Annotated in this window: 56 protein-coding genes (1 of these 56 running past the window's edge); 25 read left to right on the forward strand and 31 right to left on the reverse strand. The window is 58.4% G+C overall.

Features of this window, described 5'->3' with window-relative positions; genetic code table 11:
* Window positions 1-269 precede the first annotated feature (269 nt).
* The 4 genes from ACQ4MY_RS06885 to ACQ4MY_RS06900 all read left to right on the forward strand — a co-directional run bounded on the left by ACQ4MY_RS06885 (window position 270) and on the right by ACQ4MY_RS06900 (window position 5644).
* Window positions 270-1691 (forward strand): amino acid permease, encoded by a 1422-nt coding sequence (locus ACQ4MY_RS06885; RefSeq protein ID WP_008083055.1) that lies wholly within the window; start codon window positions 270-272, stop codon window positions 1689-1691.
* Window positions 1692-2059: 368 nt separating this feature from the next.
* Complete coding sequence (locus ACQ4MY_RS06890; protein ID WP_440094507.1) at window positions 2060-3547, forward strand: glucosyltransferase domain-containing protein; 1488 nt, start codon at window positions 2060-2062, stop codon at window positions 3545-3547.
* Window positions 3548-3662: 115 nt separating this feature from the next.
* Complete coding sequence (locus ACQ4MY_RS06895) at window positions 3663-4025, forward strand: GtrA family protein (RefSeq protein WP_440094508.1); 363 nt, start codon at window positions 3663-3665, stop codon at window positions 4023-4025.
* On the forward strand, window positions 4022-5644 hold the full coding sequence (locus tag ACQ4MY_RS06900) for a glycosyltransferase family 39 protein (RefSeq protein ID WP_440094509.1): 1623 nt from the start codon (window positions 4022-4024) through the stop codon (window positions 5642-5644). Before ACQ4MY_RS06895 ends, ACQ4MY_RS06900 begins: the two co-directional genes overlap by 4 nt.
* Here the strand turns inward: ACQ4MY_RS06900 and ACQ4MY_RS06905 are convergent.
* The gene (locus ACQ4MY_RS06905; protein WP_440094511.1) at window positions 5578-7197 is read right to left on the reverse strand and encodes an FMN-binding glutamate synthase family protein; all 1620 of its coding nucleotides are present in this window, start codon (window positions 7195-7197) and stop codon (window positions 5578-5580) included. The two genes, ACQ4MY_RS06900 and ACQ4MY_RS06905, sit on opposite strands and share 67 nt — an antisense overlap.
* 251 nt (window positions 7198-7448) lie before the next feature.
* Window positions 7449-8237 (reverse strand): helix-turn-helix transcriptional regulator, encoded by a 789-nt coding sequence (locus tag ACQ4MY_RS06910; RefSeq protein WP_008083067.1) that lies wholly within the window; start codon window positions 8235-8237, stop codon window positions 7449-7451.
* 250 nt (window positions 8238-8487) lie between these two features.
* On the opposite strand from ACQ4MY_RS06910, the gene ACQ4MY_RS06915 reads away from it, so the two are divergent.
* The 3 genes from ACQ4MY_RS06915 to ACQ4MY_RS06925 are packed head-to-tail and all read left to right on the forward strand — an operon-like array spanning window position 8488 to window position 10094.
* Window positions 8488-8922 carry an NUDIX hydrolase gene (locus ACQ4MY_RS06915; protein WP_440094513.1) on the forward strand — a complete coding sequence of 145 codons (435 nt, stop codon included), beginning with the start codon at window positions 8488-8490 and terminating at the stop codon, window positions 8920-8922.
* A gap of 23 nt (window positions 8923-8945) precedes the next feature.
* Window positions 8946-9584, forward strand: coding sequence for a LysE family translocator (locus ACQ4MY_RS06920; protein WP_440094514.1), 639 nt, complete (start codon window positions 8946-8948; stop codon window positions 9582-9584).
* Window positions 9585-9587: 3 nt separating this feature from the next.
* On the forward strand, window positions 9588-10094 hold the full coding sequence (locus tag ACQ4MY_RS06925) for a GNAT family N-acetyltransferase (protein ID WP_440094516.1): 507 nt from the start codon (window positions 9588-9590) through the stop codon (window positions 10092-10094).
* A 179-nt stretch (window positions 10095-10273) separates the two neighbouring features.
* Here ACQ4MY_RS06925 and metR read toward each other — a convergent pair whose 3' ends face one another.
* Window positions 10274-11191 carry a transcriptional regulator MetR gene (gene metR / locus ACQ4MY_RS06930; RefSeq protein ID WP_008087231.1) on the reverse strand — a complete coding sequence of 306 codons (918 nt, stop codon included), beginning with the start codon at window positions 11189-11191 and terminating at the stop codon, window positions 10274-10276.
* A gap of 203 nt (window positions 11192-11394) precedes the next feature.
* On the opposite strand from metR, the gene ACQ4MY_RS06935 reads away from it, so the two are divergent.
* The gene (locus ACQ4MY_RS06935) at window positions 11395-12429 is read left to right on the forward strand and encodes an alpha/beta fold hydrolase (RefSeq protein ID WP_440094518.1); all 1035 of its coding nucleotides are present in this window, start codon (window positions 11395-11397) and stop codon (window positions 12427-12429) included.
* A gap of 214 nt (window positions 12430-12643) precedes the next feature.
* Complete coding sequence (locus ACQ4MY_RS06940; RefSeq protein ID WP_440094520.1) at window positions 12644-13312, forward strand: DsbA family oxidoreductase; 669 nt, start codon at window positions 12644-12646, stop codon at window positions 13310-13312.
* 96 nt (window positions 13313-13408) lie between these two features.
* Here the strand turns inward: ACQ4MY_RS06940 and ACQ4MY_RS06945 are convergent, their stop codons facing one another.
* The 11 genes from ACQ4MY_RS06945 to ACQ4MY_RS06995 form a co-directional block, all read right to left on the reverse strand.
* Window positions 13409-13747 carry a GlpM family protein gene (locus tag ACQ4MY_RS06945; RefSeq protein WP_440094521.1) on the reverse strand — a complete coding sequence of 113 codons (339 nt, stop codon included), beginning with the start codon at window positions 13745-13747 and terminating at the stop codon, window positions 13409-13411.
* A gap of 11 nt (window positions 13748-13758) precedes the next feature.
* Window positions 13759-15087 carry a sigma-54-dependent transcriptional regulator gene (locus tag ACQ4MY_RS06950; RefSeq protein ID WP_440094523.1) on the reverse strand — a complete coding sequence of 443 codons (1329 nt, stop codon included), beginning with the start codon at window positions 15085-15087 and terminating at the stop codon, window positions 13759-13761.
* Window positions 15084-16985: a sensor histidine kinase gene (locus ACQ4MY_RS06955; RefSeq protein WP_008079436.1), complete on the reverse strand. Its 1902-nt coding sequence runs from the start codon at window positions 16983-16985 to the stop codon at window positions 15084-15086. The genes ACQ4MY_RS06950 and ACQ4MY_RS06955 overlap by 4 nt, the downstream gene beginning before the upstream one ends.
* Before the next feature lie 242 nt (window positions 16986-17227).
* Window positions 17228-17962 (reverse strand): amino acid ABC transporter ATP-binding protein, encoded by a 735-nt coding sequence (locus ACQ4MY_RS06960; RefSeq protein ID WP_007963947.1) that lies wholly within the window; start codon window positions 17960-17962, stop codon window positions 17228-17230.
* Window positions 17959-18630, reverse strand: a complete 672-nt coding sequence (locus ACQ4MY_RS06965) for an amino acid ABC transporter permease (RefSeq protein WP_003227756.1) — start codon at window positions 18628-18630, stop codon at window positions 17959-17961. The genes ACQ4MY_RS06960 and ACQ4MY_RS06965 overlap by 4 nt, the downstream gene beginning before the upstream one ends.
* Window positions 18630-19376 carry an amino acid ABC transporter permease gene (locus ACQ4MY_RS06970; protein WP_008079435.1) on the reverse strand — a complete coding sequence of 249 codons (747 nt, stop codon included), beginning with the start codon at window positions 19374-19376 and terminating at the stop codon, window positions 18630-18632. Before ACQ4MY_RS06970 ends, ACQ4MY_RS06965 begins: the two co-directional genes overlap by 1 nt.
* 193 nt (window positions 19377-19569) lie before the next feature.
* Entirely contained in the window at window positions 19570-20496 is a 927-nt protein-coding gene (locus ACQ4MY_RS06975) for a glutamate/aspartate ABC transporter substrate-binding protein (RefSeq protein ID WP_008079434.1), read from the reverse strand.
* Window positions 20497-20996: 500 nt separating this feature from the next.
* The gene (gene glpD / locus ACQ4MY_RS06980; RefSeq protein ID WP_008079433.1) at window positions 20997-22538 is read right to left on the reverse strand and encodes a glycerol-3-phosphate dehydrogenase; all 1542 of its coding nucleotides are present in this window, start codon (window positions 22536-22538) and stop codon (window positions 20997-20999) included.
* A gap of 245 nt (window positions 22539-22783) precedes the next feature.
* Window positions 22784-23539 (reverse strand): DeoR/GlpR family transcriptional regulator, encoded by a 756-nt coding sequence (locus tag ACQ4MY_RS06985; RefSeq protein WP_007916700.1) that lies wholly within the window; start codon window positions 23537-23539, stop codon window positions 22784-22786.
* Window positions 23540-23634: 95 nt separating this feature from the next.
* A complete protein-coding gene (glpK, locus tag ACQ4MY_RS06990) occupies window positions 23635-25137 on the reverse strand; it encodes a glycerol kinase GlpK (protein WP_008079432.1) in 1503 nt (500 codons plus the stop codon).
* Window positions 25138-25214: 77 nt separating this feature from the next.
* The gene (locus ACQ4MY_RS06995; protein ID WP_440094525.1) at window positions 25215-26066 is read right to left on the reverse strand and encodes an MIP/aquaporin family protein; all 852 of its coding nucleotides are present in this window, start codon (window positions 26064-26066) and stop codon (window positions 25215-25217) included.
* Window positions 26067-26425: 359 nt separating this feature from the next.
* Between ACQ4MY_RS06995 and ybaK the strand changes: the two genes are divergently transcribed.
* Both ybaK and ACQ4MY_RS07005 read left to right on the forward strand, forming a co-directional pair.
* Entirely contained in the window at window positions 26426-26896 is a 471-nt protein-coding gene (gene ybaK, locus ACQ4MY_RS07000) for a Cys-tRNA(Pro) deacylase (protein WP_003227741.1), read from the forward strand.
* Between the two features lie 98 nt (window positions 26897-26994).
* Window positions 26995-27777, forward strand: coding sequence for a PhzF family phenazine biosynthesis protein (locus ACQ4MY_RS07005; protein WP_158833819.1), 783 nt, complete (start codon window positions 26995-26997; stop codon window positions 27775-27777).
* Between the two features lie 192 nt (window positions 27778-27969).
* On the opposite strand, the gene ACQ4MY_RS07010 is transcribed toward ACQ4MY_RS07005, so the two are convergent.
* Both ACQ4MY_RS07010 and argF read right to left on the reverse strand, forming a co-directional pair.
* Complete coding sequence (locus ACQ4MY_RS07010) at window positions 27970-29079, reverse strand: ABC transporter ATP-binding protein (protein WP_008079427.1); 1110 nt, start codon at window positions 29077-29079, stop codon at window positions 27970-27972.
* On the reverse strand, window positions 29076-29996 hold the full coding sequence (argF, locus tag ACQ4MY_RS07015; RefSeq protein ID WP_045123046.1) for an ornithine carbamoyltransferase: 921 nt from the start codon (window positions 29994-29996) through the stop codon (window positions 29076-29078). Before argF ends, ACQ4MY_RS07010 begins: the two co-directional genes overlap by 4 nt.
* A gap of 404 nt (window positions 29997-30400) precedes the next feature.
* Between argF and ACQ4MY_RS07020 the strand changes: the two genes are divergently transcribed.
* The 3 genes from ACQ4MY_RS07020 (at window position 30401) to grxD (ending at window position 33370) form a co-directional block, all read left to right on the forward strand.
* Window positions 30401-30691, forward strand: a complete 291-nt coding sequence (locus tag ACQ4MY_RS07020) for a hypothetical protein (RefSeq protein ID WP_007916677.1) — start codon at window positions 30401-30403, stop codon at window positions 30689-30691.
* A 134-nt stretch (window positions 30692-30825) separates the two neighbouring features.
* Complete coding sequence (locus ACQ4MY_RS07025; protein WP_440094527.1) at window positions 30826-32931, forward strand: molybdopterin oxidoreductase family protein; 2106 nt, start codon at window positions 30826-30828, stop codon at window positions 32929-32931.
* A gap of 97 nt (window positions 32932-33028) precedes the next feature.
* Complete coding sequence (gene grxD, locus ACQ4MY_RS07030) at window positions 33029-33370, forward strand: Grx4 family monothiol glutaredoxin (protein WP_008079424.1); 342 nt, start codon at window positions 33029-33031, stop codon at window positions 33368-33370.
* A 188-nt stretch (window positions 33371-33558) separates the two neighbouring features.
* On the opposite strand, the gene bfr is transcribed toward grxD, so the two are convergent.
* On the reverse strand, window positions 33559-34032 hold the full coding sequence (bfr, locus tag ACQ4MY_RS07035; protein WP_007916671.1) for a bacterioferritin: 474 nt from the start codon (window positions 34030-34032) through the stop codon (window positions 33559-33561).
* Between the two features lie 200 nt (window positions 34033-34232).
* The gene (locus tag ACQ4MY_RS07040) at window positions 34233-34451 is read right to left on the reverse strand and encodes a bacterioferritin-associated ferredoxin (protein ID WP_003227725.1); all 219 of its coding nucleotides are present in this window, start codon (window positions 34449-34451) and stop codon (window positions 34233-34235) included.
* Between the two features lie 314 nt (window positions 34452-34765).
* Between ACQ4MY_RS07040 and ACQ4MY_RS07045 the strand changes: the two genes are divergently transcribed.
* From ACQ4MY_RS07045 to ACQ4MY_RS07055, 3 genes are all read left to right on the forward strand, one after another.
* Window positions 34766-35368: a peroxiredoxin gene (locus ACQ4MY_RS07045; protein WP_003227723.1), complete on the forward strand. Its 603-nt coding sequence runs from the start codon at window positions 34766-34768 to the stop codon at window positions 35366-35368.
* Between the two features lie 218 nt (window positions 35369-35586).
* Window positions 35587-36057, forward strand: a complete 471-nt coding sequence (locus ACQ4MY_RS07050; protein ID WP_008079423.1) for a Panacea domain-containing protein — start codon at window positions 35587-35589, stop codon at window positions 36055-36057.
* A gap of 3 nt (window positions 36058-36060) precedes the next feature.
* The gene (locus tag ACQ4MY_RS07055; RefSeq protein WP_440094530.1) at window positions 36061-36576 is read left to right on the forward strand and encodes a hypothetical protein; all 516 of its coding nucleotides are present in this window, start codon (window positions 36061-36063) and stop codon (window positions 36574-36576) included.
* On the opposite strand, the gene rnt is transcribed toward ACQ4MY_RS07055, so the two are convergent.
* Together rnt and pyrC are read right to left on the reverse strand one after the other, a co-directional pair.
* Window positions 36530-37207, reverse strand: coding sequence for a ribonuclease T (gene rnt, locus ACQ4MY_RS07060; protein WP_007916667.1), 678 nt, complete (start codon window positions 37205-37207; stop codon window positions 36530-36532). The genes ACQ4MY_RS07055 and rnt overlap by 47 nt on opposite strands.
* A complete protein-coding gene (pyrC, locus tag ACQ4MY_RS07065; RefSeq protein ID WP_008079419.1) occupies window positions 37204-38250 on the reverse strand; it encodes a dihydroorotase in 1047 nt (348 codons plus the stop codon). The genes rnt and pyrC overlap by 4 nt, the downstream gene beginning before the upstream one ends.
* A gap of 160 nt (window positions 38251-38410) precedes the next feature.
* On the opposite strand from pyrC, the gene ACQ4MY_RS07070 reads away from it, so the two are divergent.
* Both ACQ4MY_RS07070 and ACQ4MY_RS07075 read left to right on the forward strand, forming a co-directional pair.
* Entirely contained in the window at window positions 38411-39319 is a 909-nt protein-coding gene (locus ACQ4MY_RS07070) for a flagellar protein MotY (RefSeq protein ID WP_008079417.1), read from the forward strand.
* Between the two features lie 129 nt (window positions 39320-39448).
* On the forward strand, window positions 39449-40666 hold the full coding sequence (locus ACQ4MY_RS07075; protein ID WP_007916658.1) for an argininosuccinate synthase: 1218 nt from the start codon (window positions 39449-39451) through the stop codon (window positions 40664-40666).
* A 146-nt stretch (window positions 40667-40812) separates the two neighbouring features.
* Here ACQ4MY_RS07075 and ACQ4MY_RS07080 read toward each other — a convergent pair whose 3' ends face one another.
* Window positions 40813-41448, reverse strand: a complete 636-nt coding sequence (locus tag ACQ4MY_RS07080) for a hypothetical protein (protein WP_008079415.1) — start codon at window positions 41446-41448, stop codon at window positions 40813-40815.
* A gap of 436 nt (window positions 41449-41884) precedes the next feature.
* On the opposite strand from ACQ4MY_RS07080, the gene ACQ4MY_RS07085 reads away from it, so the two are divergent.
* Entirely contained in the window at window positions 41885-42511 is a 627-nt protein-coding gene (locus ACQ4MY_RS07085) for a response regulator transcription factor (RefSeq protein ID WP_053123410.1), read from the forward strand.
* 88 nt (window positions 42512-42599) lie between these two features.
* On the opposite strand, the gene ACQ4MY_RS07090 is transcribed toward ACQ4MY_RS07085, so the two are convergent.
* The 8 genes from ACQ4MY_RS07090 to metG form a co-directional block, all read right to left on the reverse strand.
* Window positions 42600-42776, reverse strand: a complete 177-nt coding sequence (locus ACQ4MY_RS07090; RefSeq protein WP_008079412.1) for a PA3496 family putative envelope integrity protein — start codon at window positions 42774-42776, stop codon at window positions 42600-42602.
* Between the two features lie 106 nt (window positions 42777-42882).
* Window positions 42883-43521 carry an endonuclease III gene (gene nth / locus ACQ4MY_RS07095; protein WP_008079405.1) on the reverse strand — a complete coding sequence of 213 codons (639 nt, stop codon included), beginning with the start codon at window positions 43519-43521 and terminating at the stop codon, window positions 42883-42885.
* Window positions 43518-44099 carry an Rnf-Nqr domain containing protein gene (locus tag ACQ4MY_RS07100; protein ID WP_440094534.1) on the reverse strand — a complete coding sequence of 194 codons (582 nt, stop codon included), beginning with the start codon at window positions 44097-44099 and terminating at the stop codon, window positions 43518-43520. Before ACQ4MY_RS07100 ends, nth begins: the two co-directional genes overlap by 4 nt.
* Window positions 44096-44701, reverse strand: coding sequence for an RnfABCDGE type electron transport complex subunit G (locus ACQ4MY_RS07105; RefSeq protein WP_440094536.1), 606 nt, complete (start codon window positions 44699-44701; stop codon window positions 44096-44098). Before ACQ4MY_RS07105 ends, ACQ4MY_RS07100 begins: the two co-directional genes overlap by 4 nt.
* Window positions 44698-45681: an RnfABCDGE type electron transport complex subunit D gene (locus ACQ4MY_RS07110; RefSeq protein ID WP_440094538.1), complete on the reverse strand. Its 984-nt coding sequence runs from the start codon at window positions 45679-45681 to the stop codon at window positions 44698-44700. Before ACQ4MY_RS07110 ends, ACQ4MY_RS07105 begins: the two co-directional genes overlap by 4 nt.
* Complete coding sequence (gene rsxB, locus ACQ4MY_RS07115) at window positions 45668-46876, reverse strand: electron transport complex subunit RsxB (protein ID WP_440094540.1); 1209 nt, start codon at window positions 46874-46876, stop codon at window positions 45668-45670. The genes ACQ4MY_RS07110 and rsxB overlap by 14 nt, the downstream gene beginning before the upstream one ends.
* Window positions 46873-47442 (reverse strand): electron transport complex protein RnfA, encoded by a 570-nt coding sequence (locus ACQ4MY_RS07120; protein WP_440094541.1) that lies wholly within the window; start codon window positions 47440-47442, stop codon window positions 46873-46875. The genes rsxB and ACQ4MY_RS07120 overlap by 4 nt, the downstream gene beginning before the upstream one ends.
* A 114-nt stretch (window positions 47443-47556) precedes the next feature.
* Window positions 47557-49608 (reverse strand): methionine--tRNA ligase, encoded by a 2052-nt coding sequence (gene metG, locus ACQ4MY_RS07125; protein ID WP_158833792.1) that lies wholly within the window; start codon window positions 49606-49608, stop codon window positions 47557-47559.
* Window positions 49609-49947: 339 nt separating this feature from the next.
* Here metG and apbC point away from each other — a divergent pair, with 339 nt between their 5' ends.
* A complete protein-coding gene (gene apbC / locus ACQ4MY_RS07130; RefSeq protein WP_008079385.1) occupies window positions 49948-51042 on the forward strand; it encodes an iron-sulfur cluster carrier protein ApbC in 1095 nt (364 codons plus the stop codon).
* An 82-nt stretch (window positions 51043-51124) separates the two neighbouring features.
* Here apbC and ACQ4MY_RS07135 read toward each other — a convergent pair whose 3' ends face one another.
* Window positions 51125-51883, reverse strand: coding sequence for an SDR family oxidoreductase (locus tag ACQ4MY_RS07135; protein WP_016986667.1), 759 nt, complete (start codon window positions 51881-51883; stop codon window positions 51125-51127).
* Between the two features lie 164 nt (window positions 51884-52047).
* Between ACQ4MY_RS07135 and ACQ4MY_RS07140 the strand changes: the two genes are divergently transcribed.
* The 4 genes from ACQ4MY_RS07140 to groL all read left to right on the forward strand — a co-directional run bounded on the left by ACQ4MY_RS07140 (window position 52048) and on the right by groL (window position 55572).
* A complete protein-coding gene (locus ACQ4MY_RS07140) occupies window positions 52048-52779 on the forward strand; it encodes a HugZ family protein (RefSeq protein ID WP_440094544.1) in 732 nt (243 codons plus the stop codon).
* Between the two features lie 65 nt (window positions 52780-52844).
* Complete coding sequence (locus ACQ4MY_RS07145) at window positions 52845-53321, forward strand: FxsA family protein (RefSeq protein WP_201228321.1); 477 nt, start codon at window positions 52845-52847, stop codon at window positions 53319-53321.
* 260 nt (window positions 53322-53581) lie between these two features.
* Complete coding sequence (locus ACQ4MY_RS07150) at window positions 53582-53875, forward strand: co-chaperone GroES (RefSeq protein WP_007916610.1); 294 nt, start codon at window positions 53582-53584, stop codon at window positions 53873-53875.
* A 50-nt stretch (window positions 53876-53925) separates the two neighbouring features.
* A complete protein-coding gene (gene groL, locus ACQ4MY_RS07155) occupies window positions 53926-55572 on the forward strand; it encodes a chaperonin GroEL (protein WP_008079375.1) in 1647 nt (548 codons plus the stop codon).
* A gap of 197 nt (window positions 55573-55769) precedes the next feature.
* On the opposite strand, the gene ACQ4MY_RS07160 is transcribed toward groL, so the two are convergent.
* On the reverse strand, window positions 55770-56018 hold the end of the coding sequence (locus ACQ4MY_RS07160; RefSeq protein WP_440094547.1) for a phosphatase PAP2 family protein. Its footprint extends 495 nt past the window's final position; only the last 249 of its 744 coding nucleotides appear in the window; its start codon lies beyond the right edge, outside the window; it ends in the stop codon at window positions 55770-55772.

Raw genomic sequence — 56018 nt, forward strand, 5'->3', positions numbered from 1 at the left:
TTTCGGTGGCGAAAATTCCTACGAAACACAGGGGATGCCTCTCCGCAAACCGGGCTTATGCCGAGAGTTGTCGCTGAATGTTGTGGTTTATAGAGTGAAAAGCCCTGCCCAAGGCTTTTTATACTGCACGCCCCGCTGATCTTGCAGGTTTTGTCCTACAAGACGCGTTTGCCCACGAGGCCGGCGCGGTTTCAGGGCAGCCAAGGCTTACCGGCCGACGCTGCGACACTCGGTGGTCATATCCAATAACAAGACGAGGTTGCACCCCCATGCCAGTTGGCAATCACCTGCCTCACGGCGACACCGCTCAGGGCGGTCCGCTCAAACGCGAACTCGGCGAACGGCACATTCGCCTGATGGCGCTCGGTGCCTGTATCGGCGTCGGTCTGTTTTTAGGTTCGGCCAAGGCCATCGAAATGGCCGGCCCGGCGATCATGATTTCCTACATTCTTGGCGGCCTGGCGATCCTGGTGATCATGCGCGCCCTCGGCGAAATGGCTGTGCACAACCCGGTCGCCGGCTCGTTCAGCCGCTATGCGCAAGACTACCTCGGCCCGTTGGCGGGTTTTCTCACTGGCTGGAACTACTGGTTCCTGTGGCTGGTGACCTGCGTTGCGGAAATCACCGCGGTGGCGGTGTACATGGGCATCTGGTTTCCCGATGTGCCGCGCTGGATCTGGGCCTTGGCGGCGCTGATCAGCATGGGCTCGATCAACCTGATCGCGGTGAAAGCCTTCGGTGAGTTCGAATTCTGGTTCGCCCTGATCAAGATCGTCACGATCATTGCCATGGTCATCGGCGGCGTTGGCATCATCGCCTTCGGTTTCGGCAACGATGGCGTGGCGCTGGGCATTTCCAACCTGTGGGCGCACGGCGGCTTCATGCCGAATGGCGTGACCGGCGTATTAATGTCGCTGCAAATGGTCATGTTCGCCTACCTCGGCGTCGAAATGATCGGCCTGACCGCCGGTGAAGCGAAGAACCCGCAGAAGACTATTCCCGATGCGATCGGCTCGGTGTTCTGGCGGATTCTGCTGTTCTACGTCGGTGCGTTGTTCGTGATCCTGTCGATCTACCCGTGGAATGAAATCGGCACGCAAGGCAGCCCCTTCGTGATGACCTTCGAGCGTCTGGGCATCAAGACTGCCGCCGGCATCATTAACTTCGTGGTGATTACCGCCGCACTGTCGTCGTGCAACGGCGGCATCTTCAGCACCGGGCGCATGCTTTACAGCCTGGCGCAGAACGGTCAGGCGCCGGCTGGTTTCGCCAAAACCTCGAACAACGGTGTGCCGCGTCGTGCGCTGCTGCTGTCGATTGCGGTATTGCTTCTGGGCGTAATGCTCAACTATCTGGTGCCGGAAAAAGTCTTCGTCTGGGTGACCTCGATTGCGACCTTCGGCGCGATCTGGACCTGGGTGATGATCCTGCTGGCCCAGCTGAAATTCCGCAAAGGCCTGAGCGCCAGCGAACGTGCCGGCCTCAAATACAAGATGTGGCTGTACCCGGTCAGCTCGTACTTTGCCCTGGCATTTCTGGTGCTGGTGGTCGGCCTGATGGCGTACTTCCCGGACACGCGCGTGGCGCTGTATGTCGGGCCTGCGTTCCTGGTGCTGCTGACGGTGTTGTTCTACGTGTTCAAACTGCAACCGACACAAGTGTCGCAAGGTGCGGCGCGTTCGGCTTCGTAAGTCGTAAGCGTTGTAACGACAAAGCCCCGGTCGAGAGATCGGGGCTTTTTTGTGGGCGCTGTTCTTAAGGATCGTATGAACCTGTGGCGAGGGGATTTATCCCCGATCGGCTGCGCAGCAGTCGTAAAACCTGTGCATGCGGTCGGCGGTGAATGGTCTTGGGGCTGCTTCGCAACCCATCGGGGATAAATCCCCTCGCCACAGGTGAAGCAGCAGTCATCACATGAAAATTGGTCACTACTGGTAAAGCAGTCACCAGAGGGACGCCTATCCAAATCCTGCCGGGACCCAAGTAACCACCGGTCTGATAAGGCGATAAAAAACCACGGCGCAGGTTCAAAGCTTTATCTCCACCCAGAGGCGCGGCCATGAAAATCAGTGATTTTCTCGTGCGAGAACTCGGCCGCCGTCAGGTCGTCCTGTTCTTCTTGCTCGCGACTTCGCTGTATGTACTGCCGCTGATCCTCGCTGACTTCCCCTATATCGACGACAACTGGCGTGCTCTCGCGGCTGGCGATGCCTGGGCCGGGCAGGGGAGATTGTTCGCTGACTGGTTGTATCAGGCGCTGACCTTCACTGGCGCTGCGCCGGACATCTTTCCGCTGCCGCTAATCATCGCCACCGGGGCCATGAGTCTGGCCCTGACTCGCCTGACCTTTCACTACTTCCCCGAACCGACGCTGGCCAGTTGCCTGGTGCCGTTGCCGCTCTGGTACAACCCGTTCCTGCTACAGAATCTGTCCTACCAATACGACGGCCCGAGCATGGCGCTCAGCCTGGTCGCGGTGGTTTACGCCATTACCTTTCACGGCTCATCCCGAGTGCAACGCTGGCTGTTCCCGGCGACGTTGCTGGCGCTGGCGATCGGGCTGTACCAGATCAGCCTCAACGTGTTCCTCGGGTTATGCGCAGTAGAGTTGGTTCGGGCAATTGTCCGTCAAACCGATGTGCTGGAAATGCTCGGCTGCAAACTCGCGCAACTGGTTCTGGGGATACTGATTTACGCCATCACCGCGTACCCGTTCATGGAGTCCGGGCGTGGCGAATTGCAGCAATGGAGTGCCGATCCGTTGCTGCAGATGGGCATCAATATCGGGCGGGTTTCAGACAAGGTCGCGTTGCTGTTTCACAGCGGTTACGCGTGGGTATTCGCCGGGTTGGTGCTGTGTGCATTGTTCGGCGCTGTGCGGATCAGCACGCAGGTTTTCCAGCACCGTAAACAGGCTCTGGCGTTCAAGCTGATCAGCCTGCTGACCCTGCCAATCCTCATGCTGCTGATCCCCGGCATCACCCTGATCTTCCGCGATTTCAATGAGGGTGCGCGCACGCTGATGGGCTTCGGCGTACTGCTGGTGTTGCTGTTCTACCTTGCCCATCTTGGCCTGGCGTCGCAGCACCGACGATTACCCTTACTGCTGATCGTCCCGCTGCTGGCAACGCTGTCGCTGTCCTTTGCTTACGGACGCGTGCTGACGATGCAGAAAACCTTCGCCAACCATGCGCTCTACAGCCTCAGCCACGACATCGCCGCGCATCGGGAACTGCGCGAAGCCAAGCGAATTTACCTGTCGGTGAGCTATTCCGAGCACTGGCTGATCGGTGCGCAGGCGACTTTCAAACAGCTGCCGGTGCTGCATTATTTACTCAATATCGACTATTACCTGCTCGCGGAAAACTTGCCGAGCGCAGGCATCACCAACGTGATCGCCGAGCGAGAAAGACGCAATGCCACGCACGTCGGTTACTTGGGTTATCCGACGTTTGTGGAGAGCCAGTATTACCGGATTTATCTGATAGGCGATTACGGATTCATTGTGATGAAGGAGCCGCAGCGCCTTCACTCTCTGCATTGGTAGCTGTCACGACCATTCGTCGGAAGAGGGCCTGCACCTGTGATTTCTGACAGTAGACCGTACCTGCCTCCTGCCTTAGTTTTAAATTCTGGCAACTGGGTGGTTGCAAGGAGCGGTGATGAAAGGATTCTCTGCGCTGATGATCATCGGCCTTGCCGATGGGTTGATCCATTGGCAGGTGTTTTTCGTATTGTGCAGCGCTTTCGGGTTGACGCAAGCGGCGAGCAACTTCGCGGCATTTTGTGTGGCCGCAGCGTTTTCGTTTTATATGAATGCGCTTTACACCTTTGAGTCTGGAACCTGTGTTTGCACTTATCTGTTGTTCATCGCGATGATGGGCGGGGTGAGTTTTGCGATGGGTTCATTAGCGGATACGTTCAACTGGCCCGGACTGGTGACGGTTGCTTCCTTTACCGGACCGAATCTGTTGTTGGGATACGTTTTTTTCAGATTCGTGCTGTTTCGCGGGCAGCGCGTGTGAAGCACTTGCCCGCTGCTTCATTGCGTAGTGAATACCCACTGTCAGTCTTGCTTGATCGCTTCGCGCTGGCGGGAGTGATTGTTCTTGCGTTGTGGGTGCGCCTCTATGCAATCGAGCAGCCAGGAATCTGGTACGACGAGGCTTACAGCTTGTTGTTGGCGCGGGAAGGGCCCGCTCGAATCTGGCAACTGACTGCTCTGGATGTACATCCGCCGCTTTACTACGTGCTGCTGCATTATTGGTTAATGATTTGGGGCGAAGGGGCATTGCCCGCTCGAGCGTTGAGCGTATTGGCGGATATCGGCACCCTCTTGCTGTGTATCAAACTGATGAGCCTGATCGCCACACGCCGAGCCACTTGGATGGCAGCGTTGCTGTTGGCGTTGTTGCCGATTTCGGTTCGTTACAGCCAGGAAGTGCGGATGTACACCCTGCTCGGTTTCTGGCTGATGGCAGCAACAGTGGCGCTGGTGTGTTGGTCACAGGCGCCGGAGCGCAAACGGTTTGTCGTAGCGTATGTATTGCTGATGAGTGCTGCGTTTTACACTCACTACTTCGCCGGGCTATGTGTTCTGGTGCACTGGTTGTATTGGTGGAAAAGTCGCAGAGCGGACGGGGAGGCCCGCCTGTCTCTTCTTGAGTGGGTGATTGCCAACGGTCTAATCGTCTTGTTTTACATCCCCTGGATTCCACAACTGATTGATCAGATGTCCCACCCGCATGGGGCTTTATGGATCAAACCGGTATCTGTGCAAGGGGCTCTGACGTTGATTTGGCAATTTACGGTGGTGGATGAGGTGTCCGCGCAGTCCATTGTCTGGCAATTCATACCATTGATCCTGATGTTGTTTTTCGTCGCAACAGTGGTGACCGACAAAACGCTGGCATCAAGTTACAAGTGTCTGTTGGCAGGTTATTTCTTTGTCCCGGCGATCACGCTGTATGTCATGAGCTTGTTGGTTCCTTTGTTTGTCCCGCGGTACCTGATGTTTGCGGCCATGGGTTTGCCGATGGTCACCGCGATGGCGCTGGACTTCTGGGGAGCGCGTCAGCGCCTGCCGACGACCCTGCTTTTATCGTTGTTGTTGATGACTCAGATACATGGGTTGAAAGCGGTTTATCAACAAACGGAAAACGTTCACCGAGGCGACTTGCGAAATGCATACAAAATCGAACTGCTGACGGAAGAGATCAATAAGCAAATCCAGGAGGGAGACCAGATCGTAGTCGATTCAGTCATGTGGTATCTGCCAGTTGCTTACTACAACAAATCCGGTATCAAACCGACGTTATTTGTTGCGGATCTTACGTCTGAGGTTTCCAGGTTTGGTTATGCCTTGATACCCGATGAGATGAAGTGGGTCTATCCGCATCGCCTGCAGTTTCAGGGACAAAGAATCTGGTGGTTAACAGCCGAATCCGTTTCTGTCCCACGATGGCTGTTTCCCGAAGAGTGGGAGCAATTGCAAGTGTTAGACGGTGGGAATATTTCCGCCCACCTGTTCACGCGAAAAATGGCGCCAGCCTTGAGCAAGGCTGGCCACCCGAGTAATCATGCCGCCGCGATTTCATTCGGCTCAAAACTGTCCGCCCGCGCCATTTGCCACATCCGCGAATAGAACTCGCCGTTCACCTCTCCGGTGAGCAGTTCTCCCGGTTTCAGGAACACATGCAACTGCGAGAACAGCTTGATCTCGGTCGCCGACATGCGCCGCACCAAATGCTTGGCCGACAGTTGCGACGGATGTTCAAGCCCCGCCGCCGCGAGCATTTCCGCCAGCGCTTTCAGCGTGCTGCGATGGAAATTGAACACACGCTGTGCCTTGTCCGGAACCACTAGCGCGCGTTGGCGCAAAGCGTCCTGAGTGGCGACGCCGGTCGGGCATTTGTTGGTGTGGCAAGACTGCGACTGAATGCAGCCGATGGCGAACATGAAACCGCGCGCCGAGTTGGCCCAGTCGGCGCCGATGGCCAGCACGCTGGCGATGTCAAAAGCGCTGACAATCTTGCCGCTGGCACCGAGTTTGATCTTGTCGCGCAGGTTCAGCCCGACCAAGGTGTTGTGGACGAACAGCAGGCCTTCGCGCATCGGCACGCCGATGTGGTCGGTGAATTCCACGGGTGCAGCGCCGGTGCCGCCTTCCTTGCCGTCGACGACGATGAAGTCGGGGAGGATGCCGGTTTCCAGCATGGCTTTGGCGATGCCCATGAACTCCCACGGATGGCCGAGGCAGAACTTGAAACCCACCGGTTTGCCGCCGGACAGTTCACGCAATTGCTGGATGAAATGCATCATTTCGATCGGCGTGGAAAACGCGCTGTGACGTGATGGCGACACGCAGTCTTCGCCCATCATGATGCCGCGGGTTTCAGCGATTTCTTTGGTGACTTTGTGCTTGGGCAGGATGCCGCCGTGGCCGGGTTTGGCGCCTTGGCTCATCTTGATTTCGATCATCCGCACTTGTGGGTTTTGCGCTTGGGTGGCGAAGCGTTCCGGGTCGAAACGGCCATCGCTGGTGCGGCAACCGAAGTAGCCGCTGCCCAGTTCCCAGGTCAGGTCACCGCCGTGTTCGCGGTGATACGGGCTGATGCTGCCTTCGCCGGTGTCGTGGGCGAAGTTGCCGAGCTTGGCGCCTTGGTTCAATGCGCGAATGGCGTTGGCGCTGAGTGAGCCAAAACTCATCGCCGAGATGTTGAACACCGACGCCGAGTACGGCTGCGAGCACTGCGGGCCGCCGACGGTGACGCGGAAACTGCTCGGGTCGCTCAGCGGCGCCGGGCGCATCGAGTGGCCGATGAATTCGAAACCCGCTTGATAGACGTCGATCAGCGTGCCGAACGGTTTGTCGGCGGTCTCGTTTTTCGCTCGCGAGTAGACCAGCGAGCGCTGGGCGCGGGAGAAGGGCAGGGCGTCGCTGTCGGATTCCAGCAGGTATTGGCGGATTTCCGGACGGATGCCTTCGACCAGGTAGCGGATGTTGCCGAGGATCGGGTAGTTGCGCCGCACCGCGTGCGGGGTCTGCAGCAGGTCGAACAGACCGAGCAGGCTGAGGACGCCGGTGACGGCGGTGATCGGCCACAGCCAGTCGTGGTCGAGGAAAGGCAGGCTGGCGAGGGTGAAAATCACGCAGACGGCAAAGAAGGCGTAGCGGCTCAGGAGTGACAGGCTCATACGGTTTCCCTGGTTCGGACTCAGTGGGTTGCAACCCTGTGCCAGCAGGCGGGCTAGCAGGTGGGCCTGCTGGTGGGATCTATTGTGGTGAGGGGATTTATCCCCGACGGGTTGCGTAGCAGCCCCAAAACCATTCACTGCGGTTTAACAGAAAGACCGCATGCATCGACTTGGGGCGGCTTCGCCACCCATCGGGGATAAATCCCCTCACCACAGGAATCGATTCCCACAGGAGAGCATTTCAGCGCTGTTCAGGCGTTCTGGGCCTGAAGAAAAATCGAAAACAGCTCGGACTGGGATTTGATCCCCAGCTTGCTGTACATGTGTTTCTTATGGACTTTCACGGTTTCTACGGAGATTTCCAGCTTACGGGCGATTTCTTTACTGGAGCAACCGCTGAGCATCAATCGCCCGACATCCAGTTCGCGGGCGGTCAGTTGTGCGCCCTTGAGTTGTTGCACCGAGGTTTCCAGTTGCAGCCGCCAATCGGCGGCGGCAGGCGCGGCGGTTTCGTTGGTCTCATAGGGCAGACGCTGGCGCAACAGCGCGAGCAGCCACGGCTGGATCAACGACAACAAGGCAATCTGCTCGCTGCTGAAACGCTGTTTGCTGCCCAGCGACAGGCACAGCGTGCGCTCGCCCTGAAGCTGACAATTGAACTGGATTTCGTCGGCGACGACATTCAGACGAAAGTATCGCTGGTAATACTCGGTCAGCTCGAAATGCTCGGGCGCCACTTCCCACAGGCGGAACAGTCCCGAACGTGATTGCTCGCGACTGGCGATATAGAACGGGTCGAGCAAGTACAGCCCGCGCAGATAATCTTCAAACAAGGCGTCCGGAATGCCTTCTTCGCCGGGGCTGGCGGCGAACACTTGCGGGTGCTGGTCTGAACTGAACAGCAGCGCCACCCAGCTATCGAACGGCATGTACTGGTCGAGCAGACGCACCAGTTGTGCCCAGAAATTCGGCTTGTCCAGCGCCTCGATCAATTGCCCGACAGCGCGATGCCAGGTGATGTCGTCGAAGGAAAGTGTCATCGGTTTACCTTGAATAGCCGGCCGGATGCTGCTGCGCATACTGGCCCAGACCTACGCACGGGGCAATCGTGGAATTGGCCGGGCGAGTCACTCCCCCTGTAGGAGCTGCCGAAGGCTGCGATCTTTTGATCTTGTTTTTTTCAGGATCAAGATCAAAAGATCGCAGCCTTCGGCAGCTCCTACAGGGTTGTGTGGCGTATGGCGGGTTTGCGTGGGATCCTTTGCATTTTTCGAAACAAGGGCCGTTTTTATGTCGACGCTTTCCGGTGCTACTCCTTCCATTATCCGCATCGCCGCCGCCCTGTTGATCGGGTCGGACGGTCGCACCCTGCTGGTGCGAAAACGCGGTACCACTGCATTCATGCAACCGGGCGGCAAGATTGAAGCGCATGAGCTGCCGGTACATGCCCTGGCCCGTGAGCTGGAAGAAGAGCTGAATCTGCAGATCGATCCGGCGCAGGCGACCTTCTTGGGTCAGTTTTCTGCGCCGGCCGCCAACGAGCCGGGATTTGTCGTACAGGCAGACCTCTTTCTTCTGACGATCAACGTCGTCGTTTCCCCGGCAGCGGAGATCGAAGAGGTGATCTGGATCGACCCGACCACCGACGGCGATGTCGTTTTGGCGCCATTGACACGGGATAAGATCCTGCCGTTTTATCGAGCCTCGCTGACCGCCATCGCTTGATCATCCATGCAAAGGACGTTGCCATGATCCCGCTTCAAGACTTGCTGATATTCGCCGCCGCCGCGTTGCTGATGGTGCTGACGCCCGGGCCGAACATGATTTATTTGATCTCGCGTTCGATCTGCCAGGGGCGCAAGGCCGGGGTGACCTCGTTGCTGGGTGTGGTCGCCGGGTTCTTTGTGCATATGTTTGCCGCGGCAGCGGGTTTGACGGCGGTGTTCCTCGCCGTGCCGATGGCCTACGAAGTGTTGAAGTGGGCCGGGGCGCTGTATTTGTTGTGGCTGGCCTGGCAAGCGGTGAAACCCGGTGCGCGTTCGCCGTTCGAAGCGCAGCAATTGCCGCCGGATTCGTCGCGCAAACTGATCACCATGGGCTTTCTCACCAGCGCGCTGAACCCGAAGATTGCGGTGTTTTATCTCTCGGTGTTTCCGCAATTCATCACACCTGAGCACGGTTCGGTGTTTACTCAAAGCATCATTCTGGGGCTGACGCAGATCAGCGTCAGTTTCACCGTCAATCTGTTGATCGCGTTGTTCGCGGCGGGGATTGCGTCGTGGTTCGTGCGCAACCCGACGTGGTTGGCGATGCAGCGCTATTTCATGGGGTTTGTCTTGGCCGGGCTCGCGGTACGGCTGATGATCGAGCAACGCAGGACGGCTTGAATCATGTGGATCGAACGGCTGGACGCCAGTCATGCCCTGGCTTATCGGGCGTTGATGCTTGAGGCCTATGATCGCCATCCGCAGGCGTTCACCTCCAGCGTGCGCGAGCGGGCGGTGATGCCGTTAAGCTGGTGGGAGGCGCGGCTGACCAGCAAGCTCGATGTGGTGCTCGGGGCTTTTGAGGCTGGGACGCTGGCCGGGATTGTCGGGCTGGCGTTTGAACCTCGGGAAAAGGCTCGGCACAAAGCCACATTGTTCGGGATGTATGTGTCGGCGGATTTTCGCCAGCGCGGTTTGGGGTTTGAACTGGTGCAGGCGGCGCTTGCCGAGGCGCAGAACCATCCGGCGCTGAAGGTCGTTCAGTTGACCGTTACTGCCGGGAATGATGCGGCGTTCAAGCTCTATGAGCGCTGCGGTTTTATCCAGTTCGGCCTTGAGCCATTGGCGGTGCGGGTCGGCGAAGATTACTTCGACAAGGTCCATATGTGGCGTGAACTCACTCGCGAATGAACACCTCTTTGTGGCAAATGGATCTCTTGTGGCGAGGGGATTTATCCCCGTTGGGTTGCGAAGCAGCCCCAAAACCATTCACCACGGTTTACCTGAAAGACCGCATGCGTAGATTTTGGGGCTGCTGCGCAACCCATCGGGGATAAATCCCCTCGCCACAGTGTTTCTCTCTGGTGTGATCAGCGAACTGCGCTAACCCCATCCAAGGTAGAAAACGAAGTGTCCTTCGCCGTCAGCAAAAAGTCGCGCATGTACGGCGCATCCAGCATGTCCGCACGGATCGCTGCATACAGCGTGGCAAACAGACCTTTCTCGCCCAGCCGCTTGGCCTTCACGTAACCGCGCGAGCTGTATTCGTGCAGCGCCCAATGCGGCATGCCACACACGCCACGACCACTGGCGACGAGTTGCATCATCATCACCGTCAGCTCCGAGGTACGCACCTGCGCCGGCTCGATATCCGCCGGTTCTAGGAAGCGCGTGAAGATGTCCAGCCGATCACGCTCCACCGGATAAGTGATCAATGTTTCCGTGAGCAAATCCTCAGGCACGATGTACGGTTTGCTCGCCAGCGCATGCTGATTGGCCACCGCCAGCATCGCTTCATAGGTGAACAGCGGCACATAAGTGATACCAGCGATTTCCAGCGGATCGGACGTCACCACCAGATCCAGATCACCCCGCGCCAATGCCGGCAGCGGTGCAAAGGAAAAACCCGAGGCGAGGTCGAGTTCAACTTCCGGCCAGGCATCGCGGAACTGGTCGATGGTCGGCATCAGCCACTGAAAGCAGCTGTGGCATTCGATCGCCATGTGCAGACGCCCGGCAGTGCCACCGGCCAGACGACTGATGTCACGCTCGGCGGCGCGCAGCAGCGGCAGAGTCGCATCGGCCAGTTGCAGCAGGCGCAGACCGGCGCTGGTGAAACGCACCGGTTTGGTCTTGCGCACGAACAGTTGCATGCCCATGCGCTCTTCCAGTTCCTTGAACTGGTGGGACAGCGCCGACTGCGTCAGGTGCAGGCGATCAGCCGCGTCGACGAGGCTGTCGGCTTCGCGCAGGGCATGAAGGGTTTTCAAGTGGCGGATCTCAAGCACCGATGGCTCCATGAACAAAATTTGCTGATTCAGCGATGGTGGTGAGTTTGTCTCATGTTGGCGAGACTGTCGACCGCGACTGAGCGAGCGGCGCAATGACCGCTCGGCACTCTTCATCAAACTGTCACGCAACTGTGGCAGCGCGCTTGAACAAACTTCATCAGACTCGCGCTCTACTGGGGTTCTGCGTTTCGGTGTTTTTCATGCACAAGCTGTTTTTATCAGTCGCGGCCATGTTGGCCGCGCTTCTGTTCGGTGCGCCGTCAATGGCGGCTGCGCGTTGCGATGTCAACGTGCCGACCGAGCACGTCGATCTGCAACAAGTCAGCATTGCTTATCAAAGCATTGGTCGCGCGTCGGATCCGGCGTTGCTGCTGGTGATGGGCCTGGGCGGGCAGTTGATTCACTGGCCGGACGAGGTGGTGGTCGCGCTGTGTCAGCAGGGCTTTCGGGTGATCCGTTATGACAACCGCGATGTCGGTCTGTCGACCTGGCGCCAGGCGCCGGAGGAGGCCAACCTGACCTTCGAAGTGCTGCGCTACAAACTCGGTCTGCCGGTGTCGGCGCCGTACAGCCTGACTGACATGGCCGACGATGCGCTGGGCCTGATGGACGCGCTGCACGTCGAGCAATTCCACGTATTGGGCGCGAGCATGGGCGGGATGATCGCCCAGCACATGGCGGCCATGGCGCCGCAGCGGGTCGAGAGCCTGACGCTGATCATGACCACCTCGGGCGCTGAAGGTTTGCCGGCACCGAGTGCGGCGCTGGTGCAGTTGTTGTCGCGGCGCGGCGCACCGAATCGTCAGGTGGCGCTGGAGCAGCAGGCTGATTTGTTGGCGGCGCTGGGCAGCCCGGCGGTGACCGATGATCGGCAGAATTTGCTGCAACAGGCAGCGGCTTCCTATGACCGCGCGTTTAATCCCGAGGGTGTGAAGCGGCAGATCATGGCGATCCTCGCCGAACCGAGCCGCGTTGCATTGCTTAACCAGTTACGCGTACCGACGCTGGTGGTGCACGGCACGGCGGATCCGTTGTTGCCGGTGATGCATGGTGTGCATCTGGCGGCGCATATTCGCGGCAGTCAATTGAAGCTGATTCCGGGGTTGGCGCATCGGTTTCAGGAGGCATTCAAGGAGCCGCTGCTGGCGGCAGTGTTGCCGTATTTGCAGCAGCACCGAGAAGACACTTCGCATTGGGCGCAGATTGAGCCGGTGGTGGGCGGGAATTTGCTGTAACCATCAGGATTGCGGTGCGCGTTTTGGCCTCTTCGCGGGCAAGCCTTGCTCCCACATTTGGAATACATCCCCTGTAGGAGCTGCCGAAGGCTGCGATCTTTTGATCTCAAGCACAACGTCAAAAGATCGCAGCCTTCGGCAGCTCCTACATTTGCAGAGTGATCAGGGTGTATCGTGCAAACTTTCCCGCACGATTTCCCCTGCGAGGTGTTTGATGAATTCCGCTTTGAAAATCGATTTTGTCAGCGATGTCTCCTGTCCGTGGTGCGTTGTCGGTTTGTATGGCTTGCTGCAAGCGCTGGAGATCTTGCGCAACGAAGTGCAGGCCGAGATCCGTTTCCAGCCGTTCGAGCTGAATCCGAAAATGGGCACCGACGGGCAGAACATCGCCGAACACATTCAGGAAAAGTACGGCTCGACGCCGGAGCAATCGCAGAAAAACCGCGAAGCCATTCGCGCCCGTGGCGCTGAACTGGGTTTTGCTTTTCGCACCGACGGCAACAGCCGCATTTACAACACCTTCGATGCGCATCGCTTGCTGCATTGGGCGGGGCTTGAGGGTTTGCAGCTGCCGTTGAAAGAGGCGTTGTTCAAGGCGTATTTCAGCGATGGCGGCAATCCTTCCGATCACGGCCAACTGGTGCAGATCGCGGAAAGTGTCGGGCTGGGTCGTCAGCGCGCCGAGTCGATTCTGGCGACGGATGAGTTTGCCGACGAGGTGCGCGAAGAAGAACAGCGGTGGCTGCAGCGCGGGGTCAGTTCGGTGCCGACGGTGGTGTTCAACGGTCAGTACGCAGTGACGGGCGGACAACCGGTAGACACATTTGTCGGCGCGATCCGCCAGATCATGGCCGAGTCAAAAGGTGGCACCGTCAATGGCTAAACACCTACCCCTGTAGGAGCTGCCGAAGGCTGCGATCTTTTGATCTTTTTAAGGGCAAGATCAAAAGATCGCAGCCTGCGGCAGCTCCTACATGGGTTAGCTGTGCAGGCGGACCCAAACACTGACCAGCACGGTGGCAGCCATCAGCCACGCGACGGCCGCCACTGCCAACGAAGCCTCCAACCGCATCCGATCCACCATCACGTACAACGTCGCCAGATACACAAAATACGGAATGATCGACCACATCCCGAACACGATCGTGGTCTTCAAATCCTCGATCGAACGTCCCTTGCCGACGATGTAATGCGCAATCAGCGCAAACGTCGGAAACAACGGCACCAAGCCTGCGATGTAATAGTTTTTGGTCTTCGACAGCGCCGCGATGATCAGCACCACCGCGGCGCCCAACAGGGCTTTGAAAAACAGGTCCACGTCGTTCTCGCTTAATGGCTCAGGCCGTATTTTTTCACTTTGTCGAACAGCGTGGTCTTGGCCATGCCCAATTCCAGGCTCGCCTGGGTCAGGTTGCCGCCGCTGCGTTGCAGGGCGTCGCTGAGCAGGTTGCGCTCGAAGGCTTCCACCGCTTCGGCAAAGCCCAACCCTTGTCCGCCGCTGTTGGCACCGGACTTCTTGAACGCCGGCAAACTCAAAGCAAACCGCTCGGCGACGTTGCGCAGTTCACGCACGTTGCCCGGCCAGTCGTGGCTCATCAGGTTCGACAGGGTCTGGTTGTCCAGCTCCGGTAGCGCACGATCGAAGCGCAGGGCCGACTGCTGGGTGAAGTGTTCGAACAGTTGCAGGATGTCTTCGCGGCGTTCGCGCAGGGGCGGTAATTCCAGCGTCACCACGTTGAGGCGGTAGTACAAGTCGCTGCGAAATTCGCCGGCCCTGCTCGATTCGTCGAGGTCGGACTTGGTCGCCGCGATCACCCGGCAATCCACCGCCACGCTCTGGTTTGAACCAAGGCGTTCGAGGGTGCGCTCCTGCAAGACGCGCAGCAATTTGATCTGCAACGGCAGCGGCATGCTTTCCACTTCATCGAGGAACAGCGTGCCGCCGTCAGCGTGTTCGATCTTGCCGATGCGCCGTTTGCCCGCGCCGGTGAACGCGTTGGCTTCGTGGCCGAAAATTTCGCTTTCGAAGAGGTTTTCCGGCAGACCGCCGCAGTTCAACGCGACGAACTGTTTGCTGTGGCGCCGACTGAAATCGTGCAGGCAACGGGCGACCAGTTCTTTGCCGGTGCCGGTCTCGCCTTCGATCAGCACGTTGGCCGAGGTGTCGGCGACGTTGGCGATCAGTTCGCGCAGGTTCTGCATGGCTGGCGAGCGGCCGATGATGCGTCCTTCAAGGGAGTCACGTTCAGCCAGTTGCCGGCGCAGCGACGACACTTCACGGGCGAGGCTGCGTTGCTCCAGCGCTCGCCGTGCGACATCGACCAGACGTTCCGGCGAGAACGGTTTTTCCATGAAGTCGTAGGCGCCTTTCTGCATCGCGCCGACGGCCATGGAAATGTCGCCGTGGCCGGTGATCAACACCACCGGCAGGCTGCGATCGCGTTGCTTGAGGCGGGTCAGCAGTTCCAGGCCATCGATGCCCGGCAGGCGAATGTCGCTGATGACGATGCCGGCAAAGTTGTCGCCGACTCGCTCCAGCGCTTCTTCGGCACTGCCGACGCCGACGCAGGGAATGTCTTCAAGGGTCAGCGCCTGTTGGCAGCCGAGCAGCACATGGGGGTCGTCTTCGACGATCAGTACACTGAGTTCGGGGTTCATATTGGCTCGGCGGGAGTAGGGCTTACCAACGGTAAACTGAGGACGAAAGTGGTGCCGCCGCTGGCCGGGTGTTCAACACCCAGATGCCCACCGGTGGCGGCGGCGAGGCTGGCGGAAAGGGTCAGGCCCAAGCCCAGGCCTTGTTCGCCGGGCTTGGTGGTGAAGAACGGCTCGAACAGATGCTTGCGCGCTTCGGCGTCGACACCATGACCGTTGTCGCGCACGCGCAGGCGATATTTGCCGTTGAATTCTTCGCCTTCCAGCCACAGCTCGGGCAGCGGTTGCGCCTGCATGGCATCGAGGGCGTTGCCAATCAGGTTGACCAGAATCTGTTCGAGGCGGGTCTGGTCGATCTGCACCTGAACGTCAATGAACTGCCGATGCAGGTCCAGCGCCGAGCTCTCCAGGCGCGCACCGAGCAATTGCAGCGCCGCGTCCACGGCTTTGCCGAGGCTGGCCTGGCCCTGATTGTCACCACGCCGGGCGAACGAGCGCAGGCTGGCGGTGATGCGGCCCATGCGGTCGATCAGGTCGTTGATGGTCTTGAGGTTGGTGCTGGCGACATCGAGCTGACCACGCTCCAGAAAGCGTACGGTGTTGCCCGACAGCGTGCGCATCGCGGCCAGCGGCTGGTTCAGTTCGTGGGCGATGCTGGTCGACATCTGGCCGATGGCGGCGAGTTTGCCGGCCTGTACCAGCTCATCTTGCGCGCGGCGTAAGGTCTCTTCGGCCTGGCGGCGTTCGCGGATCTGACTCTTCAGTCGCTCGTTACTGGCGCGCAGGTCGGTGGTGCGTTCGGTAATCCGACGCTCCAGTTGATTGTTGGCTTCCTGCAAGGCTTCGCGGGCGGCGAGGCGGGTGGCGATGACCTTGCGTCGCTCGTTCCAGGCGATCAGCAGGAAGGCGACCAGGGCAAACGCCACGGCGACGAGAATGCCTTGGTTGATCGCCTCGCGACGCAAATCCTGCAATGGCGTGAGCAGAGTGAAATTCCACGGCGTGTCGCTCAGCGGTCGGGTCTGCGCCAGGTAGCTGATGTCGTCCTCGCCGGACTGCACTTCGCTGTTGGCAGGAAAGGTCAGTTTCTCCACGCCTTCGGACAAGGTTTCGCGGGCCAACGGTTGCAGTTCGTTGAGCGGGAACCAGTAATACTGCAGGCTGCGCGCGAGTTTTTCTTTGGTGATTTCACTCAGTGGAATCACCGACTTGAGGCGGCGGGCCGGATCGCTGGAGAGAATGATGATGCCGTTTTCATCGCTGACGAAGGCTTCCAGACGCGCGCGCTGCCAGCGTTCTTCCATGGCTTCCAGACGCACTTTGACCACGGCGACGCCGATGATCTTGCCGTGCTCTTCGAGGCCGTGGGCGAGGTAATAACCAGGTTCGCCGTTGGTGCTGCCAATGCCGTAGAAACGCCCGGGTTCGCCGCGCACGGCTTTCTGGAAATAGGCGCGGAAGGACAGGTCTTCACCCAGATAACTGTCGACATCGCGCCAGTTGCTGGTGGCCATGACCCGGCCGGTGGTGTCCATGACGTAGATGGCCCGACTGCGGCTGCGTCGGTTCAGGCCTTCAAGGTAAGCGTTGACCGTTTCCCGGTATTGCGGAGTCGGGTCGGCCAGCAGCTGCGAGACACTGGTTTCGAGTTCCAGCAGGCTGGGCAGGTAGGTGTATTTGCTGATCTCGCTTTCGACCGCGCGGGCGTGCAGTTCGAGTTGACGCTGGCCGTTCTCGCCGAGGCTGCGGATGCCGAAATGTTCACTGGTCCAGAAGCCGATAAAACCCAGGCCGATCATCAGGGCGATGATCAGTGGCGGCAGGAACAAATGACGAATCAGACGGGGCTTCACGGCAAGTGATGGCGGTGCGGCGCGATAGAGATTGGGGTCGCATTTCATCACAGATGCCTTGGGTCAACCACAACACTTGTTTGTGAATCACCGCTGGTTTGCAGGTGGACTCTGTGGCGAGGGGATTTATCCCCGATCGGCTGCGCAGCAGTCGTCAAACCATTGCATGCGGTTCGACTTTGAAATGCTGGGGCCGCTGCGCAGCCCATCGGGGATAAATCCCCTCGCCACAGGGGATCTCATTGTCAGGCAGCCCGCACCCCACAGAGGGGGGAGCGGGTGTGTGGCTTTTAGTGCTGCAGGATTTTCTCGAGGAAGTGCTGCGCGCGTTCGGAGCGGGCGCTGATGTCGCCGAAGAATTCCTCTTTCGGGCAGTCTTCGATGATCTTGCCGGCGTCCATGAAAATCACCCGGTCGGCCACTTTGCGCGCAAAACCCATTTCGTGGGTCACGCACATCATGGTCATGCCTTCGTGGGCCAGTTGCACCATCACGTCGAGCACTTCGTTGACCATCTCCGGGTCGAGCGCCGAAGTCGGTTCGTCGAACAGCATGACGATCGGGTCCATCGCCAGCGCACGGGCAATCGCCACACGCTGTTGCTGACCACCGGACAGTTGCCCCGGATGCTTGTGGGCATGCGCCGACAAACCAACGCGCTCGAGCAGTTGCAGACCTTTCTTGGTCGCCTCTTCCTTGCTGCGGCCCAACACCTTGATCTGCGCGATGGTCAGGTTTTCGGTGATGGTCAGGTGCGGGAACAGTTCGAAATGCTGGAACACCATGCCGACGCGCGAACGCAGTTTCGGCAGGTTGGTCTTCGAGTCGGCAATCGAGGTGCCGTCGACGACGATGTCGCCTTTCTGGAACGGCTCCAGCGCGTTGACGCATTTGATCAGGGTCGACTTGCCGGAGCCCGACGGGCCGCAGACCACGATCACTTCGCCTTTTTTGACCTCGGTGCTGCAATCAGTCAGCACCTGGAAGTCCCCATACCACTTGTTGATGTTCTTGATAGAGATCATACGGCGAACCTTTTTTGCAGACGCTTGACCAGCAGCGAGGCGGAAAAGCTGATGATGAAGTAGACGACACCGGCGAAGATCAGGAACTCGTTGGACCGGCCAATGATGTCGCCGCTGGAACGGGCGGAGTTGAGGAAGTCCACCAGGCCCACGGTGTAAACCAGCGAGGTGTCCTGGAACAGGATGATCGACTGTTGCAGCAGCAACGGCGTCATCTTGCGGAACGCCTGAGGCAGGATGATCAGACGCATGGTCTGGCCATAGGTCATGCCCATCGCCTGTGCAGCGGCCATCTGACCTTTGGGAATCGACTGCACACCGGCGCGGACGATTTCGCAGAAGTACGCGGCTTCGAACATCATGAAGGCCACGACGCAGGAGGTGAACGCGCCGATCGGCGTGTCTTCACCGGTGATCCAGCGCAGCACGAACGGCACCGCCAGGTAGAACCAGGTGATCACCAGCAGCAGCGGGATCGAACGGAAGTAGTTCACATAAGCGCCGGCGACGCGCGACAGCAGTTTGCTGGACGACAGGCGCATCAGCGCAAGGATGGTACCCAGCACGATGCCGCCGACCACGCCCATGACCATCAACTGCAAGGTCATGACCATGCCGTTCCACAGGCCCGGGATGGCGGGGATGATGCCGCTGAAATCGAAGTCCATTATTTACCCCCCACGGAGATCAGGCCGGGCACCGCGACTTTCTTCTCGACCATGCGCATCAGCAACATCAGGCTCATGTTCAGGGTGAAGTAGATCAGCGTGGCCAGGGTGAAGGCTTCAAACAGGTTGGCCGAGAACTCAGCAGTCTGTTTGGTTTGCGCGAGCAGTTCCATCAGGCCGATCAGGGACGCCACGGAGGAGTTCTTGAAGACGTTGAGGAATTCCGAGGTAAGCGGCGGAATGATGATGCGGTAGGCCTGGGGCAGCAGCACGTTCCAGTAGATCTGTGGCAGCTTGAAACCCATGGCGCGGGCGGCGGCTTCCTGGCCGCGTGGCAGCGCCTGGATGCCGGTGCGCACTTGCTCGCAGACACGCGCGGCGGTGAACAGGCCCAGGCACACGACAACGCTCAGGTAAGCCGAGGTGGTCGGGTTGAGATCCTGTTTGTACCAGTCCTGCAGGTTTTGCGGCAGCAGATCAGGCACCAGGAAGTACCAGATGAACAGCTGAACCAGCAGCGGCACGTTGCGAAACAGCTCCACGTAGCAGGTCGCGATGCCCGATACGATACGATTTGGCACCGTGCGCATGACGCCCAGAATGGACCCCAGCAGCAAGGCGATGATCCATGCCACGATGGCAATGGCAATGGTCCAGCCCAAACCGGTGACGTACCAGTCGAGATAAGTCTCGCTGCCGACGCCGGTGGACTTGAAGAACACGCCCCAGTCCCAGTTGTAATTCATTAGGGTCTCCCCTCGAAATCGATCGATGTACAAGCACCCGCTTGGGGAAGATCCTTTCCCGCCCGACGTTGAACGCCGGGCACACGCGATCGGCTCGGAAACCGCCAGGTCGAGTGTTCCACAGTACAGCCAGCAGGTAGTAACAGACGCCTGAGGGAGGGTGGCTCCCTCAGGTGATAAGGTTAGTCAGGAATCAGATTTTTACGTCAGGCGCCGGCTTGTCGCTCGGGGTGGCGATCAGATCTTTTACCTTGTCGCTCATCGGGAAGTTCAGGTTCAGGCCTTTTGGTGGGATCGGGCTCTCGAACCATTTGCTGTAGATCTTGTTGATCTCGCCGGACTTGTACAGGGCGACGATGGCGTCATCGACAGCTTTCTTGAAGGCCGGGTCGTCTTTACGAACCATGCACGCGTAGGCTTCGAACGACTGCGGGGTACCGGTGATGATCCAGTCGGCCGGCTTCTTCGCCTTGGCTTCTTCGCCAGCCAGCAGGGCGTCGTCCATCATGAAGGCAACGGCGCGGCCGCTTTCCAGCATGTTGAAGGATTCGCCGTGGTCTTTGGCGGAGATGATGTTCATGCCCATCTGCTTGTCGGCGTTCATCGCTTTGATGATGCGCTCGGACGTGGTGCCCGCGGTGGTCACGACGTTTTTGCCTTTGAGGTCGGCGAAGTCAGCGTAGGACGGCTTGCCATCCTTGTCTTTCTTGACCAGCAGACGGGTGCCGATTTCGAAGATGTTGACGGTGAAATCGACTTGCTGGGCGCGTTCGGCGTTGTTGGTGGTCGAGCCGCACTCGATATCCGCGGTGCCGTTCTGGATCAGCGGGATACGGGTTTGCGAGGTCACCAGGTTGTACTTGACCTGCAGATCTGGCTTGTTCAGGTCTTTTTTCAGGGCTTCAACGATGGCCACTTGAATGTCGTGGGAGTAGCCCACTGGTTTGCCGGAAGCATCGGCAATGTAGGAAAACGGAATGGAGCTGTCGCGGTGAGCGAGCGTGATGGTGCCCGAATCGTTGATTTTCTTCAGGGTGCCGGTGAGTTCGGCGGCGAAAACTGGCGTGCTGATCAGAGCGGCAGCAATGGCTGCGCCCAGGATATGGGGAACGATGCGCATCAAATTTTCCTCGACATTGTTTTTTTTATGGAGCCAGTTCGTCGGCCCTTTTGTGCTTCGAATGCCTGACGGCTCCTGAAGTGTTGGCACAACAGGCATTCGTCGAGAGAGTGTAGAGCATGAGTCGTGCCAGACCAGTCTCGATTGGTTAACTTGATGATTTATAAGGTTATTAAATTTTTAAGGCAGTTTTTTTGAGCCCGGCTGATCCGGTTAACCGAATCGACCCGGAAGTCGCGTTCGGAAAACCGAACAATCTTTCAATCACTACGCTCATTGGATGATCGCCCAAGCACCACACAACCCTGTGGCGAGGGGATTTATCCCCGATAGGTCGCGAAGCGGCCTTTCTTTTAAATGCAAAAGGGAGGACTGCTTCGCAGTCCATCGGGGATAAATCCCCTCGCCACAGGGGGAATGGCAGGCAAAGTAAGTTACGCCGCAACAAAAAGCCCCTGAACCTTGCGATTCAGGGGCTTTTTGTTTAAGCGATGTTCAGATCATGCCGCTTCAATCTTGCTACGGTTCTGCTCGACCTTGCCCAGGTACGCGGCCAACTTCTCTTGCTCGGCCGGCGTGGTAAACAACCCCAACTTGCTGCGGCGCCACAGAATGTCGTGCGCCGTGGTTGCCCACTCTTCACTGCACAGGTAATCGACTTCGCGGGTGTAGAGCCCGCCGCCAATGTGTTCGCCCATGTCGGCGAGGGTTTCCACGCCTTCGAGCATGCGCCAGGTGCGGCTGCCGTAGGTGGTGGACCAGCGACGGGCAATCTCGGTCGGCACGAAGTCGAACTTGTCACGAATCAGCGCGCTCAAGGCTTGCGGCGTGGTCATGTCTTCGCCGCCGGGCAGGGTGGCCGTGGCTGTCCAGCTTGGACGCATCTGAGTGAAGAACGGCATCAACTGCGCCATCGCCGATTCGGCGAGTTTGCGGTAGGTGGTCAGCTTGCCGCCGAACACCGACAGCAGTGGCGCTTCTTCGCTGTTGCCAGACAGGGCCAGGGTGTAATCGCGGGTGACCGCCGACGGGTTATCGGACTCGTCGTTGCACAGCGGACGTACGCCCGAGTAGCTGTGCTGGATGTCGTCGCGGCTGAGCTGCTTTTTGAAGTGTGCGTTGACCACTTTCAGCAGGTAATCGGTTTCGGCATCGGTAATCGCCACTTTTGCCGGATCGCCAGTGTACTCACGGTCGGTGGTGCCGATCAGGGTGAAGTGGTTGTTCAGGTACGGGATGGTGAAAACGATGCGCTGATCTTCGTTTTGCAGAATGTGCGCATGATCGCCTTCGTACAGTTTCGGCACGATGATGTGGCTACCCTGAATCAGACGGATGCCGTACGGCGATTCCATCTTCAGGTCGTCACGGATGAACTTGGCAACCCACGGGCCTGCCGCGTTCACCAGCGCTTTGGCGGTGATCGAAAACAGGCTGCCGTCGGCGCGTTCCAGGTTCAAGTGCCACAAACCTTTGGCGCGGCGGGCGCTGACGCAGCGAGTCTGGGTGTGCACGTGGGCACCTTTTTCGCGAGCGGCCATGGCGTTCAGCACTACGAGGCGGGCGTCATCGACCCAGCAATCGGAGTATTCGAAGCCTTTCTTGATTTCGCTTTTCAGCGCGCTGTCGGCACCGAACTTCAGGCTTTTCGAACCGGGCAGCTTTTCGCGCTTGCCGAGGTTGTCATACAGAAACAGGCCTGCACGAATCATCCACGCCGGACGCAGGTGCGGACGGTGCGGCAACACGAAGCGCATTGGCTTGACGATGTGCGGCGCTTTAGCCAGCAGCACTTCACGCTCGGCCAATGCTTCGCGCACCAGACGGAATTCGTAATGTTCGAGGTAGCGCAGGCCACCGTGGATCAGCTTGCTGCTGGCCGACGAGGTGTGGCTGGCGAGGTCGTCCTTTTCGCAAAGGAACACCGAGAGACCGCGACCGGCGGCATCCGCTGCGATCCCCACGCCATTGATCCCGCCGCCGATAACGGCAATGTCGTAGATCTCGGAGAGTGGGGGCGTACGCAAGGTAGAGGTGGACATCGGCTGGCCTCGGGCTCTTTTGATTTTCTGTATTGGAAATCGAACATTAATGTTCATTTGCGAAAATGGTAGCCCATAAACACGCGCGCAGCCAGTCACGTTCGATTGAAAAAACTCATCGAAGGGCGGTTAAAAGAAAATTTTCGAACATTGAAAGCAAAAGATCGCAGCCTTCGGCAGCTCCTACAGGTCAAGTGAACCCATGTAGGAGCTGCCGAAGGCTGCGATCTTTTGATCTTGGGGGGTTAAACGACTTCCAGGCGAATCTTGTGCTGACTCAACAACTGCGCCAACGCCGGCACCGGCTGCTGATCCGTCACCAAACAATCAATCAGACTGATCGGGCCAAGACGAATCATCGCATTACGCCCGAACTTGCTTGAGTCGGCCGCCAGAATCACCTGCCGCGCATTGGCAATGATCGCCTGGGAAACCCGAACTTCCTGATAATCAAAGTCCAGCAAGCTGCCGTCCTCATCAATACCGCTAATCCCGACCAGCGCGAAATCAACCTTGAACTGATTAATGAAGTCCACACTCGCCTGACCCACTACACCGCCATCACGACGCACATTGCCGCCAGTCAGCAGCACATCGAAATCATCCTTGGCACTGAGCATCGACGCTACGTGCAAGTTGTTGGTGATGATCTTCAGGTGATTGTGATTGAGCAGGGCGCGGGCAATCGATTCGGTGGTAGTACCGATGTTGATGAACAGCGAGGCGTGATCGGGGATCTGGGCGGCGATGGCTTCACCGATGCGTTGTTTTTCATCGCGCATCTGATCGGCGCGCATCGCATAGGCCGTGTTTTCGACGCTGGAATCGTAGGCAGCACCGCCATGGTAGCGACGCAGCAGATTGGCTTCCGCGAGCTGATTGATGTCGCGGCGGATGGTTTGCGGGGTAACAACGAACAGCGTGGCCATTTCCTCGATGCTCACATAGCCGCGTTCGCGAACCAGCTCGAGGATTTGCTGCTGACGGGGAGGCAGATTCATGGGGCTTCCTTTGGGCTGCCGTGCAAAATTTGCCCATGATGCCGCAGGAATCCGCTCCCTACCAGTTAGTTGCCTATCAGTCTCTGAAGGTTGGCTTATTCAGCGTCTTCACGCGCCCAGTCACGGGTGCGGCTGACGGCTTTTTTCCAGCCTTTGTACAGCTTCTCTTTCTCGACTTCGTCCAGACTCGGCTCGAACTCACGCTCGATCACCGCTTTGCCGCGCAGTTCTTCCAGGCTGCCCCAGAAGCCGCACGCCAGACCGGCCAGATACGCCGCACCGAGTGCCGTGGTTTCGCGCATTTGCGGACGCTCGACCTGCGTACCGAGAATGTCGGCCTGGAACTGCATGAGGAAGTTGTTCGCCACCGCACCACCGTCCACACGTAGGGCTTTGAGGCGTTCGCCGGAGTCCTGTTGCATGGCGTCGAGCACGTCGCGGGTCTGGTAGGCGATCGATTCCAGCGCAGCGCGGATGATGTGATCCACACGCACGCCGCGTGTCAGGCCGAACAGCGCGCCACGGGCATACGGGTCCCAGTACGGAGCGCCGAGACCGGTGAATGCCGGTACCAGGTACACGCCGTTGCTGTCCTTCACTTTGTTGGCGAAGTATTCCGTGTCGTGGGCGTCGTTGATGATCTTCAGTTCATCGCGCAGCCACTGCACGGTCGAACCGCCGTTGAATACCGCGCCTTCCAGTGCGTAAGCGACTTCGCCACGCGGGCCGCAAGCGATGGTGGTGAGCATGCCATGCTGGGATTTCACCGCTTTGTCGCCGGTGTTCATCAGCAGGAAGCAGCCGGTGCCGTAGGTGTTTTTCGCCTGGCCTGGCTCCACGCACATCTGGCCGAACAGCGCCGCTTGCTGGTCGCCGGCGATACCGCCGATGGCGATGCCGCTCTTGGTGCGACCGTAGATTTCCGAGGAAGCTTTCACTTCCGGGAGCATTTCGCGCGGGATGTCGAGGATCTCCAGCATCTTCGAATCCCACTCCAGCGAGTGAATGTTGAAGAGCATGGTGCGCGAGGCGTTGGTGTAGTCGGTGACGTGTACTTTGCCGCCGGTGAATTTCCAGATAAGCCAGCTATCGACGGTACCGAACAGCAGTTCGCCGTTGCGCGCACGCTCGCGGCTGCCTTCGACGTTGTCGAGGATCCACTTCAGCTTGGTGCCGGAGAAGTACGGGTCGGTGACCAGGCCGGTGGTGTCGCTGATGTATTGCTCATGGCCATCGCGCTTGAGCTGCTGGCAGATCTCGGTGCTGCGGCGGCACTGCCAGACGATGGCGTTGTACACCGGGCGACCGGTGGTCTTGTCCCAGACCACGGTGGTTTCACGTTGGTTGGTGATGCCGATGGCGGCGACCTGGTCGTGGTGCAGACCGGCCTGGGCCAGCGCTTCAACCATCACCGCGCTCTGGGTGGCGAAAATTTCCATCGGATCGTGTTCGACCCAACCGGCCTGCGGGTAGTGCTGAGCGAATTCGCGCTGCGCGGTGCAGACCACGTTCGCATCGCGGTCGAAAATGATCGCGCGGGAGCTGGTCGTACCCTGATCGAGGGCAATGATGTAGTTCTTATTCTGAATGTCGGTCATGTCGATTGCCTTGGACGAAATAAGGGAGAGTGGGCCGTGGCGCAGGCTCTAGAGGGCAGGAGCCTGCGCCGACTGTTTCAAGAAGTTCTTGGTTTGCCGTCAATGGCCGGTTCTGCATCCTTTGTAGCAGGTGTGGCGCCGGTCAGGTGACGGGCGATTAGCCCGCGATACCCGGCAGCGCCGAGGCAGGCACCGACAATCGGTGCAAAAATCGGAATCAGGAAGTACGGAATATCGCGGCCGCCAGTGAAGGAAATTTCACCCCAGCCGGTGAAGAAAGTCATCAGTTTCGGACCGAAGTCACGCGCCGGGTTCATCGCGAAACCAGTCAGCGGGCCCATCGAGCTGCCGATCACCGCGATCAGCAAACCGATCAGCAGTGGCGCCATCGGGCCTCTAGGCAAACCATTGTTGTCGTCGGTCAGGGCCATGATCACGCCCATCAGAATGGCAGTGATGATCATCTCGACCAGAAATGCCTGAGCAGTCGACAGCACCGGATTCGGGAAGGTCGAAAACACCGAGGCCAACTCAAGACTGGCGACCGAGCCGCGAACCATTTGGTGAGTTTGTTCGTAATCGAAGAAAAGATTGCTGTACAGCGTGTAAACCAACAGCGCGCCGCAGAAGGCGCCAGCGATTTGCGAAAGAATATAGAAAGGCAGTTTGCGCTTTTCGAAGTCGGCGAAAATGGCCAGGGCGATGCTCACGGCCGGGTTCAGATGCGCGCCGGAAACCCCAGCCGTGAGGTAGATCGCCATGCTCACGCCGACGCCCCAGATGATGCTGATTTCCCACAGGCCGAAGCTGGCGCCCGCGACTTTGAGCGCGGCGACGCAGCCGGTACCAAAAAAGATCAGCAGGGCAGTACCCAGAAACTCGGCCATGCATTGGCTCGAGAGCGATGGTTGCTGTAAAGCAGTTGTCATTGAAAACCTCGTTTTTGTTGTTGTCTGGCGCTATGCCGTCAGGGCAGGGCGCGATTTTCGCCGGGTAGGAATCCCCATTCCGTTGCCGGTTTACTGCTGGGTGCTGCGATGACGATAATTCTTACATTATTCAGATTCGAAAAAATATAGACAAGAAACAAACCTGTCAAAGGTCGAAAGTGAACCGTCAGTCACAATAGAACTATCAGTCACGTGAATGACTCGCCGGATGACTGCTTTCGTCGCCTTGAGAATTACCTGCGAAGCCGCGTAATTCGGGGCCGGGATAGAGCGTTTTACGGCTCGATGTCCTAGAATCCGGCGCAGAATTTTCTGCCACTGCCGAGCCTGGAGCTGCCATGACCCCTGCGTTGGACTTGTTGAAAAAAGTTCGTGCCGAACATCGCGTGCACAGTTACGAACATGATCCCAAAGCGGCGTCATATGGGCTGGAGGCCGCAGAAAAACTCGCCCTTGAACCTGCGCAGGTGTTTAAAACGTTGCTGGCGGCGAGTGAAAAAGGCGAGTTGTTGGTGGCCGTGGTGCCGGTCGTCGGAAGCCTTGATCTCAAGGGGCTGGCACACGCTGCGGGGGTGAAAAAAGTCGAGATGGCTGACCCGGCAGCAGCCCAGCGTTCCACCGGTTATCTGTTGGGCGGCATCAGTCCGTTGGGGCAGAAAAAACGCCTGCGCACCTTCATCGATAATTCGGCTCAAGGTTTTGCGACTATTTATGTCAGCGCCGGTCGGCGTGGGCTGGAAGTCGAATTGGCGCCTGCGGTGCTCGCTGAGCACACCCAAGCTAAATTTGCCGACATCGGTCGTGCGTGACGCTCGCCCGCCCTGTATGAAGAAAATTGGCCGGTTCTGTCACTGGCGCTGATCCGGCCCACGCTGCATGCTCTGCCGACTGACTTAAGGAGAAGGTTATGCAGCTCGAGTTTCATCAGGTCGACGCATTCAGTGATCGGCCGTTCAGTGGCAACCCGGCGATGGTTTATCGGCTGGATGCGTGGCTTGCCGATGAGCTGATGCAGAAGATCGCTGCCGAACACAATCTGGCGGAAACCGCGTTTCTGGTGCGCGAGGGCTCGGCCTGGCATATCCGCTGGTTTACTCCGACCACTGAAGTGCCGTTATGCGGCCACGCAACGTTGGCCAGCGCCCATGTGCTGTTCGATATCTACAAGGAAACCGCCGAGCGTATCGACTTCACCAGCAAATCCGGGCCGTTGAGTGTCAGTCGCGAAGATGGCCGCTTGTGGCTGGACTTCCCGTCGATCGTGCCGTCAGAGATTGGTGTAACCCTGGATGTCGAGCGCGCGCTTGGCGTTGAGGCGGTGGATGTACTTGGCTCCAACGAACTGTTTGTGGTGCTGGAGTCGGAGCAGGCCGTGCTCGATTGCAAGCCGGACATGGTCGCGTTGGCCAAGCTGCCGTGGCTGGGCGCGATCGTCACGGCGCGCGGCAATCAGCACGATTTCGTTTCGCGCTATTTCGCCCCGGCAATTGGCATCAATGAGGACCCTGTGACCGGTTCGACGCACTGCAGCTTGATTCCGTATTGGTCCAAGCGTCTGGGCAAATCGAGCCTGACCGCATGCCAGCGTTCGGCGCGGGGCGGGGAGTTGTTTTGTCGGCTGGAAGGCGAGCGGGTGAAGATCGGCGGCAATGCGACGCTGGTTGCCAGCGGCACCCTGATCTTGGGATGAGTCCGAACCCCTTGTAGGAGTGAAGCTTTGTGGCGAGGGGATTTATCCCCGATGGGCTGCGTAGCAGCCCCAAAACCATTGCATGCGGAGCAACAGATGCTCCGCGCTGGCAGGATTAAGGGCCGCTTCGCGCCCCATCGGGGATAAATCCCCTCGCCACAAAAGCCACCCACATTTCGATTCGGTGTTGGATCAGAGGGCAGTGCTGTAGCGGCGGACGCCGTTTTCCACTGCCGGGATCTGTGCAGCGGTGCTGCCCGATGCCTGAAACAACACTAGATGTTCGGCGGCAACCCGAATCCCCACTTGTGCACCCACCTGATGATCCGCATGGCTCGGGAAAATCGATTCCAGCTGCGCCCCAGTCGGCAATTGCAGACGATACAACGTCGAAGCGCCCAGGAAGGTCTTGCCAACAATCCGCGCTTTCAACTCACTGTCCGGCGCATAAACAATGTCATCCGGACGCAGCAATACATCCACCGCCCCGCCAATCGGCCAGGTGTAAGCCCGATTACCGCGCAACTCACCCAACTCAGTCTGCACTGATTCCGGGCTGCCGAGCTGGCCGCGAATGAAGTAGCCCTGACCGATAAAACTCGCCACAAACGGCGTCGCCGGTTCGTGATACAGGTTGTACGGCGTGTCCCATTGCTCCAGTCGACCTTCCTTGAACACGCCTACGTGATCGCTGACGGCAAAGGCTTCTTCCTGGTCGTGAGTCACCAGAATCGCGCTGGTGCCACGGGCCTTGAGGATGTCGCGCACCTCATGGCTGAGCTTGCGCCGCAGCTCGCCATCAAGGTTGGAGAACGGCTCGTCGAGCAGCAGCAATTGCGGCTCCGGCGCCAACGCACGGGCGAGGGCGACGCGTTGTTGCTGGCCGCCGGACAACTCGTGCGGGAAGCGCTTGCCGAGGTTCTTCAGGTTGACCAGTTCGAGCAGCTCTTCGGTCACACGCGCCTTGTTCGGGTGCTTGCGAATACCGAAGGCGATGTTGTCCGCAACACTCAGGTGCGGAAACAGCGCGTAGTCCTGAAACACCATACCGATCCGGCGTTTCTCCGGTGCCAGAGTGAAGCCGGCGCTGGAAATAGTCTCGCCGCCAAGGGTGATTTCGCCCTCGTGCACCGGCTCGAAACCGGCGATGGCGCGCAGGGTAGTGGTCTTGCCGCAGCCGGACGAACCCAGCAAACAGCCGATGTCACCGGCGTTGAGGTGCAGATTGAGGTTCTGCACCACACGTTGATCTTGATAGCCGCAAGCGAGGTTGCGCAGGTTCAGCAGTAATTCATGGCTCATGCGTGGTGATATGCCGGTTCAACGAGGAACTCGAGCAGGGCCTTCTGTGCGTGGAGACGGTTTTCTGCCTGATCCCAAGCGACGGAGCGCGGGTCATCAAGCAGGTCGAGACTGATTTCTTCGCCACGGTGCGCCGGCAGGCAGTGCATGAACAGCACGTCCTCGGCAGCGAGGTCGAGCAGCGCACGGTTGACCTGGAACGGCGCGAACAGCTTGAGGCGCTTGGCAGTTTCCTCTTCCTGACCCATCGAAGTCCAGACATCGGTGCTCACCAGGTGTGCACCGCGCACGGCATCTTGCGGGTCACGGACGATGGTTACGCGATCACCAGCCTTGGCGACAAATTCGGGGTTGGGTTCGTAGCCTTCCGGGCAGGCGACGCGCAACTGGAAGTCGAACTGGATGGCCGCTTCTATATAGCTGTTGCACATGTTGTTGCCGTCGCCGATCCAGGCCACGGTCTTACCCTGAATCGAACCGCGATGCTCAAGGAACGTCTGCATGTCGGCCAGCAACTGGCACGGGTGCAGGTCATCGGACAGGCCGTTGATCACCGGCACGCGCGAATTGGCGGCGAATTCGGTCAGGGTGCTGTGGGCAAAGGTACGGATCATCACCGCATCGAGCATGCTCGACATGACGATGGCGCAGTCGCCGATCGGCTCGCCACGGCCCAGTTGGGTGTCACGTGGCGAAAGAAAGATCGCCTGGCCGCCGAGCTGGATCATGCCCGCCTCGAAGGAGATCCGCGTGCGGGTCGAGGATTTCTCGAAGATCATGCCCAGCACGCGGTTTTTCAGAGGCTCGAACAGTACGCCGCGGTTACGCAGGTCCTTGAGCTCAACGCCTCGACGGATCACGCTGACCAGCTCTTCGGGCGTGCAATCCATCAGGGAGAGAAAGTGCCTTGCGCTCATCATTGACTACCTTTTTGCTACAAACCGCAGATGCTCAAAGCCTTGTTTAACGGAACAACGGGCGAGACCTGCGGCGTAAGCCGCACGGGGCGACGAAATAGGGGGAGGCGCGATATTGACACTAAATGTCGCGTTTTTCCAATAGGCTACGGTTTTTGCAGGAATCGAAGGGTGCACAGGATGTTGCAGTCGCGCATTGGCGGCCAGGTTCAGGGCCGCCGCGAGCCTCTTTGTACACTGGCCTCGCGGGGCTTGGCAATGCGGCGTGGCGTGGATCGAGTCAGCTGGGTCGGATTGCGACCGTGGCGCCATGCCACCACTTGGTCGGATGCTCAGCCTGAAACATTTGCTAAAGCAAAGTGCTGGGTTATAAATAACTTTCGAGCGACGCAGGAAGCCTCCGCATGGAATCGAAAGAAAAACTGTTAATGGAATTGCTGGGCCACACGGCACGCTCACTGACCCATCTCACCGCGTCGGTCACTTCAATGTCTTTCGAACTGCTGCGCAGCGAAGACGAAGTGGTCAAATCCGCCGGTCGCCACATGATTGATCGCATGGCCACCATCAGCGCCGGGCTCGACGAGCATTGGCGGTTGATCGGTGAACTCACTGGCGTCCACGTCGCCCACGAGCAGATCGAAACCATCCAGGAAATCCAGCTGGCCGCGCCGCCCCAATTGCCCTCCAGTTGAGCGCGGCGGTCTATCGGCGCACCTGATAACCGTCGATTCACAAGACGAACGTCGCTGGCGCCTGATCGGTGCGAGGGCCATAGTTTTGTTCCCGCAGGCGTAATTGCCCGCCCAGAACAAGACAGAGACTGGCCATGACCAAGACTCTCCATCACCGTGCCTGCCACCTGTGTGAGGCCATTTGCGGCCTGACCATCGAAACCACTGAAACCGATGGCAACGTCGCGATCACCTCGATCAAGGGCGATGCGCTGGACACTTTCAGCCGTGGCCACATCTGCCCCAAAGCTGTGGCCCTGCAAGATATTCAGAGCGATCCGGATCGCCTGCGTCAGCCGATGCGTCGCGTGGGTAGCGAATGGCTGCCGATTGAGTGGGGCGAGGCCTTTGCGCTGGTGGCCGAGAAACTGGCGGCGATTCAAGAGCGTCACGGCCAGAACGCGGTGGCGGTTTATCAAGGCAATCCGAGCGTGCACAACTACGGGCTGATGACCCACAGCAATTATTTCCTGGGATTGCTGAAAACGCGCAATCGCTACTCGGCGACGTCGGTCGATCAGTTACCGCATCACCTGAGCAGCTATCTGATGTACGGCCACGGGCTGCTGCTGCCGATTCCGGACATCGATCACACCGATTTCATGCTGATCCTCGGCGGTAACCCGTTGGCGTCCAACGGCAGCATCATGACCGTGCCAGATGTTGAGAAACGTTTAAAGGCAATCCAGGCGCGGGGCGGTAAAGTCGTTGTGGTCGATCCACGGCGCAGCGAAACGGCGGCGATGGCCGATCAGCATTTGTTCGTGCGCCCGGGCGGTGATGCGGCGTTGTTGTTTGGCGTGCTCAATACACTGTTTGAAGAACGCCTGACTCGTGACAGCCATTTGCCGGTTGATGGGCTGGACGACGTGCGCGCTGCGGTGCAGACGTTCACCGCCGAGGCAATGAGCCCATTGTGCGCCGTACCTGCCGAGCAGATCCGCCAACTGGCGCGGGATTTTGCTGCGGCGCCGAGTGCGGTTTGCTATGGGCGCATGGGCGTTTCAACCCAGGCCTTTGGCACGCTGTGTCACTGGGTGGTGCAGTTGATCAACTTGGTCACCGGCAACCTCGACCGGGTTGGCGGTGCGCTGTGCACCGAACCCGCCGTGGACTTGGTGGCGTCAACTTCGGGCGGGCATTTCAACCAGTGGCAGAGCCGGGTTTCCGGGCGTCCCGAATACGGCGGCGAGTTACCGGTCTCGGCGCTGGCCGAAGAAATGCTCACCGAGGGCGAGGGGCAGATCCGCGCGCTGATCACTGTGGCGGGTAATCCGGTGTTGTCGACGCCGAACGGACGCCAGCTGGAACAGGCGCTGGACGGGTTGGAGTTCATGCTCAGCATCGATCTGTACATCAACGAAACCACGCGTTACGCCGACCTGATCCTGCCGTCGACCTCGGCGCTGGAGAATGACCACTACGACACCACGTTCAACCTGTTTGCGGTGCGCAACGTGACTCGCTTCAACCGTGCGATCCTCGCCAAGCCCGAAGGCGCGCTGCATGACTGGGAGATCTTCGTTGGCCTGGCCAAGGCGTTTGCCGAGAAAACCGGCAAGGAACTGAAACCGACGATGCCGCCGGCGAAGATGATCGACATGGGCCTGCGCATGGGCATGTACGGTGACGCCAGCGAGCAAAAACTTTCGCTGGCGACGCTGTTTGATCATCCTCACGGGATTGATTTGGGGGCGCTGAAAGCGAATCTGACGTCGCGTCTGAAAACGCCGAATCAGCGGGTGCAGGCCGCTCCGCCGGAGATTCTTGCCGACCTCGCACGTTTTGCTGCTTTACAGGCGCCGGCCGCCGATGAGCTGTTGATGATTGGCCGCCGCCATGTGCGCAGCAACAACTCGTGGATGCACAACTATCACCGCCTGGTGAAGGGCAAGCCGCGTCATCAGTTGCTGATGCATCCGGACGATCTCGCCAGTCGTGGGCTCAACGATGGTCAGTTGGTGCGCGTCAGTTCGCGGGTCGGGCAGATTGAAGTGGAAGTGCTCGGCAGTCTGGACATGATGAAAGGCGTGGTCAGCCTGCCGCACGGTTGGGGCCATGCACGTCCGGGCGTGCAGATGGCGATTGCCAGTAGTCAGCCGGGTTCGAGCGCCAATGACCTGACCGATGAGTGTCAGCTCGACGAGTTGTCCGGCAATGCTGCGCTGAACGGCGTGCCGGTGACGGTGGCGGCGGCTTGAACGTGACCGTCGGGGAGACCGAGCATGGCGCTCGGGATTCCGTTACAATGCGTCACCGTGCCGACCCATGAGTCGGAAAGTTCAGCCGAGGTGCTCCATGGATATCATCGAAACGATTAAAGAGCAGATTGCCAACAACACCATTCTGCTTTACATGAAAGGCTCGCCGAATGCCCCACAGTGTGGCTTCTCCGCGAAAGCTGCGCAGGCTGTCATGGCGTGTGGCGAAAAGTTTGCGTACGTGGACATCCTGCAGAACCCGGAAATCCGCGCCAACCTGCCTAAGTACGCCAACTGGCCGACTTTCCCGCAATTGTGGGTTGGTGGTGAGCTGGTCGGCGGTAGCGACATCATGACCGAGATGGCTGCAGACGGTTCGCTGCAAAGCACCATCAAGTCGGCTGTTGAAGCGGCAGCGGCGAACAAGTCCGAAGCCTGATAAGGCTGGGTTTCACCCGACACCTTCTGCTTGTGTAGGAGCTGTCGAGTGAAACGAGGCTGCGATCTTTTGATCTTCAGCCAATAAAAAGCCCCGCACCTCGAAAGAGGGCGGGGCTTTTTAGTGCGTCCGAAACGTTACTGCAAGTTACCGGTGCAATCTGAAAAGATCGCAGCCTGCGGCAGCTCCTACTCTTCGCCCATCTGCGATTGCAGATAGTTCTCAAGACCGACCTTATCGATCAGGCCCAGTTGGGTTTCCAGCCAGTCGATATGTTCTTCTTCGGATTCGAGAATGTCTTCCAGCAGTTCACGGCTACCGAAGTCACCGACGGTTTCGCAATGCGCGATCGCGGTTTTCAGGTCAGCGTGGCCGGTCTTCTCGATACGCAGATCGCACTCCAGCATTTCCTTGGTGTGCTCGCCGATGTGCAGCTTGCCCAAGTCCTGCACGTTTGGCAGGCCTTCAAGGAACAGGATGCGCTTGATCAGCTTGTCCGCGTGTTTCATCTCGTCGATGGATTCTTTGTATTCGTGTTTGCCGAGCTTGTTCAGACCCCAATCTTCGTACATGCGTGCATGCAGGAAGTACTGATTGATCGCGACCAGCTCATTGGCAAGGATCTTGTTGAGATGCTGGATGACTGTGATGTCGCCTTTCATGATCGGAGTCCTGCCCTGTATTCGTTGTATATACGGCAGAGTTTGAGCTTCGTACTTATAAGTGTCAAACCTAAGTTATTGAATAATATATGAAAATTAATCGGAATAAGAATGTTTGTGTTCCGCGTCTAGAGCCTAAGCAGTTGATTTACAGGCATAAAAAAACCGGACATAAGTCCGGTTCTTTGAAAGGGGTGTTATTACGCAGCAGTAAATTCTACCGGATAGGGGATCGCAGCCTGAGCGGTTTGCAGCTTGGTCAGGGTTTCGCGGACCACTTCCTTGGCAAGGCAGGCACATTTGCCGCATTGGCTGGCGACGCCGGTGGCCTGGCGAACTTCTTTATAGCTGCAGCAACCTTCATAGATCGCTTCGCGGATCTGTCCGTCGGTGACGCCAGTGCAGAGACAAACATACATAAGTGAGAACCGTCGCTGGTTGTGACTCAATTGCGATGGATCTTAATGTTAACGAGAATGATTGTCAAAGTGCTTTCCGGGCGCTTCAGCAGATTGACAGCTGTGACTGACGAACGGCATTTGCTGGCGATTTGCCTGGCCCCGTAAATGCAGCGCCGTTCTGCGCCCGCTTTGAAAAACCGTTAAGGACAGGCCAAATTCGCAGTGTATGATGGTCGGCCCTTGCGAAGGGGGTTCGTGTCACAGGGCTGTCGTCCGAGGATGGCAGGCTGGCGCAAACCCTGAACTTCAAGTTTTTACACCAGGAGATATCAATGAGCGTACTCGTAGGCAAACAAGCCCCTGACTTCACCGTCCCGGCCGTACTCGGCAATGGCGAGATCGTTGACAGCTTCACCCTGTCCTCGGCCATCAAAGGCAAATACGGCCTGGTGTTCTTCTACCCACTGGACTTCACCTTCGTCTGCCCGTCCGAGCTGATCGCTCTGGACAACCGCATGGCTGACTTCAAGGCCCGCAACGTTGAAGTGATCGCTGTGTCGATCGACTCGCACTTCACTCACAACGCATGGCGCAACACTCCAGTGAACAATGGCGGCATCGGCCAGGTGAAATACACCATGGCTGCCGACATGAAGCACGACATCGCCAAGGCTTACGACGTTGAATCCGAAGGCGGCGTAGCGTTCCGTGGCGCGTTCCTGATCGACGACAAAGGCGTTGTCCGCTCGCAGATCATCAACGACCTGCCGCTGGGCCGTAACATGGAAGAGCTGATCCGTCTGGTCGACGCTCTGCAATTCCACGAAGAGCACGGCGAAGTTTGCCCTGCCAACTGGAAAAAAGGCGACAAAGGCATGAACGCTTCGCCAGAAGGCGTTGCGGCATACCTGACCGAGAACGCTGCTGCCCTGTAAGGCGTAACGTCGAGGTACAAAAAAACCGGCCCAAGTGGCCGGTTTTTTTATGCGCGGGATTGTGAGCAGCAATCTCTCGGCATTATTTGTTTCAAATGCCCGGGAAAAAATACTGGATGACTGAACAGTGGTTGGATAGGGTGATGGTCGAGCGATAACGGGTGAAGAGGGCGATTGCCTTGGCCTGAATCGCGCCTCAGTACAGTAAGGACGGTGCAATGGATTGCATGATGCGGAAGGGGATTCAAATGCCGAGTAGCTTGGACGTTGCGGATTATTTCCTCTGCCTGGAAGGGCATGAGGGCGAGATCTCCAATCTCAAGATTCAAAAAATGGTTTATTACGCGCAAGGGTTCAGTCTGGCAGTCCATGGCGAGGCTCTCTTCCCTGAAAAGTTGGAAGCGTGGATGCATGGGCCAGTGGTTCCGGATCTGTATCGAAGATTCAGCCAATTTGGATCGAGTGCCATTCCTCCTCCAAGTGATTTCAATCCCGATGTTTTCAGTAGCAAACAACAAACTCTGCTCAACGAAGTGTTCGACGTTTATGGCCAATTCTCGGCGTGGAAACTGCGCCAGTTGACGCATGAAGAGGCCCCATGGCGTAAAAACTTCAAAGAAGGGGAGTTCAGCCGAGAAATTCCCGCCTGCGAGATGCAGGAGTATTTTCGGGAGCATTTGGTGAACTGAAAAATGGCCAAGTTCAAACGCAGGGAACGCGATGCGGCGGTGATAGTAACGGCACGGACGTCCACAATCGAAATGGACTCATCGGAAGCGCGACCTCCGGTTTTCTCATTTGAGTATTTGCAGAATGGCTGGTGCATTCAAGATTGCGAGGCCGTCGAACGGTCGAAAATGCTTGAGCGTCTCAGGATCCTGGGAAAGATGCCTTGGAGAGAATTGCGCAAGGAGCACAGGCATCGGTATGGGTGTGAAACAATTGAGAGAAACAGCCTGAAAGTGGGGATACCTGCTTTTTTAACAGGTGATGTCAGATTGTTGGTGTTTCGGGCTTTCGAGCGTGTAGCGATGGTGGGTTACAAAAACATCGGATTTTTTATGTCGTGTGGATTGATCGAGAATTCAGGCTGTATAAGCATTAATAAAAAACCGGCCCAAGTGGCCGGTTTTTTTATGCGCGGGATTTACTCAACGAGGATCAGTCGTCGAAATCTTCCCAGCCGCCCATCTGTTTCCAGCGGTTGACGATGCCACAGAACAGCTCAGCGGTTTTCTCGGTGTCGTAACGCGCGGAGTGCGCCTCACGGCCGTCGAAGTCGATGTCGGCGGCCTGACAGGCTTTCGCCAGTACGGTTTGACCGTAGGCCAGACCGGCCAGTGTCGCGGTGTCGAAGCTGGAGAATGGGTGGAACGGGTTGCGTTTCATGTCCAGACGCGCGACCGCAGCGTTAAGGAAGCCGAGGTCGAAGCTGCTGTTGTGGCCGACCAGAATCGCGCGCTTGCAGCCGTTGGCCTTCAGCGCTTTGCGAATGCCACGGAAGATGTCGGTCAGCGCGGTTTCTTCGCTGACGGCCATGCGCAGTGGGTGATCGAGCTTGATCCCGGTGAACTCCAGCGCTGCTGCTTCGATGTTGGCGCCTTCGAACGGCTCAACGCGGAAGAAGTAGGTGTGGTCGGGGTATACGAAACCCTTTTCATCCATGGCGATGGTGGTCGCAGCAATCTCCAGCAACGCATCGGTGGCCGAGTTGAAGCCACCGGTTTCTACGTCGACGACTACCGGCAGATAGCCGCGAAAGCGTGCTGCCATTGGGTGACGGGAACCGCCACCACCACTTTGACCGTCCAGTTCGTCGTCGAAATGGTCTTCACTCACGCGTGTTCCTCCAGCAGGCGCCAGCGCAGTTTTTCACCGGCGCGCAGCGGGATAACGGTCAGCTCGCCAAACGGCAGGCTGGTCGGGGCGGTCCATTCTTCACGAACCAGGGTGATGCGATCGGTGTTTGCCGGCAGGCCATAGAAACGCGGGCCGTTGAGGCTGGCGAAGGCTTCGAGTTTGTCCAGCGCATTACGCTGTTCGAAGGCTTCGGCGTACATCTCGATGGCGGCATACGCGGTGTAGCAGCCGGCGCAGCCACAAGCGGCTTCCTTGGCGTGCTGGGCGTGCGGCGCCGAATCGGTGCCAAGGAAGAACTTCGCGCTGCCGCTGGTGGCGGCATCGAGCAGGGCTTCCTGGTGTGTGTTGCGCTTGAGGATCGGCAGGCAATAGAAGTGCGGCCGAATCCCGCCCACCAGCATGTGGTTGCGGTTATAGAGCAGGTGATGCGCGGTGATGGTTGCACCAACGTTGGCCGAAGCCTCGTTGACGAACTGCACGGCGTCGGCGGTGGTGATGTGTTCGAACACCACTTTCAACGTCGGGAAACGCTCGACCACGCGGCGCATGTGCTCATCGATGAAAATCTTTTCGCGGTCGAACACATCGACGTCGCCACGGGTGACTTCACCGTGGATCAACAGCGGCATGCCGACTTCGGCCATGGCTTCTATCGCCGGCAGAATCTTGTCGATGCTGGTCACGCCGGAATCGGAGTTGGTGGTTGCCCCGGCCGGGTACAGCTTGGCGGCGTAGACAAAACCGCTGGCCTTGGCTTCACGAATTTCTTCGGGCTGGGTGCGGTCGGTGAGGTACAGCACCATCAGCGGCTCAAAGCGACTGCCGGCCGGGCGGGCAGCGAGAATCCGCTGGCGATAGCCGTCGGCTTCAGCGGCGTTGCGCACCGGAGGTACCAGGTTGGGCATGATGATCGCGCGGCCAAAAGTGCGCGCAACATCGGCAACGGTATTGGTCAACACGGCACCATCGCGAAGATGAATGTGCCAGTCGTCGGGACGCAGCAGGGTCAGGCGGTCGGACATGAGGGGATTCCAGGCGGGTCAAACTGAGGCGAATGCTACCGGAAAAGACTCTTGCAGGCACTCGCTATCAAGTTTTGCGGGAAGCTTCCGATATCCCGTAGGTATGCCGTAAACATAGTGTGAATCGGTCTTTGTGTTTCAGAAGCCAATGGAGCCTCCCGTGCGCCAGCGTTATTTAGCCTTGCTCAGTGTGTTTGCCAGCCTTCCCGCGATGGCGCTCACGTACCAGACACGTCTGGAGAACATTGAGTGGACGGTCGCCGGCGACAAGTTCGAATGTCGCCTGAGCCAGCCGATCACCGATTTCGGCTCGGGTGAGTTCGTGCGCAAGGCGGGCGAGCAGGCGATCTTCCGTCTGAATGCCTACAACGCCATGCTTGGCGGCGGTTCGGCGACTCTGCTGGCCGCGGCCGCGCCATGGCAGCCGGGGCGTGGCGACATCAATCTGGGCAATGTCAGGCTTGGCAGTGGCAACGTATTGTTCAGCAGTTCGCAGTCCCAGGCCGGCGGTCTGATCAGCGGTCTGCTCGACGGTCGCAGTCCGGTCGTGCGTCGTGCTTCAGGCGATGGCCGCGTGTCGGAAGTACGTTTATTGCCGGTGAAATTCAGCAAGGCGTTTAACGACTATCAGTCCTGCGTGGCGAAATTGCTGCCGCAGAATTTCGACCAGATCAAGCAGTCGCAAATCGGCTTCCCTGGCGAGGGCGTTGATCTGGACGCCGCCGCGAAGGCCAAGCTGCAGGTGATGCTCGAATACATGAAGGCCGATCCGACGGTCAATCACATCGAACTCGATGGCCATTCCGACAACAGCGGCAATCGCCTGACCAACCGCGAACTGTCACGCCGCCGGGCGCTGGCGGTGGTCGACTTCTTCAAGGCCAACGGCATTCAGGAATCGCAGATCACCGTGCGTTTCCATGGCGAGCAATACCCGATCGTGCCGAACAGCAATGCGGCCAATCGCGCGAAGAACCGCCGGGTCAATGTCAAACTGGCGCGCGTGGCTCCGGTCACCGCTCCGGCGCCGCAAGCGAGCACCCCAGCCAGCACGGCAGCGACTTCCTGACCCGCCGGTCATCGTCGCGCTCTCGACAGATTCTGTCGCTTTGTCGTCTTAAGCTGTCGCGCCTCTGTAAATTATCGCGTTTGGGCGGTAGACTCCTCGGCTTTCCGTAGAACCCCGTGGAGTGATGGCATGGCGGACGTAAACAAGGTCGTTCTGGCGTATTCCGGCGGCCTGGACACTTCGGTGATCCTCAAGTGGCTGCAGGATACTTATAACTGTGAAGTGGTGACCTTCACCGCTGATCTCGGTCAAGGCGAAGAGGTCGAGCCGGCCCGCGCCAAGGCTCAGGCCATGGGCGTCAAAGAAATCTACATCGACGATCTGCGCGAAGAATTCGTGCGTGATTTCGTGTTCCCGATGTTCCGCGCCAACACCGTCTACGAAGGCGAGTACCTGCTGGGTACCTCCATCGCACGTCCGCTGATCGCCAAGCGCCTGATCGAAATCGCCAACGAAACCGGCGCTGACGCCATTTCCCATGGCGCCACCGGCAAGGGCAACGACCAGGTGCGCTTCGAGCTGGGTGCCTACGCACTCAAGCCGGGCGTAAAAGTGATTGCCCCTTGGCGCGAGTGGGACCTGCTGTCCCGCGAGAAGCTGATGGACTACGCCGAGAAGCATGCGATCCCGATCGAGCGTCACGGCAAGAAGAAGTCCCCGTACTCGATGGACGCCAACCTGCTGCACATCTCCTATGAAGGCGGCGTGCTGGAAGACACCTGGACCGAGCACGAAGAAGACATGTGGAAATGGACCGTCTCCCCGGAGAACGCTCCTGACAAAGCGCAATACCTTGAACTGACTTACCGTAACGGCGACATCGTTGCGCTGGACGGCGTCGAAATGACCCCGGCTACCGTGCTGGCGACGCTGAACAAGATTGGTGGTGCTCACGGTATCGGCCGTCTCGACATCGTTGAAAACCGTTACGTCGGCATGAAGTCCCGTGGCTGCTACGAAACCCCGGGTGGCACCATCATGCTGCGCGCTCACCGCGCCATCGAATCGATCACCCTGGACCGCGAAGTCGCTCACCTCAAAGACGAGCTGATGCCGAAATACGCCAGCCTGATCTACACCGGTTACTGGTGGAGCCCAGAGCGTCTGATGCTGCAGCAGATGATCGACGCTTCGCAGGTCAACGTGAACGGCGTTGTGCGCCTGAAGTTGTACAAAGGCAACGTGATCGTCACTGGCCGCAAGTCCGACGATTCGCTGTTCGATTCCAACATCGCGACCTTCGAAGAAGACGGCGGTGCTTACAACCAGGCCGACGCGGCGGGCTTCATCAAGCTCAACGCGCTGCGCATGCGTATTGCTGCCAACAAGGGCCGCAAGCTGTTCTGATCCCTTCAGACGCGCAATAAAAACAACGCCCTTGTCACTCTGGCAAGGGCGTTGTTGTTCAAAAGTCTTTCACTTGCCGAATCTTTCTCGTGCAGTGTCTTGCGCCAATGCTGGCGTGTCTTTCTTGCAAGCTTTTCACCCGCCGGTCAATGTCCTCTCAGCGTTGTCGCCACCTGTGTGCTCGCGTTGTACACCATGTAGATTGTGCTGCCTGCGGTCTTCCTGATGTGTTTGATGTGGCAGAGTATGACGGGCTTGAGTTGTCCATCTGATGTCGAGTCAGTGAGGAACAGAATAATGCGCGGCGAGTGTTTGCCGGGCAGTGGAAAGTCCTCCTTTAACTGCTCGAATTCACTCTGGGTGCTCATCAGGCGCACATCAATGACGGACAGTGTGTTCGTTGATTTCGACAGTTGAATACAGTACTCGACCCAAGGGGAGTTTACGCGGCACCCTGCCAGGGGAGGATCGGGTGAATTGTCTGCGCGCCGTTGGCGTCCGATGGGTTTGTTGTCCTCAAACGCTTTCAGGAAGTGGTCGTCCTTGTCGAAGTCAGAAGGGGCGTAGAGAGAGCGGTAGTTGAAGTTGAGTGTGATGAAGAAAAGAAGTAACAGGTAAAAAGGAAAACTGATAAGAAACCAGATGTAAATCTCCCGTTCGGCATTGTCCAGAAAAGGCAATGAAACCGCAGCCGAAGTCTCTGAGATAAAAGCGAATATGGCGATCACCGTCATCGGGTTGGATATTTTTCTTTTTATATTCAGTATGTTTTTTCTTCTCATTGGGTGACGCTCCAGGTTGTTTTAAGTTGTCTGTTAGTTTGTGCCGGGTTTAACGGATGTTATTAGTGTCAGTGGCCGGTATCAAAAGCTATCTGCTGTCTTGAAGTTTCTTGTTGCATAGTTTTTGACGCGCCGTTGTTTTCGCGGCTTGCGACTTGCAGCTTGCAAACAGGCACCCGTTGGCCGCTCGCAGGAGAAGGGTTCCATGGGTGTCAGACGGGATGTCGAGGAACGTCACAGGGTGAGAAAAATAACCGGCAAGCATTAAGTTCCGCTTGCCTGAACGTTTCAAATGCATTTTTTGTAGGAATAATCTTCATTGACTGTAGGGCACGTCTTTCGCTGCAAGTGCAAGGGAACTCCGTCATGCCACGGGCGATATGACTGAGCTAAGGTGCGGGTTCTAGAAATTCGAACAGCGAAATTGGACCTGCCCATGAATAAAGTGCTGATCGTGGATGATCACCCCGTCATTCGTCTTGCGGTACGTATGCTGATGGAACGTCATGGCTACGAAGTCATCGCGGAAACCGATAATGGTGTGGATGCGTTGCAACTGGCGCGCGAACAAATGCCTGACATCGTGATACTGGACATCGGCATTCCCAAACTTGATGGCCTGGAAGTTATTGCACGATTAAGTTCAGTGGCCATGCCGATGAAAGTCCTGGTGTTGACGTCTCAGGCACCGGGGCACTTTTCCATGCGGTGCATGCAATCGGGCGCTGCGGGTTATGTTTGCAAACAGCAGGATTTGACGGAGTTGCTCAGTGCGATCAAGGCGGTATTGTCGGGCTATAGTTATTTCCCCAATCAGGCATTGCATACAGTGCGTACCAGTTTGGGCAATGCCAGCGAAGCCGATATGGTCGATCGCCTTTCCGGGCGAGAAATGATGGTCCTGCAACAATTGGCGCGGGGTAAAACCAACAAGGAAATCGCCGATGGCATGTTTTTGAGTAACAAGACTGTCAGCACCTACAAGACGCGCTTGTTGCTCAAGCTTAATGCGCGATCTCTGGTGGATCTGATTGAGTTGGCGCAGCGTAATGGGCTCGTCTGATCATTTCGCCGCACGACAGGATCATGGGCCGATCGATTTCAGCGGGTAGCAGGCAAAAAAAAGCCTCCGTTCGGGAGGCTTTCAAGTATCAGTCATCAAAATCGTAATCGGCCAATTGCTTCTGCAAACGGCGCTCCTCCAACATGTTATCGATAGTGCGGCGCTTGCTCAGATTGGTCTTGGCGACTTCGACCACAGGTTCGGCGTCATCAGTTTCTGCAGCGATATCGTCATCTATATCCAGTTGCTCTTTGTCGCTACTCATAAGCTGACTCCCGGCGAATAATGCCTTTGGCGCCCCTTATATCGATAATCCAGCGGCGGGTAAAAAAGATTTTTTCAATCGACGAATCGATAAACCTAATAGCCAGTCAATCGTCCGAGGTTTTGTCTTTGTACTCGCACAAATCTTCGATCCGACAGCTGCCGCAGCGTGGCTTGCGCGCCAGGCACACGTAGCGTCCGTGCAGAATCAGCCAGTGATGGGAATCGAGCAGGAATTCCTTGGGTACAAACTTCATCAGCTTTTTTTCAACTTCGACTACGTTCTTGCCAGGGGCGATGCCGGTGCGGTTGCTGACGCGAAAAATGTGCGTGTCGACCGCCATGGTCAATTGACGAAATGCGGTGTTGAGCACCACGTTGGCAGTCTTGCGTCCTACGCCGGGCAAGGCTTCCAGCTCTTCGCGCGTTTGTGGCACTTCACTGCCGTGGCGCTCGACAAGCAAGCGGCAGGTCTCGATGACGTTTTTCGCTTTGCTGTTATAGAGGCCGATGGTCTTGATGTATTCGGACAACCCTTCGACGCCCAAGGCATGAATCGCTGCCGGTGTATTGGCGACCGGGAACAGTTTCGCCGTGGCCTTGTTGACGCCGACATCGGTCGATTGCGCCGAGAGAATCACCGCAATCAGCAATTCGAAAGGCGAGGAATACGCCAGTTCAGTCTTCGGCTCGGGATTGTCTTCATGCAGTCTGCGAAAGATCTCAAGACGTTTTGCGGCATTCATGGGCGATGCGATTCCTTGGAAATTGAGTTCGAGCGGGTGCACGCCTCCCGGGCGGCAAGCAACAGCCCCAGCAGCAGGAATGCGCCGGGTACCAGGGTTACCAGAGGCAGCCCGTCGCGGAATAAAACCAGACCGTGCCAGTGTTCGGACAATCCCCGGCCGAGAGTGCCATGACCGATGAGTTCGCGCAGCACGGCGAGCAGCAACATCAAGCCGGCAGACCGTGCGCAAAACCTGCAGCGCTGTGCCAGCGGCTGGCGAAAGAAACCGCTGTGTTCCAGCACCACGCATTGCAGCGCGATCAATCCGCCATAAAGGCCGAAAGCCTGCTGCCATGGCAGAAACCAGCGTTGGGCGAGGAGGTCGGCGCAACCGGTTAACGTCGCCGCGAGCAACAGACTCGCCATCAAGGTTCTTGAGCCGTCCATGCGCGAACGCAGGGGAGCCATGCACAAACTGAAACCGCCAAGCACAACGGCAAACACCAGCATTGTCCCCAGCGCTGCGGCCAACGAATTCGTGGCCCCCAGCAGTAGCACCAGCATCATTGAGTTCGACAGGGCCATTGACCGGTTCATGCGCCACTCCCCAGTAATTGCGCGCGATGCTGATCAAAGTAGCGCAAGGCATCGTGGATGGCATTGATCGCCGCGCGGGAGGTGATGGTGGCGCCGGACATCTGATCGAACTGGCCCTGATCCTTTTTCAACGCCCAGCCTGCGTCTGGCGGATCGCCAATGGTTTTCCCGGAAAACATCTGCAGCCAGCTGTTGGGCCAGTCGCCGATAGGCCCGCCCAATGAAGGCGTCTCGCTTTGCCTGAGGGTTTTCACGCCGAGCAGTTTGCCGTTGGCATCAATCGCGATCAGCAGTTCAAGTGGGCCGGCATAGCCCTGAGTTTCACTGCGCAGCAATATGGCCACCGCTTGCCCGGTCTTGGTCGCACGATAACCGCCGGTCAGCGTGCTGTGGGCAAGCGCAAGGTCGACCAACGCCAACGGCTGCGCCAAAGGTTGGTTGTCGTAAGCTTCTGCGGGGAGGACGTCGAGCAGTTTGCGGCTGTCGAGCAAGCGCTGTTGCGCGCTGATCTGCGGCGCATTGATGCGCTGTACAACATAAGTTGCACTGATCCCGACGAGTGCCAGCAGCCCCAGCGTGACCAGTTGGGTTGCCCGATTCATGACTGCACCGATGGCTGGCGGCTGGCGGCAAAACGCTCCAGCGTCGGTACGCAGAGATTCATCAGCAGCACCGCAAACGCCACGCCGTCAGGGTAGCCGCCCCACGTGCGGATCAGGTAAGTCAGCAGCCCGACGCCGACGCCAAACAACAGGCGGGCGAGGGCACTTCTGGCGCCCGAGACCGGTTCGGTAATGATGAAGAAGGCGCCCAGCATGGTTGCACCGCTGAGCAGATGAAACAGCGGCGAGCCATGCGAGTCCGATCCCGAACCGTTCCAGCACAGCAGGCTGACCACAAACAGACTGGCGAGCATGCCGACCGGTGCATGCCAGGCGATCACGCGGCGCTGTAGCAAAAACAGCCCGCCGCCGAGAAACGCCAGGTTTACCCATTCCCCCCCACGACCGCCGAAATGCCCGAACGCCGAATGACTGGCGAACAGTTCATCCATGGTCAGGCTTTTGTTGATGCGCAGACTGTCCAGTGCAGTGGCCTGCACCCAGGCGTCCGGCGCCTGACCGGTATTGAACACCTGTTGAACCGCTGCCGAAAGATCCAGGCCGTGCGCCGGCCAATGGGTCATCGGTTGCGGGAACATCACCATGGCCAAGGCAAAACCAAGCATCGCCGGATTGAACGGATTTTTGCCGACACCGCCGTACAAATGCTTGCCGAACAGCAGGCCTGCAGCCACCGCCGTCGCTGTCAGCCACCACGGGCAATAGGGCGGCAACGCGGCGGCGAGCAATGTTGCGCTGACGATCGCGCTGCCATCACTCAGCGTCGGCTGTAAGGGTTGGCGGCGCAATCGAGTGACAATCACCTCGACGGTCGTAGCCGTGGCAACGGCCAGCACCAGGTTGATCAATACGCCCCAACCGTACCACCAGAACATCGCCAGCAGCCCCGGCAGCAGGGCAAGCAGCACAAGCTTCATCGCTTGTTGCAGGCGATCGTCGGGGGCCTCAAGGGGCAACATGGTCTTGCACCTGACGCTCGGCGACTTGCAGGCGGGCGCGGGCCTTGTCGAGGATGTCGCCCGGCGTGTCGGCGCGGCGTTCGAGTTTGTTGAGGTCGGCGCGGGCGTAGGCCAATTCGGTTTTCAACTGGCGAAGCTGGCTGTCGATCGGGCGTTTTTCTACTCGAACCAAGTCAGGCAAAGGCTGATCGCTTGTGGCTTCGGCGTCGTGCAAAGCCTGCTCAGCGTCGCGCAGTGCTTGTTCCAGTGCGCTGATCTGTTCAGGAGCGGCTACGGCGGTTTGCGCTTTTTTCAATTCGGCACGGCGCATGGCCAACTGGATTTTTGCGCGTTTGAGGTCGGCATCTTTCGCCGGCGCGATCACTGTCGGGGCAGGTGGCGCAATGCTTTCGAGTTTCGCCAACGCCTGCTCGGCCGCTTCGAACTGTTGCTGGAGCACGATCAGTTGCGCCTGCTGCTCGAAGGTCGGCGGATGGCCGAAGGCTTTCAATGATTTGTGCAGTTGCGCACGGCTCATCGCCACATCGATCTTGGCTTTCTTCAGGGCGGCATCGGCCGTCGCGGCTTTTTGCGCACGCACGCGTTCCAGCGCTGCCTGCACCGGATCGCTTGTAGTCGCTTCTGGCTGCGCAGTGCGTTTGGCGCGGGCTTCACGCTCGGCCTGCTTTTGCTGTTCTTCGCGCAGCAGTCGGTCATTGCGTCGTTCGAATCGCAGCCGCGCGTGATCGCGTTTGGCTGCTCGCGCGCGCTGATCTTCAAGGCTGAGGGCCAGGCCACCGACCACCGGCAATGTGTTCAAGGGCAAAGGATGCATTTCAATGCAATCGACGGGGCACGGCGCGACGCACAGGTCGCAACCGGTGCACTCATCGATGATCACCGTGTGCATCAATTTCGCCGCGCCGACGATGGCGTCGATCGGGCAGGCCTGAATGCACTTGGTGCAGCCGATGCATTCGGCTTCGCGAATATAGGCGACCTGCGGCGGCGCCGAACCGCGACTGATATCGAGCTCCAGCACCGGCACTTTCAACAGCTCGGCCAACGCTGCGATGGTTTCGTCGCCACCGGGCGGGCATTTGTTGATCGGCTCGCCGTCAACGATGCCTTGCGCATAGGGTTTGCATCCGGGATGGCCACACTTGCCGCATTGGGTCTGCGGCAGAAGGGCATCGATGCGTTGAATCAGACTCATGTTTTGATCAGTCCACTGAATCCGAGAAAAATCACTGCGATCAATCCGGCGCCGATCAGGTCGATCGGCAAGCCACGAAAGGGCAGGGGAATGTCGTTGTCGGCGGTGCGCTCACGCAAATCGCAGAACAGGCTCAGCACCAGCCAGAAACCCAGGCCGGCGCCGAGGCTCAGCGCTGTCGCGTGGAGCAGGCCTTGATCGTTTTGCACATTGATCAAGGCCAGTCCAAGCACACCGGCATTGCCCAACAACAGCGGCCATAACCCTTCGAAATGCAGATTCGGCAACCCGCGCGCCAACAGTTTCAACAGCGGCGCAATCAACAAGACGCTCAACGGCAGAAACACCAACAGGCGCAGCGCCTCAAGTTGCAGCGGCACCAGTAAAAAGTGCCAGATCGCGTAACCGATGACGCCGACGATCAACATCAGACACAACGTCGCCAGCCCCAGCGCATGCACCTGCCGGCGACTTCCCGCCAACAGCGGATCGACGCCCAGCGGCCAGTGCAACACGAAGTTGGTGAGCAGCGCAGCACTGATGAGCGTAAGCACAAGTTCGGTCATGGTTTTGCCAGCGAAACGGGCGGCTGTCTCTTAAGGTTAGGCATTATCCGGCCAGATATGAAAAATCCCACAGGCATGCCGGGCACGCCTGTGGGATCGATTCACTGCCAAGTGTTACTTGATGCGTTGACCCGGCTTGGCGCCGCTGTCCGGGCTCAGCAGGTAGATCTCTTCACCGCCAGGGCCGGCTGCCATCACCATGCCTTCGGAGATACCGAACTTCATTTTCCGTGGCTTGAGGTTGGCGATCATCATGGTCAGACGACCATCGAGCTTGGACGGATCCGGGTAGGCGCTTTTGATCCCCGAGAACACGTTGCGTTGCTCGTCACCGATGTCCAGTGTCAGGCGCAGCAGCTTGTCGGCACCTTCAACGTGTTCGGCTTTGACGATCAGCGCGACGCGCAGGTCGATCGCGGCGAAAGCATCGAAGTCGATTTCCGCCGACAGCGGATCCTTGGCCAGTTCGCCATTGCCGGCCGGGGCAGCGGCGCCGGTGTCGGTCTGGCTGGCGGTCAGGTCTTCTTTCGAGGCGTCGCTCATGGCTTGCACTTTTACCGGGTCGATGCGGGTCATCAACGGCTTGAATTCGTTGAGCTGGTGGTTGGCCAGCAGGGTGGTGTGGTCGTTCCAGGTCAGCGGGGCGACGTTGAGGAACGCCTCGGCATCGGCGGCCAGCAGCGGCAGCACCGGTTTGAGGAAGATCACCAGTTGGCGGAACAGGTTGATGGCGGTGGCGCAAATCGCCTGGACTTCATCCTGCTTGCCTTCCTGCTTGTTCAACGACCATGGGGCCTTGTCGGCGATCCAGGCGTTGGCGCGGTCGGCCAGGGCCATGGTTTCACGCATGGCGCGGGCGAAGTCGCGGGCTTCGTAGGCGTCGGCAATGCCTGGCGCAGCGGCGAGGAAAGCCTCGGTCAGCTCCGGTGCGGCATTGTTGTCGACCAGCAGGCCGCCGTTGCCCTTCTGAATGAAACCGGCGCAACGGCTGGCGATGTTGACCACTTTGCCGACCAGGTCGGAGTTGACCTTCTGCACGAAGTCTTCGAGGTTCAGGTCAAGGTCATCGACGCCACGGCCCAGTTTGGCCGCGTAGTAGTAGCGCAGGTATTCCGGCGACAGGTGATCGAGGTACGTACGGGCCTTGATGAACGTGCCACGCGACTTGGACATCTTCTGGCCGTTGACGGTCAGGTAGCCGTGTACGTTGATGCCGGTCGGCTTGCGGTAGCCCGCGCCTTCGAGCATCGCTGGCCAGAACAGTGCGTGGAAGTTGACGATGTCCTTGCCGATGAAGTGGTACAGCTCGGCGGTGGAGTCTTTGGCCCAGAACGCGTCGAAGTCGAGATCCGGCGTGCGCTCGCAAAGATTCTTGAAGCTGGCCATGTAGCCGATCGGCGCGTCCAGCCACACGTAGAAATACTTGCCTGGCTCGCCCGGAATCTCGAAACCGAAGTACGGCGCGTCGCGGGAGATGTCCCACTGTTGCAGGCCGGCGTCCAGCCATTCGGCGATCTTGTTGGCGACGGCGTCTTGCAAAGTGCCGCTGCGGGTCCAGGCTTGCAGCATTTCCTGGAAGTCCGGCAGTTTGAAGAAGAAGTGCTGGGAATCCTTGAGCACCGGTGTGGCGCCAGAGATCGCCGACTTCGGATCCTTCAGATCAGTCGGGGCGTAGGTCGCGCCGCATTTTTCGCAGTTGTCGCCGTACTGGTCTTCAGTGCCGCATTTCGGGCAGGTGCCCTTGATGAAGCGGTCGGCCAGGAACATTTTCTTTTCCGGGTCGAAATACTGGGTGATCGAGCGCTGGGCGATGTGCCCGGCGTCACGCAGCTTGATGTAGATCTGGCTCGACAGCTCACGGTTTTCTTCGGCGTGAGTGGAATGGAAGTTGTCGAAATCAACCAGGAACTCGGCAAAGTCGGCGCTGTGTTCAGCCTGCACGTTGGCGATCAGTTGTTCCGGGGTGATGCCTTCCTTTTCCGCACGCAGCATGATCGCCGAACCGTGGGCGTCGTCGGCGCAGACGTAGATGCATTGATTGCCGCGATGCTTCTGGAAGCGCACCCACATATCGGTCTGGATATATTCCAGCATATGGCCAAGGTGAATCGAACCGTTGGCGTAGGGCAGGGCGCTGGTGACGAGGATCTTGCGTGGTTCGGACATGTGGGGCTTCGCTACTTGATGAAACGGAGGTCGGCCACTATAAAGCGCTGGCGCATATTTTTCACCCCTGCGCCGCTGGGTACTTTGAGTACATTTGTGGCGAGGGGATTTATCCCCGATGGGTGGCGAAGCCACCCCAAAACCAGACAACTCGGTAAATCAGGCATACCGTGTTCAATGATTTCACGACTGCTGCGCAGCCGGTCGGGGATAAATCCCCTCACCACAATGGTTTTCCAGCTCAACTGAGTGTGTTTGGCTATAAATCTCCTGAACTCAAATGAATCAGCACGGTACGATACCCGCCATCTTTTCCCAGTCTTGTTATCGGAGTTGCCCATGAGCGCCGTCACTCGCGCAGCGGTGGAAGCCGTCCTCAGCCAATACACCGACCCTTACCTGAACCAGGATCCGGTCAGCGCCGGATGCGTGAAGAACATCGAAATCGTCGGTGATCGCGTCAATGTGCAGCTGGAAATCGGTTACGCCGCCGGTCTGTTCAAGAGTGGCTGGGCGCAATTGCTGCAACTGGCCATCGAAAACCTCGACGGCGTGGTGATCGCCAAGGTTGAAGTCAACAGCGTGATCGCCGCGCACAAGGCCCAGGCGCAGATCCCGGGGCTGGCCAACGTCAAGAACGTGGTTGCCGTGGCCTCGGGCAAGGGCGGTGTGGGCAAGTCGACCACCGCCGCCAACCTCGCCCTGGCGCTGGCCCGTGAAGGCGCCAAGGTCGGCATTCTCGACGCCGATATCTACGGCCCGAGCCAAGGCATCATGTTCGGTATCCCCGAACGCACCCGCCCTGAGGTCAAGGATCAGAAGTGGTTTGTGCCGCTCAAGGCGCATGGCGTTGAAGTGATGTCGATGGCTTTCCTGACCGACGACAACACGCCGATGGTCTGGCGCGGCCCGATGGTTTCCGGCGCGCTGCTGCAACTGGTCACGCAAACCGCGTGGGGCGACCTGGATTATCTGGTCATCGACATGCCGCCAGGCACCGGCGATATCCAGCTGACCCTGGCGCAGAAAGTCCCGGTGGCGGGCGCTGTGATCGTCACCACCCCGCAGGATCTGGCCCTGCTCGACGCGCGCAAAGGCGTGGAAATGTTCCGCAAGGTCAACATTCCAGTGCTGGGCGTGGTGGAAAACATGGCCGTGCATATCTGCTCGAACTGCGGGCATGCCGAGCATCTGTTCGGTGAGGGTGGTGGTGAGAAGCTGGCGACCCAGTACGGCGTTGAGCTGCTCGCTTCGCTGCCATTGTCGATGCTGATCCGCGAGCAGGCCGATGGTGGCAAGCCTACGGTGATCGCCGAGCCGGACAGCCAGATTGCCATGGTCTATCAGGAACTGGCCCGCCACGTCGGCGCGCGGATCGTGTTGCAGGAAGCGGCAACGCCGGCGATGCCGAACATCACCATCAGCGACGATTGATCGAAAAAGATCGCAGCCTGCGGCAGCTCCTACAGAAATCCCATGTAGGAGCTGCCGCAGGCTGCGATCTTTTGATCTTGCTTCAGATACGCAAGCCGCCATCCATCTCCAGAATCCGACCAGTGTAGTAGTCGTTCTCGAAGATATACGCCGCCGAATGCGCAATCTCTTCTGGCTTGCCCATGCGCTTGAGCGGAATCCCCGAGGTCATCTTCTCCAGCGCTTCCGGCTTCATGCCCAGGGTCATCTCGGTTTCGATGAAGCCCGGCGCAATCCCCGCCACGCGAATCCCGTAACGCGCCAGTTCTTTGGCCCAGGTCACCGTCGCCGCTGCCACGCCAGCCTTGGCCGCCGAATAGTTGGTCTGGCCAACGTTGCCGGCCCGCGAAATCGACGAAATGTTGATGATCGCGCCAGTGTTCTTCAGCTCGACCATTTTCGCCGCCACTTCACGGGTGCAGAGGAACACGCCGGTCAGGTTGACGTCGATCACCGCCTGCCACTGTGCCAGGCTCATCTTGGTCATTTCGCCGTCCTTGACCTTCAACAGCAGGCCATCACGGAGGATCCCGGCGTTGTTGATCAGGCCGTGAATCGCACCGAAATCGGCGGCAACCTGAGCGACCATGTGCTCGACCTGTTCTTCATTGGCCACGTTGCACAGGTAGCTGCGCGCCTCGACGCCCTTGGCCTTGCAAGCGGCCACCGCGTCGTCGAGTTTTTCCTGATTGAGGTCGACCAGCGCGAGTTTCGCGCCTTTGCCAGCGAAATACTCGGCCATGGAGCGGCCCAAACCCTGGCAACCGCCAGTGATAATGATTACTTTGTCGTTGAGTTGCATTCGCATGCCCCGATAGCAGGTCTGATTAGTTTTTATTGTCAGCGACTCCCGATCTGCACCGGCCTGGGCGCGACTGCACATGAGAATTGCCCGATGGCGTGACTGGGACTTGATCCCCGGCGCCCGTCCGTTTTTTCGACGGATTCTATTTAAGGAGTCATAAATTGAGCGTTGAAGTGGCGAAGAATGCCCGAGAATTGCTTCTCAAGGAATACCGCGGAGTGCTGTCGACGCACTCCAAATCGATGCCCGGTTTTCCCTTTGGCTCCGTGGTGCCGTACTGCCTGGACGAGCAGGGCCGCCCGCTGATCCTGATCAGCCGCATCGCCCAGCACACCCACAACCTGCAGAAAGATCCGAAATGCTCGCTGTTGGTGGGTGAGCGTGAAGCCGACGACGTGCAAGCTGTTGGTCGCCTGACCTATCTCGCCGAAGCGCAAAAGCTCGAAGACGCCACGGCCATCGAAGCGGCTGCCGAGCGCTACTACCGCTATTTCCCTGACTCGCAGAATTACCACAAGGCCCACGATTTCGATTTCTGGGTGCTGACGCCGGTGCGCCATCGCTACATCGGCGGGTTCGGCGCGATTCACTGGGTCGATCAACTGACCCTGGCCAACCCGTTCGTCGGCAAGGCTGAGATCAGCATGGTCGAGCACATGAACAGCGACCACGCCAAAGCCATCGCGCACTATGTCGATCTTGCCGGTCTGCCGAAAACCGTGCCGGCGCAACTGGCCGGGATCGACACCGAAGGCATGCACCTGCGTATCGGTCAGGCGCTGCATTGGCTGCCGTTCCCAACGCCTTGTAATACGCCGACACAAGTGCGCGAAGCCTTGGTTTCTCTGGCTCACGCTGAGGTCTGGCCAAAAAATGCGACGGCCGAAGCTTGAATTCACGAAAGAGCGACGTCATCTAAGGCTTACTGCAAGGCATTTCTTGCGTTGAGGAAACTTTGATGCGCCCTTTTCTGTTGCTCTTTCTGCTGTTTCCGGTGCTGGAGCTGTTCGTATTCGTCAAAGTGGCAGGGTCTATCGGGTTTTTCCCGGCCCTGCTGCTGATCATTGTCGGCTCGATGTTCGGCGTGTTCGTGCTGCGCGTCGCCGGTCTGGCCACGGCACTGCGTGCCCGTGAAAGCCTGAATCGCGGCGAACTGCCCGCGCAAACCATGCTTGAGGGCCTGATGCTGGCTCTGGCCGGTGGCCTGTTGATCCTGCCGGGCTTTATCAGCGACGTGGTCGGTCTGGTGATGTTGCTGCCATTCACCCGCCGCCTGCTGGCAAACAAAATGCGCCAGCGTGCCGAAGACCAGGCCATGCGCCAACGCGCCTTCGCCGACGACCTGCAACCCCGTGGCGGTCCTGCGCCGCGCGAGCCTCTGGGCCGCGAGGGTGATGTAATCGAAGGCGAGTTCGAACACCGCGACACCAAGTAACGGCGATATCGACACGGCACCTTCGGGTGCCGTGTTCATTTGTGGGCTGCTTTTATGACGAGCCTCGGTGAAATTTTTTTAGCCTCGCCCTTGTAATAAGCTTATGCGCCCTTATGTATCGGTCACCGAAAGGTTTCTGGCATTTGAGCCAGTCAGTCTTCCGCGACTCGCTTGACGAGCCGCAACCGGCGCAGGCCGGATTTGTTAAACCCGCCGGGAATACACCGGCCGATGAAAACCACAATTAGGAGAGATCGACAATGAAGCTTCGTCCTCTGCATGACCGCGTCGTAATCCGTCGCAGCGAAGAAGAAAAGAAAACCGCTGGCGGTATCGTCCTGCCAGGTTCGGCTGCTGAAAAAGCCAACCACGGTGTGATTCTCGCTGTAGGCCCGGGCAAAGCTCTGGAAAACGGCGAAGTGCGCGCACTGTCCGTTAAGGAAGGCGATAAGGTTGTGTTCGGTCCTTACTCCGGCAGCAACACTGTGAAAGTCGACGGCGAAGACCTGCTGGTAATGAGCGAGAACGAAATCCTCGCTGTTATCGAAGGCTGATACCCCCGTTCATTTTCCCGCTACTACAAAGTATTTAAGGAATATCGATCATGGCTGCTAAAGAAGTTCTGTTTGGCGATTCCGCCCGTAAAAAAATGCTCAAGGGCGTCAACGTCCTGGCTGACGCAGTAAAAGCGACCCTGGGCCCGAAAGGCCGTAACGTGATCATCGAGAAGAGCTTCGGCGCTCCGACCATCACCAAGGACGGCGTTTCCGTCGCTAAAGAAATCGAACTCGAAGACCGTTTCGAAAACATGGGCGCGCAGCTGGTCAAAGACGTTGCCTCCCGTGCCAACGATGACGCGGGCGACGGTACTACTACCGCTACCGTTCTGGCTCAGTCGATCGTCAACGAAGGCCTGAAAGCCGTCGCTGCCGGCATGAACCCGATGGATCTGAAGCGCGGTATCGACAAAGCGACCATCGCAATCGTCAAAGAGCTGAAGAACCTGTCCAAGCCATGCGCTGATACCAAGGCAATCGCTCAGGTAGGTACCATCTCGGCCAACTCCGACAACTCCATCGGCGACATCATTGCCGAAGCCATGGAAAAAGTCGGTAAAGAAGGCGTGATCACCGTTGAAGAAGGCACTGGCCTGGAAAACGAACTGTCGGTTGTAGAAGGCATGCAGTTCGACCGTGGCTACCTGTCCCCGTACTTCGTCAACAAGCCGGAAACCATGGTTGCCGAACTGGACAACCCACTGGTCCTGCTGGTCGACAAAAAGATCTCGAACATCCGCGAAATGCTGCCAGTGCTGGAAGCCGTTGCCAAAGCTGGCCGTCCACTGCTGATCGTTTCCGAAGACGTTGAAGGCGAAGCCCTGGCGACTCTGGTTGTGAACAACATGCGTGGCATCGTTAAAGTTGCAGCCGTCAAGGCTCCTGGCTTCGGCGACCGTCGCAAGGCCATGCTGCAGGACATCGCTGTTCTGACCGGCGGTACCGTTATCTCCGAAGAGATCGGCCTGAGCCTGGAAGCAGCCACCCTGGAAAACCTGGGCAGCGCCAAGCGCGTGACCATCTCCAAGGAAAACACCATCATCGTTGACGGTGCTGGCGTTGCTGGCGACATCGAATCGCGTATCGCTCAGATCCGCGCTCAGGTTGCCGAAACTTCCTCGGACTACGACCGTGAAAAACTGCAAGAGCGTCTGGCCAAGCTGTCCGGCGGCGTTGCAGTAATCAAGGTTGGCGCTGGTTCCGAAGTAGAAATGAAAGAGAAGAAAGCCCGCGTTGAAGACGCCCTGCACGCAACCCGTGCAGCCGTTGAAGAAGGCGTGGTACCTGGCGGTGGCGTTGCGCTGATCCGCGCTCTGCAAACCCTGAACGACCTGAAAGGCGACAACGCTGATCAGGACGTCGGTATCGCTGTTCTGCGTCGCGCTGTTGAAGCTCCGCTGCGTCAGATCGCTGCCAACAGCGGTGACGAGCCAAGCGTTGTGGTCAACGAAGTCAAGAACGGCACCGGTAACTTCGGTTACAACGCTGCGACTGGCGAGTACGGCGACATGATCGAAATGGGCATCCTGGATCCAACCAAGGTGACTCGTTCCGCTCTGCAAGCGGCATCGTCGATCGGCGGTCTGATCCTGACCACCGAAGCTGCAGTAGCTGACGCGCCGAAGAAAGACGGCGGCGCTGGCGGCGGCATGCCAGACATGGGCGGCATGGGTGGCATGGGCGGCATGATGTAAGCCAGCCTTACCCCCGTAACGCAAAACCCCGCTGACGCGAGTCAGCGGGGTTTTTTATTGCCTTCGATTTGGTGTGGCTTCAGACCGAGGTGCGACCATCGCTGGCAAGCCAGCTCCCACAGGGATTTGTAAGGTTCACACAATATGTATTTCACCTTGGACTCTGTGGGAGCTGGCTTGCCAGCGATGGCGTCAGATCAGGCGCGGACGGGTTGTGCTCTGACGACAGCCTCAGCCTTCACCGCCGGGCGATACAGCACCCAGTAATACGACCCCAGACAAATCAGCCAACAGAAAATCGCCGTCCACACGTTGTGCGAAAAGAAGTGTGCGCCCTGCATCATTCGGCTGATCGAAAACACCGAACCCAGCGCAAAGGCAAAGATAAACGCCTGTTTAGCCAAGCGCGGACGACGGTCGCGCAGCACAAAAAACAACGCAAACAA

The sequence above is a fragment of the Pseudomonas sp. SM4 genome (assembly GCF_051913165.1).
Lineage (GTDB): Bacteria > Pseudomonadota > Gammaproteobacteria > Pseudomonadales > Pseudomonadaceae > Aquipseudomonas.

Bases quoted from the DNA above. Each gene is read 5' to 3' on its own strand.
- ACQ4MY_RS06960 (WP_007963947.1), bottom strand. From the start codon at position 17,962: ATGATCTCTATCAAGAACATCAACAAGTGGTATGGGGACTTCCAGGTG.
- ACQ4MY_RS07135 (WP_016986667.1), bottom strand. From the start codon at position 51,883: ATGCAACTCAACGACAAAGTAATCATTATCACTGGCGGTTGCCAGGGT.
- ACQ4MY_RS07005 (WP_158833819.1), top strand. From the start codon at position 26,995: ATGCAGCTCGAGTTTCATCAGGTCGACGCATTCAGTGATCGGCCGTTC.
- ACQ4MY_RS07085 (WP_053123410.1), top strand. From the start codon at position 41,885: ATGAATAAAGTGCTGATCGTGGATGATCACCCCGTCATTCGTCTTGCG.
- ACQ4MY_RS06970 (WP_008079435.1), bottom strand. From the start codon at position 19,376: ATGAATTACAACTGGGACTGGGGCGTGTTCTTCAAGTCCACCGGCGTC.
- groL (WP_008079375.1), top strand. From the start codon at position 53,926: ATGGCTGCTAAAGAAGTTCTGTTTGGCGATTCCGCCCGTAAAAAAATG.
- ACQ4MY_RS06950 (WP_440094523.1), bottom strand. From the start codon at position 15,087: ATGAACCCCGAACTCAGTGTACTGATCGTCGAAGACGACCCCCATGTG.
- ACQ4MY_RS06995 (WP_440094525.1), bottom strand. From the start codon at position 26,066: ATGACAACTGCTTTACAGCAACCATCGCTCTCGAGCCAATGCATGGCC.
- ACQ4MY_RS06890 (WP_440094507.1), top strand. From the start codon at position 2,060: ATGAAAATCAGTGATTTTCTCGTGCGAGAACTCGGCCGCCGTCAGGTC.
- ACQ4MY_RS06895 (WP_440094508.1), top strand. From the start codon at position 3,663: ATGAAAGGATTCTCTGCGCTGATGATCATCGGCCTTGCCGATGGGTTG.
- ACQ4MY_RS07150 (WP_007916610.1), top strand. From the start codon at position 53,582: ATGAAGCTTCGTCCTCTGCATGACCGCGTCGTAATCCGTCGCAGCGAA.
- bfr (WP_007916671.1), bottom strand. From the start codon at position 34,032: ATGAAAGGCGACATCACAGTCATCCAGCATCTCAACAAGATCCTTGCC.
- ACQ4MY_RS06940 (WP_440094520.1), top strand. From the start codon at position 12,644: ATGAATTCCGCTTTGAAAATCGATTTTGTCAGCGATGTCTCCTGTCCG.
- ACQ4MY_RS07020 (WP_007916677.1), top strand. From the start codon at position 30,401: ATGGAATCGAAAGAAAAACTGTTAATGGAATTGCTGGGCCACACGGCA.
- ACQ4MY_RS06975 (WP_008079434.1), bottom strand. From the start codon at position 20,496: ATGCGCATCGTTCCCCATATCCTGGGCGCAGCCATTGCTGCCGCTCTG.
- ACQ4MY_RS06920 (WP_440094514.1), top strand. From the start codon at position 8,946: ATGATCCCGCTTCAAGACTTGCTGATATTCGCCGCCGCCGCGTTGCTG.
- ACQ4MY_RS07110 (WP_440094538.1), bottom strand. From the start codon at position 45,681: ATGTTGCCCCTTGAGGCCCCCGACGATCGCCTGCAACAAGCGATGAAG.
- ACQ4MY_RS06955 (WP_008079436.1), bottom strand. From the start codon at position 16,985: ATGAAATGCGACCCCAATCTCTATCGCGCCGCACCGCCATCACTTGCC.
- glpD (WP_008079433.1), bottom strand. From the start codon at position 22,538: ATGTCCACCTCTACCTTGCGTACGCCCCCACTCTCCGAGATCTACGAC.
- apbC (WP_008079385.1), top strand. From the start codon at position 49,948: ATGAGCGCCGTCACTCGCGCAGCGGTGGAAGCCGTCCTCAGCCAATAC.
- ACQ4MY_RS06915 (WP_440094513.1), top strand. From the start codon at position 8,488: ATGTCGACGCTTTCCGGTGCTACTCCTTCCATTATCCGCATCGCCGCC.
- ACQ4MY_RS06985 (WP_007916700.1), bottom strand. From the start codon at position 23,539: ATGAATCTGCCTCCCCGTCAGCAGCAAATCCTCGAGCTGGTTCGCGAA.
- ACQ4MY_RS06935 (WP_440094518.1), top strand. From the start codon at position 11,395: ATGCACAAGCTGTTTTTATCAGTCGCGGCCATGTTGGCCGCGCTTCTG.
- ACQ4MY_RS07025 (WP_440094527.1), top strand. From the start codon at position 30,826: ATGACCAAGACTCTCCATCACCGTGCCTGCCACCTGTGTGAGGCCATT.
- ACQ4MY_RS07105 (WP_440094536.1), bottom strand. From the start codon at position 44,701: ATGAATCGGGCAACCCAACTGGTCACGCTGGGGCTGCTGGCACTCGTC.
- glpK (WP_008079432.1), bottom strand. From the start codon at position 25,137: ATGACCGACATTCAGAATAAGAACTACATCATTGCCCTCGATCAGGGT.
- ACQ4MY_RS07050 (WP_008079423.1), top strand. From the start codon at position 35,587: ATGGATTGCATGATGCGGAAGGGGATTCAAATGCCGAGTAGCTTGGAC.
- nth (WP_008079405.1), bottom strand. From the start codon at position 43,521: ATGAATGCCGCAAAACGTCTTGAGATCTTTCGCAGACTGCATGAAGAC.
- grxD (WP_008079424.1), top strand. From the start codon at position 33,029: ATGGATATCATCGAAACGATTAAAGAGCAGATTGCCAACAACACCATT.
- metG (WP_158833792.1), bottom strand. From the start codon at position 49,608: ATGTCCGAACCACGCAAGATCCTCGTCACCAGCGCCCTGCCCTACGCC.
- ACQ4MY_RS07100 (WP_440094534.1), bottom strand. From the start codon at position 44,099: ATGAACCGGTCAATGGCCCTGTCGAACTCAATGATGCTGGTGCTACTG.
- ACQ4MY_RS06910 (WP_008083067.1), bottom strand. From the start codon at position 8,237: ATGACACTTTCCTTCGACGACATCACCTGGCATCGCGCTGTCGGGCAA.
- ACQ4MY_RS06965 (WP_003227756.1), bottom strand. From the start codon at position 18,630: ATGGACTTCGATTTCAGCGGCATCATCCCCGCCATCCCGGGCCTGTGG.
- ACQ4MY_RS07145 (WP_201228321.1), top strand. From the start codon at position 52,845: ATGCGCCCTTTTCTGTTGCTCTTTCTGCTGTTTCCGGTGCTGGAGCTG.
- ACQ4MY_RS06885 (WP_008083055.1), top strand. From the start codon at position 270: ATGCCAGTTGGCAATCACCTGCCTCACGGCGACACCGCTCAGGGCGGT.
- ACQ4MY_RS07120 (WP_440094541.1), bottom strand. From the start codon at position 47,442: ATGACCGAACTTGTGCTTACGCTCATCAGTGCTGCGCTGCTCACCAAC.
- pyrC (WP_008079419.1), bottom strand. From the start codon at position 38,250: ATGTCCGACCGCCTGACCCTGCTGCGTCCCGACGACTGGCACATTCAT.
- ACQ4MY_RS07040 (WP_003227725.1), bottom strand. From the start codon at position 34,451: ATGTATGTTTGTCTCTGCACTGGCGTCACCGACGGACAGATCCGCGAA.
- ACQ4MY_RS06905 (WP_440094511.1), bottom strand. From the start codon at position 7,197: ATGAGCCTGTCACTCCTGAGCCGCTACGCCTTCTTTGCCGTCTGCGTG.
- ACQ4MY_RS07010 (WP_008079427.1), bottom strand. From the start codon at position 29,079: ATGAGCCATGAATTACTGCTGAACCTGCGCAACCTCGCTTGCGGCTAT.
- ACQ4MY_RS06925 (WP_440094516.1), top strand. From the start codon at position 9,588: ATGTGGATCGAACGGCTGGACGCCAGTCATGCCCTGGCTTATCGGGCG.
- rsxB (WP_440094540.1), bottom strand. From the start codon at position 46,876: ATGAGTCTGATTCAACGCATCGATGCCCTTCTGCCGCAGACCCAATGC.
- argF (WP_045123046.1), bottom strand. From the start codon at position 29,996: ATGAGCGCAAGGCACTTTCTCTCCCTGATGGATTGCACGCCCGAAGAG.
- ACQ4MY_RS07090 (WP_008079412.1), bottom strand. From the start codon at position 42,776: ATGAGTAGCGACAAAGAGCAACTGGATATAGATGACGATATCGCTGCA.
- ybaK (WP_003227741.1), top strand. From the start codon at position 26,426: ATGACCCCTGCGTTGGACTTGTTGAAAAAAGTTCGTGCCGAACATCGC.
- ACQ4MY_RS07045 (WP_003227723.1), top strand. From the start codon at position 34,766: ATGAGCGTACTCGTAGGCAAACAAGCCCCTGACTTCACCGTCCCGGCC.
- ACQ4MY_RS07055 (WP_440094530.1), top strand. From the start codon at position 36,061: ATGGCCAAGTTCAAACGCAGGGAACGCGATGCGGCGGTGATAGTAACG.
- ACQ4MY_RS07075 (WP_007916658.1), top strand. From the start codon at position 39,449: ATGGCGGACGTAAACAAGGTCGTTCTGGCGTATTCCGGCGGCCTGGAC.
- ACQ4MY_RS07080 (WP_008079415.1), bottom strand. From the start codon at position 41,448: ATGAGAAGAAAAAACATACTGAATATAAAAAGAAAAATATCCAACCCG.